The 57,363-nt window shown below is 42.3% G+C and carries 52 protein-coding genes and 1 riboswitch (2 of these 53 only partly in view); of the genes, 26 read left to right on the top strand and 26 right to left on the bottom strand.

Annotation, left to right across the window (positions count from 1 at the left end; all coding sequences use genetic code 11):
* Positions 1-274 carry the 5' portion of a type II toxin-antitoxin system VapC family toxin gene (locus LEP1GSC192_RS17630; RefSeq protein ID WP_020771126.1) on the bottom strand. Its footprint begins 128 nt before the window's first position, so the window shows 274 of its 402 coding nt (coding positions 1-274); the start codon lies at positions 272-274; its stop codon lies beyond the left edge, outside the window.
* Positions 271-501, bottom strand: a complete 231-nt coding sequence (locus LEP1GSC192_RS17625; RefSeq protein ID WP_020771312.1) for an antitoxin — start codon at positions 499-501, stop codon at positions 271-273. Before LEP1GSC192_RS17625 ends, LEP1GSC192_RS17630 begins: the two co-directional genes overlap by 4 nt.
* 312 nt (positions 502-813) lie before the next feature.
* Between LEP1GSC192_RS17625 and LEP1GSC192_RS17620 the strand changes: the two genes are divergently transcribed.
* The 3 genes from LEP1GSC192_RS17620 to LEP1GSC192_RS17610 are packed head-to-tail and all read left to right on the top strand — an operon-like array spanning position 814 to position 4,549.
* Positions 814-2,457, top strand: coding sequence for a DUF3556 domain-containing protein (locus LEP1GSC192_RS17620; RefSeq protein ID WP_020771318.1), 1,644 nt, complete (start codon positions 814-816; stop codon positions 2,455-2,457).
* On the top strand, positions 2,457-3,914 hold the full coding sequence (locus LEP1GSC192_RS17615) for an NAD(P)/FAD-dependent oxidoreductase (protein WP_020771430.1): 1,458 nt from the start codon (positions 2,457-2,459) through the stop codon (positions 3,912-3,914). The genes LEP1GSC192_RS17620 and LEP1GSC192_RS17615 overlap by 1 nt, the downstream gene beginning before the upstream one ends.
* On the top strand, positions 3,911-4,549 hold the full coding sequence (locus tag LEP1GSC192_RS17610; RefSeq protein WP_020771534.1) for a TetR/AcrR family transcriptional regulator: 639 nt from the start codon (positions 3,911-3,913) through the stop codon (positions 4,547-4,549). The genes LEP1GSC192_RS17615 and LEP1GSC192_RS17610 overlap by 4 nt, the downstream gene beginning before the upstream one ends.
* A gap of 10 nt (positions 4,550-4,559) precedes the next feature.
* Here the strand turns inward: LEP1GSC192_RS17610 and LEP1GSC192_RS17605 are convergent, their stop codons facing one another.
* The 3 genes from LEP1GSC192_RS17605 to LEP1GSC192_RS17595 form a co-directional block, all read right to left on the bottom strand.
* A complete protein-coding gene (locus tag LEP1GSC192_RS17605; RefSeq protein WP_020771162.1) occupies positions 4,560-4,997 on the bottom strand; it encodes a TIGR04452 family lipoprotein in 438 nt (145 codons plus the stop codon).
* 48 nt (positions 4,998-5,045) lie between these two features.
* Positions 5,046-5,534, bottom strand: coding sequence for a hypothetical protein (locus LEP1GSC192_RS17600; RefSeq protein WP_232421094.1), 489 nt, complete (start codon positions 5,532-5,534; stop codon positions 5,046-5,048).
* A gap of 185 nt (positions 5,535-5,719) precedes the next feature.
* Positions 5,720-12,811 (bottom strand): RHS repeat-associated core domain-containing protein, encoded by a 7,092-nt coding sequence (locus tag LEP1GSC192_RS17595; protein ID WP_020771201.1) that lies wholly within the window; start codon positions 12,809-12,811, stop codon positions 5,720-5,722.
* Between the two features lie 435 nt (positions 12,812-13,246).
* On the opposite strand from LEP1GSC192_RS17595, the gene LEP1GSC192_RS17590 reads away from it, so the two are divergent.
* From LEP1GSC192_RS17590 to LEP1GSC192_RS17580, 3 genes are read left to right on the top strand one after another with little or no spacing between them, the layout of a single operon-like run.
* Positions 13,247-14,116, top strand: a complete 870-nt coding sequence (locus tag LEP1GSC192_RS17590; protein WP_020771134.1) for an LA_3334 family protein — start codon at positions 13,247-13,249, stop codon at positions 14,114-14,116.
* A complete protein-coding gene (locus tag LEP1GSC192_RS17585) occupies positions 14,113-15,474 on the top strand; it encodes a kelch repeat protein (RefSeq protein WP_020771487.1) in 1,362 nt (453 codons plus the stop codon). The genes LEP1GSC192_RS17590 and LEP1GSC192_RS17585 overlap by 4 nt, the downstream gene beginning before the upstream one ends.
* Positions 15,471-16,079, top strand: coding sequence for a lipopolysaccharide assembly protein LapB (locus LEP1GSC192_RS17580; RefSeq protein WP_020771383.1), 609 nt, complete (start codon positions 15,471-15,473; stop codon positions 16,077-16,079). The genes LEP1GSC192_RS17585 and LEP1GSC192_RS17580 overlap by 4 nt, the downstream gene beginning before the upstream one ends.
* Positions 16,080-16,128: 49 nt before the next feature.
* Here the strand turns inward: LEP1GSC192_RS17580 and LEP1GSC192_RS17575 are convergent, their stop codons facing one another.
* The 3 genes from LEP1GSC192_RS17575 to LEP1GSC192_RS17565 all read right to left on the bottom strand — a co-directional run bounded on the left by LEP1GSC192_RS17575 (position 16,129) and on the right by LEP1GSC192_RS17565 (position 20,117).
* A complete protein-coding gene (locus LEP1GSC192_RS17575) occupies positions 16,129-16,749 on the bottom strand; it encodes an ankyrin repeat domain-containing protein (protein ID WP_036091014.1) in 621 nt (206 codons plus the stop codon).
* A gap of 103 nt (positions 16,750-16,852) precedes the next feature.
* A complete protein-coding gene (locus LEP1GSC192_RS17570) occupies positions 16,853-18,013 on the bottom strand; it encodes a hypothetical protein (protein ID WP_020771234.1) in 1,161 nt (386 codons plus the stop codon).
* 1 nt (position 18,014) lies between these two features.
* On the bottom strand, positions 18,015-20,117 hold the full coding sequence (locus LEP1GSC192_RS17565) for a TonB-dependent receptor (protein WP_020771219.1): 2,103 nt from the start codon (positions 20,115-20,117) through the stop codon (positions 18,015-18,017).
* Between the two features lie 25 nt (positions 20,118-20,142).
* A riboswitch (cobalamin riboswitch) is annotated at positions 20,143-20,331 on the bottom strand.
* A 349-nt stretch (positions 20,332-20,680) separates the two neighbouring features.
* Between LEP1GSC192_RS17565 and LEP1GSC192_RS17560 the strand changes: the two genes are divergently transcribed.
* Positions 20,681-21,421: a hypothetical protein gene (locus LEP1GSC192_RS17560; RefSeq protein WP_020771345.1), complete on the top strand. Its 741-nt coding sequence runs from the start codon at positions 20,681-20,683 to the stop codon at positions 21,419-21,421.
* A 381-nt stretch (positions 21,422-21,802) separates the two neighbouring features.
* Here LEP1GSC192_RS17560 and LEP1GSC192_RS17555 read toward each other — a convergent pair whose 3' ends face one another.
* The 3 genes from LEP1GSC192_RS17555 to LEP1GSC192_RS17545 form a co-directional block, all read right to left on the bottom strand.
* On the bottom strand, positions 21,803-22,849 hold the full coding sequence (locus LEP1GSC192_RS17555) for a CapA family protein (protein ID WP_036090865.1): 1,047 nt from the start codon (positions 22,847-22,849) through the stop codon (positions 21,803-21,805).
* Positions 22,850-22,925: 76 nt separating this feature from the next.
* Positions 22,926-23,408, bottom strand: coding sequence for a hypothetical protein (locus tag LEP1GSC192_RS17550; protein WP_036090862.1), 483 nt, complete (start codon positions 23,406-23,408; stop codon positions 22,926-22,928).
* A 171-nt stretch (positions 23,409-23,579) separates the two neighbouring features.
* The gene (locus tag LEP1GSC192_RS17545) at positions 23,580-24,155 is read right to left on the bottom strand and encodes a hypothetical protein (RefSeq protein WP_157186934.1); all 576 of its coding nucleotides are present in this window, start codon (positions 24,153-24,155) and stop codon (positions 23,580-23,582) included.
* 109 nt (positions 24,156-24,264) lie between these two features.
* On the opposite strand from LEP1GSC192_RS17545, the gene LEP1GSC192_RS17540 reads away from it, so the two are divergent.
* Positions 24,265-25,134 (top strand): bifunctional 2-polyprenyl-6-hydroxyphenol methylase/3-demethylubiquinol 3-O-methyltransferase UbiG, encoded by an 870-nt coding sequence (locus tag LEP1GSC192_RS17540; protein WP_020771442.1) that lies wholly within the window; start codon positions 24,265-24,267, stop codon positions 25,132-25,134.
* 18 nt (positions 25,135-25,152) lie between these two features.
* Here the strand turns inward: LEP1GSC192_RS17540 and LEP1GSC192_RS17535 are convergent, their stop codons facing one another.
* The 4 genes from LEP1GSC192_RS17535 to LEP1GSC192_RS19990 all read right to left on the bottom strand — a co-directional run bounded on the left by LEP1GSC192_RS17535 (position 25,153) and on the right by LEP1GSC192_RS19990 (position 27,457).
* On the bottom strand, positions 25,153-25,674 hold the full coding sequence (locus LEP1GSC192_RS17535; protein WP_020771398.1) for a hypothetical protein: 522 nt from the start codon (positions 25,672-25,674) through the stop codon (positions 25,153-25,155).
* Positions 25,675-25,802: 128 nt separating this feature from the next.
* The gene (locus LEP1GSC192_RS17530) at positions 25,803-26,534 is read right to left on the bottom strand and encodes a hypothetical protein (protein ID WP_020771236.1); all 732 of its coding nucleotides are present in this window, start codon (positions 26,532-26,534) and stop codon (positions 25,803-25,805) included.
* 50 nt (positions 26,535-26,584) lie between these two features.
* Positions 26,585-26,998, bottom strand: a complete 414-nt coding sequence (locus LEP1GSC192_RS17525) for a hypothetical protein (RefSeq protein WP_020771107.1) — start codon at positions 26,996-26,998, stop codon at positions 26,585-26,587.
* Between the two features lie 78 nt (positions 26,999-27,076).
* A complete protein-coding gene (locus LEP1GSC192_RS19990; RefSeq protein WP_020771093.1) occupies positions 27,077-27,457 on the bottom strand; it encodes a hypothetical protein in 381 nt (126 codons plus the stop codon).
* A 95-nt stretch (positions 27,458-27,552) separates the two neighbouring features.
* Between LEP1GSC192_RS19990 and LEP1GSC192_RS17515 the strand changes: the two genes are divergently transcribed.
* Positions 27,553-28,239, top strand: coding sequence for a hypothetical protein (locus LEP1GSC192_RS17515; protein WP_020771292.1), 687 nt, complete (start codon positions 27,553-27,555; stop codon positions 28,237-28,239).
* A gap of 134 nt (positions 28,240-28,373) precedes the next feature.
* The gene (locus tag LEP1GSC192_RS17510; protein ID WP_020771366.1) at positions 28,374-29,318 is read left to right on the top strand and encodes a DMT family transporter; all 945 of its coding nucleotides are present in this window, start codon (positions 28,374-28,376) and stop codon (positions 29,316-29,318) included.
* 37 nt (positions 29,319-29,355) lie between these two features.
* On the opposite strand, the gene LEP1GSC192_RS17505 is transcribed toward LEP1GSC192_RS17510, so the two are convergent.
* Positions 29,356-31,086, bottom strand: coding sequence for a GAF domain-containing SpoIIE family protein phosphatase (locus LEP1GSC192_RS17505; RefSeq protein WP_020771249.1), 1,731 nt, complete (start codon positions 31,084-31,086; stop codon positions 29,356-29,358).
* Positions 31,087-31,223: 137 nt separating this feature from the next.
* Here LEP1GSC192_RS17505 and LEP1GSC192_RS19985 point away from each other — a divergent pair, with 137 nt between their 5' ends.
* The 4 genes from LEP1GSC192_RS19985 (at position 31,224) to LEP1GSC192_RS17490 (ending at position 33,510) form a co-directional block, all read left to right on the top strand.
* Positions 31,224-31,361 carry a hypothetical protein gene (locus LEP1GSC192_RS19985; protein WP_020771405.1) on the top strand — a complete coding sequence of 46 codons (138 nt, stop codon included), beginning with the start codon at positions 31,224-31,226 and terminating at the stop codon, positions 31,359-31,361.
* A gap of 75 nt (positions 31,362-31,436) precedes the next feature.
* Complete coding sequence (locus tag LEP1GSC192_RS17500; protein WP_020771225.1) at positions 31,437-32,048, top strand: LemA family protein; 612 nt, start codon at positions 31,437-31,439, stop codon at positions 32,046-32,048.
* Between the two features lie 14 nt (positions 32,049-32,062).
* Positions 32,063-32,950 (top strand): YgcG family protein, encoded by an 888-nt coding sequence (locus LEP1GSC192_RS17495; protein WP_020771119.1) that lies wholly within the window; start codon positions 32,063-32,065, stop codon positions 32,948-32,950.
* A gap of 5 nt (positions 32,951-32,955) precedes the next feature.
* Positions 32,956-33,510: a TPM domain-containing protein gene (locus LEP1GSC192_RS17490; RefSeq protein ID WP_020771144.1), complete on the top strand. Its 555-nt coding sequence runs from the start codon at positions 32,956-32,958 to the stop codon at positions 33,508-33,510.
* A 5-nt stretch (positions 33,511-33,515) separates the two neighbouring features.
* Here the strand turns inward: LEP1GSC192_RS17490 and LEP1GSC192_RS17485 are convergent, their stop codons facing one another.
* The 4 genes from LEP1GSC192_RS17485 to LEP1GSC192_RS17470 form a co-directional block, all read right to left on the bottom strand.
* Positions 33,516-33,914: a SufE family protein gene (locus tag LEP1GSC192_RS17485; RefSeq protein WP_036091008.1), complete on the bottom strand. Its 399-nt coding sequence runs from the start codon at positions 33,912-33,914 to the stop codon at positions 33,516-33,518.
* An 89-nt stretch (positions 33,915-34,003) separates the two neighbouring features.
* Complete coding sequence (locus LEP1GSC192_RS17480; protein WP_020771396.1) at positions 34,004-34,891, bottom strand: DUF4349 domain-containing protein; 888 nt, start codon at positions 34,889-34,891, stop codon at positions 34,004-34,006.
* A 136-nt stretch (positions 34,892-35,027) separates the two neighbouring features.
* Positions 35,028-36,443 (bottom strand): jacalin-like lectin, encoded by a 1,416-nt coding sequence (locus LEP1GSC192_RS17475; protein WP_020771220.1) that lies wholly within the window; start codon positions 36,441-36,443, stop codon positions 35,028-35,030.
* Positions 36,444-36,535: 92 nt separating this feature from the next.
* Entirely contained in the window at positions 36,536-37,441 is a 906-nt protein-coding gene (locus LEP1GSC192_RS17470; protein WP_020771130.1) for an aldo/keto reductase family oxidoreductase, read from the bottom strand.
* Between the two features lie 134 nt (positions 37,442-37,575).
* Here LEP1GSC192_RS17470 and LEP1GSC192_RS17465 point away from each other — a divergent pair, with 134 nt between their 5' ends.
* Together LEP1GSC192_RS17465 and LEP1GSC192_RS17460 are read left to right on the top strand one after the other, a co-directional pair.
* Positions 37,576-38,703 (top strand): TauD/TfdA family dioxygenase, encoded by a 1,128-nt coding sequence (locus LEP1GSC192_RS17465; RefSeq protein ID WP_020771113.1) that lies wholly within the window; start codon positions 37,576-37,578, stop codon positions 38,701-38,703.
* 64 nt (positions 38,704-38,767) lie between these two features.
* Positions 38,768-39,667, top strand: coding sequence for a bile acid:sodium symporter family protein (locus tag LEP1GSC192_RS17460; protein WP_020771527.1), 900 nt, complete (start codon positions 38,768-38,770; stop codon positions 39,665-39,667).
* 31 nt (positions 39,668-39,698) lie between these two features.
* Here the strand turns inward: LEP1GSC192_RS17460 and ygiD are convergent, their stop codons facing one another.
* Positions 39,699-40,466, bottom strand: a complete 768-nt coding sequence (gene ygiD / locus LEP1GSC192_RS17455; protein WP_020771310.1) for a 4,5-DOPA dioxygenase extradiol — start codon at positions 40,464-40,466, stop codon at positions 39,699-39,701.
* Positions 40,467-40,550: 84 nt separating this feature from the next.
* Positions 40,551-41,600 carry a rhodanese-related sulfurtransferase gene (locus tag LEP1GSC192_RS17450; protein ID WP_020771177.1) on the bottom strand — a complete coding sequence of 350 codons (1,050 nt, stop codon included), beginning with the start codon at positions 41,598-41,600 and terminating at the stop codon, positions 40,551-40,553.
* A 137-nt stretch (positions 41,601-41,737) separates the two neighbouring features.
* Here LEP1GSC192_RS17450 and LEP1GSC192_RS17445 point away from each other — a divergent pair, with 137 nt between their 5' ends.
* The 3 genes from LEP1GSC192_RS17445 to rmuC all read left to right on the top strand — a co-directional run bounded on the left by LEP1GSC192_RS17445 (position 41,738) and on the right by rmuC (position 45,655).
* Positions 41,738-42,496: a DNA alkylation repair protein gene (locus LEP1GSC192_RS17445; RefSeq protein WP_020771503.1), complete on the top strand. Its 759-nt coding sequence runs from the start codon at positions 41,738-41,740 to the stop codon at positions 42,494-42,496.
* A 179-nt stretch (positions 42,497-42,675) separates the two neighbouring features.
* Entirely contained in the window at positions 42,676-44,190 is a 1,515-nt protein-coding gene (locus LEP1GSC192_RS17440) for a DEAD/DEAH box helicase (protein WP_020771419.1), read from the top strand.
* A gap of 112 nt (positions 44,191-44,302) precedes the next feature.
* A complete protein-coding gene (gene rmuC / locus LEP1GSC192_RS17435; RefSeq protein ID WP_020771244.1) occupies positions 44,303-45,655 on the top strand; it encodes a DNA recombination protein RmuC in 1,353 nt (450 codons plus the stop codon).
* 2 nt (positions 45,656-45,657) lie between these two features.
* Here the strand turns inward: rmuC and LEP1GSC192_RS17430 are convergent, their stop codons facing one another.
* Positions 45,658-47,739 carry an adenylate/guanylate cyclase domain-containing protein gene (locus tag LEP1GSC192_RS17430; RefSeq protein WP_020771502.1) on the bottom strand — a complete coding sequence of 694 codons (2,082 nt, stop codon included), beginning with the start codon at positions 47,737-47,739 and terminating at the stop codon, positions 45,658-45,660.
* Positions 47,740-47,841: 102 nt separating this feature from the next.
* Here LEP1GSC192_RS17430 and LEP1GSC192_RS17425 point away from each other — a divergent pair, with 102 nt between their 5' ends.
* Positions 47,842-48,810, top strand: a complete 969-nt coding sequence (locus LEP1GSC192_RS17425; protein ID WP_036090853.1) for a hypothetical protein — start codon at positions 47,842-47,844, stop codon at positions 48,808-48,810.
* A gap of 81 nt (positions 48,811-48,891) precedes the next feature.
* Here LEP1GSC192_RS17425 and LEP1GSC192_RS17420 read toward each other — a convergent pair whose 3' ends face one another.
* The 3 genes from LEP1GSC192_RS17420 to LEP1GSC192_RS17410 all read right to left on the bottom strand — a co-directional run bounded on the left by LEP1GSC192_RS17420 (position 48,892) and on the right by LEP1GSC192_RS17410 (position 53,051).
* A complete protein-coding gene (locus tag LEP1GSC192_RS17420; RefSeq protein WP_036090850.1) occupies positions 48,892-49,812 on the bottom strand; it encodes a triacylglycerol lipase in 921 nt (306 codons plus the stop codon).
* A gap of 440 nt (positions 49,813-50,252) precedes the next feature.
* Complete coding sequence (gene typA / locus LEP1GSC192_RS17415) at positions 50,253-52,067, bottom strand: translational GTPase TypA (RefSeq protein ID WP_036090847.1); 1,815 nt, start codon at positions 52,065-52,067, stop codon at positions 50,253-50,255.
* A gap of 126 nt (positions 52,068-52,193) precedes the next feature.
* Positions 52,194-53,051: a pirin family protein gene (locus tag LEP1GSC192_RS17410; protein ID WP_036090845.1), complete on the bottom strand. Its 858-nt coding sequence runs from the start codon at positions 53,049-53,051 to the stop codon at positions 52,194-52,196.
* A gap of 177 nt (positions 53,052-53,228) precedes the next feature.
* Between LEP1GSC192_RS17410 and rplU the strand changes: the two genes are divergently transcribed.
* The 6 genes from rplU to LEP1GSC192_RS17380 all read left to right on the top strand — a co-directional run.
* Positions 53,229-53,540, top strand: a complete 312-nt coding sequence (gene rplU, locus LEP1GSC192_RS17405; RefSeq protein ID WP_008593635.1) for a 50S ribosomal protein L21 — start codon at positions 53,229-53,231, stop codon at positions 53,538-53,540.
* Positions 53,537-53,857 carry a ribosomal-processing cysteine protease Prp gene (locus LEP1GSC192_RS17400; protein ID WP_020771163.1) on the top strand — a complete coding sequence of 107 codons (321 nt, stop codon included), beginning with the start codon at positions 53,537-53,539 and terminating at the stop codon, positions 53,855-53,857. Before rplU ends, LEP1GSC192_RS17400 begins: the two co-directional genes overlap by 4 nt.
* Before the next feature lie 2 nt (positions 53,858-53,859).
* Complete coding sequence (gene rpmA / locus LEP1GSC192_RS17395) at positions 53,860-54,114, top strand: 50S ribosomal protein L27 (protein WP_020771288.1); 255 nt, start codon at positions 53,860-53,862, stop codon at positions 54,112-54,114.
* Positions 54,115-54,210: 96 nt separating this feature from the next.
* A complete protein-coding gene (obgE, locus tag LEP1GSC192_RS17390; RefSeq protein ID WP_020771415.1) occupies positions 54,211-55,266 on the top strand; it encodes a GTPase ObgE in 1,056 nt (351 codons plus the stop codon).
* Positions 55,253-56,113, top strand: a complete 861-nt coding sequence (proB, locus tag LEP1GSC192_RS17385) for a glutamate 5-kinase (RefSeq protein ID WP_020771535.1) — start codon at positions 55,253-55,255, stop codon at positions 56,111-56,113. Before obgE ends, proB begins: the two co-directional genes overlap by 14 nt.
* Positions 56,110-57,363, top strand: the 5' portion of a protein-coding gene (locus LEP1GSC192_RS17380) for a glutamate-5-semialdehyde dehydrogenase (protein ID WP_020771197.1). It continues 9 nt past the right edge of the window; the window shows 1,254 of its 1,263 coding nt (coding positions 1-1,254); its start codon is at positions 56,110-56,112; its stop codon lies beyond the right edge, outside the window. Before proB ends, LEP1GSC192_RS17380 begins: the two co-directional genes overlap by 4 nt.

Below are 57,363 nucleotides of genomic sequence, written 5' to 3'. Positions count from 1 at the left end.
CCGATTTTTCTAAACGGAAGCGTATTTTAGCCGCAATCTTCGATGAATTGCTATCGAATGGTAATATATTTAAATATCCGATAAAATCAGATAATGCTCTTCTGTTTCTCTCATTATGAAGGCTTTTTTCGACTCCAAAATATAATTCAAATTCCGTAATAGAAGAGATATAGATATTCTCTAAAGCTACCTTTTTTAATTTTTTATAAACCGGATCAGGTCTTTGATTTATGATATAAATACAAATGTTCGTATCTAAAAGATACTTTTTCATATAGGATCGCGCCTATCGTAATCCTTAGGCTGAGCTCTTTCTATTTTGAAATCGGCGGAAAATCCATTTAGAGCATTCCAAAATCTATCTACAGCATCTTCGATCGGGGTCAATACTACGGTTTCTCCTTCCTTATGGATATAGACCTCTTTACCTTTAAATCTATATTCTTTCGGAAGACGAACTGCCTGGCTATCTCCATTTTTGAATATTTTGGCTCGATTCATAAATATATATACTGAAATATATATTTTTTACTATGTCAAGATCTTTGTTTCGCACAGAGTTTACGAAGGCCTCAGAGGGGCTTGGTATAAAAGGAAAACTTTTCTAGCAATACCCGCGAAGGATCGAGCCGGGGTCACAAAAATCGCGAATGCGATTTTTTGACCGGAGGCGAGAGCCTGACCCGAGCGAAGCGAGTGGGCGCGGCCCTCCCGTAAAACACATTCTAAATATGACCAATCAGTCATTTTTTCTTGACATTTCTCTATACTGTAGTATATCACTCCCTCTAAATATAGAATACGGAGAGAAAGATGTTCCTTCCTAAAGCTCCCCCTTATGATGCCTTGGCCTGGGCGAAAATGTCATTCGCAGATAGGGCCCGTTTGTCCTGCCAAGCCTGGGCAGTCCAAGGTTACGGCTCCCCTCTCGGGGCATATATCGTATATGTTTTAAAAATCGCATTGTACATTGCAGGTTGGATCTATTTCTGTTCTTTTAGTCCAGGACTCGGAACATGGGGAACTGTTACTTGGTGGTTTGTTCCGGTGGCGTTTCAAAAAGCGATCGTATGGAGTTTGTTATTCGAGGTTCTGGGACTTGGGTGCGGAAGTGGTCCTTTAACCGGAAGATATTTCCCTCCCATTGGAGGATTTTTATACTTCCTAAGACCTAAGACCACCAAAATGCCTTTATTCGAAGGAGCTCCTATCATAGGAGGAAAGACCAGAGGAATTCTGGAAATCGTTGCTTACGCTTCCGTTTTGGTTTATTCCGTTCTCTGTTTGATCCACCCTGCGCCGGGATTCGAACAATTTTTGCCGATCATCATCAGCTTGGTAATCGCAGGTATATTAGATAAAACTGTTTTTCTTGCTGCAAGAGCGGAACACTACTGGGTAACAATAGTTGTATTTGCATTCGCACAAAACTGGATCGCGGGTGCGATGATCGTCCAACTTTCCATCTGGTTGTTTGCAGGATTTTCCAAACTTAACTCCCACTTTCCGAGCGTTGTCTGCGTGATGGCAAGTAATAGCCCATTCACACCTTTCGCTTGGTTCAGAAAGGCGATGTATAAGAATTACCCGGAAGATCTTCGTCCTTCTTCCACGGCCGTAGCGAAAGCGAATATGGGAATCGTTCTAGAAATGGGAACTCCAATCGTTCTATTTACGGCGATCATGACCGGTTCCCAAACAGTTCTATACTTAGGACTCGGAATGATGGTATTCCTACATAGTTATATCACAAGCAACTTCCCGATGGGAGTTCCGATTGAATGGAACTTCCTCGTGGTTTACTCAGGGTTCTTCTTATTTGGAGCGAATCCGACCATCACTCCTTTCCAATTGGAGTCCGCACCTGTTGCCGCTTTCTTATTCGTGTTCTCTTTAGCTCTTCCGTTGATCGGAAATATCAGACCGGATTGGATCTCCTTCTTACTTGCGATGAGATATTACGCAGGAAATTGGGCGGTAAGCGTATGGATGTTCAAAGAAGATAGTTATAAAAAATTGGAGAAGCTTACCAAAACTTCCGGATGGTTGTACGACCAGTTGGATATGTTTTACGAAAGAAAAGTTTCGGTAGGTTTGGTGAGTAAGGTGATGGCGTTTAGACTCATGCACCTACACGGAAAAGCATTCCAAAAATTAGTTCCGAAAGCGGTCAAAAATTTTGAAAAGTACGAATGGGTAGAAGGTGAACTGATCGCCGGTATGGTGGTAGGATGGAACTTCGGAGAAGGTCACTTACATAGCGAACAACTACTTAGATCCGTGCAGGCACAGTGCGGTTTCAAAGATGAAGAACTACGTTGTATCTTTATAGAAGGCCAACCGTTAGGAAAATCCACAATTCACTACAGAATCCACGACGCTGAGAAAGGATTGTTAGAAGACGGAAAGATAGAAGTTGCCGATTTGAAGGAACTCCAACCCTGGCCGACTAAATAATGGATTTCAGTTCCGAAGAATATGATATTTGTATCATAGGTTCCGGCCCGAACGGACTAGCGGCAGCATCCGTTCTGGCTAATTCCGGACTTTCCGTTTTGGTATTGGAAGCTTCTGATACGATAGGCGGCGGTTTGCGAACGAAAGAGTTAACCTTACCCGGTTTTCTCCATGATGTTTGCTCCGCCGCTCATCCTATGGGAATTTTATCTCCTTATCTTAAAACACTTCCTTTGGAAAAACACGGACTCAAATGGATAGAACCGGAAGCTTCCGTGGCTCATCCTTTGGATGGGGAATCCGCGGTATTACTAAAATTATCTTTAGAAGAAACCGCAAAAGATTTAGGTGCGGATAAAAAATCCTATATAAAATTGATCTCCCCTTTTCTAAAAAATCCGGAAGGCCTTTTGTCGGATGCGTTAGCTCCTCTTGGCATACCGAAACATCCTTTTTTACTGGCGAGATTCGGATTATTAGGACTACGTTCCGCAAAATCGATCGCTAATTCTTGGTTTAAAGAAGAAAGAGCCAAGGCCTTATTCGCGGGTTGCGCGGGACATTCTATCTTTCCATTGGAGAAGTTTTTAAGCGGAGCTCTAGGACTTTTATTCTCTTTAACGGGACATGTACGCTCTTGGCCTGTGGTAGAAGGCGGATCCGCAATGATCGCAAAATCCCTGGAGTCCTATCTAAAAGGTCTCGGAGTAAAGATCCAAACGAATTATAAGGTCTCAAGTCTTTCCCAACTTCCTAAAACAAAGGGTATTTTTTTTGATACAAGTCCGGATCAATTAGCTTCGGTAGCAGGAAATACATTATCCTCCTCTTATATAAAAAGAATTTCATCTTATAATTACGGACCGGGAGTATTCAAGATGGATTGGGCCTTAGATGGACCTATCCCTTGGAAAGATTCCCGTTGTCTGCAAGCATCCACAGTTCACTTGGGTGGAAAATTTTCCGAAATTGCAAAGGCCGAATCGGAAGTATGGTCGGGAAAACATCCGGATCGTCCCTATATGTTGGTTGTCCAACAAAGCCAATTCGATCCGACCAGGGCTCCTAAAGGAAAACATACAGGATACGCTTATTGCCATGTTCCTTCCGGTTCCACAAAGGATTTGACTGAAGTTCTGGAAGCCCAGATCGAAAGATTCGCTCCGGGTTTCAAGGACAGGATTTTAGCCAGACATTCCATGAATACAAAGGACTTTTATTCCTATAATTTAAACTATGTGGGGGGAGCGATCACCGGAGGAGCGGCAGATCTTACACAAGCATTCTTTCGACCGATCGCAAAGATGGATCCGTACACGACTCCTAATCCTCATATATTTATTTGTTCCGCATCCACACCTCCCGGAGGAGGAGTACACGGTATGTGCGGATATCACGCGGCTAAAACTGTATTAAAAAAAATTCATAAACTAAAGTATATTCGTTATTCCCAATGAAACTAATAACTTCCGGGTCCAGAAGACAGGACAACAAAACAAAAAATAGAAATGCGATCCTAAATGCGGCTCGTAGGGTTTTTGCAAGTGTAGGATTCGAGGCTTGCTCCACCAGAGAAATCATCCGAGAAAGCGGGCTTGCTCAGGGAACCTTCTATAATTATTACAAAGATAAGGAATCCGTAATGCAAGACATTGCGGATGAATTAGCCGAAGGAATCCGAAAGGGGATCAGAGAGGCCCGTGCAAAAGCGGAAAGTCCTTTAGCTTTTTTAAGCGATGCCTACTTTGCCGTCTTCCAAGTGATGATGCAGGATCGAATTCACTTGGATCTATTGACCAGGAACAGGGATATTATTCGGGGATACCTATTCCAAGGCGGCTCGATGACCTATATCTTGGAAGAATTAGACAGTGACTTGGAAAGAATGGTAGCTGCAGGAGGTTTTCCTGCGCATCCGATCCGCATCACTTCCGTAATGATGGTAGCCGCCGGGTTCGAAGCGATGGTTCTCCTAGCAAAAGAAGACAATTACGATCTTAGAAAATTATCCGATTATCTAGGTCTTCTCTTCCAAGGAGGAATACATAACGTTTCGAAAGTGATCCAGGAAGATGGGGAATTGCGTCGTTAAAAAAGATTTTTTATTCGCCGCTATTCGAACTTTTACCGATATTCCGATCAAAAAACATATCGTTTGGATTTAAACGACAAGTTCGATTGGTCATGAACGAAGTAAAAGAATCATAATCAGCGACGACCCCTAAAAATTGGATCACTTGAGCACAGTCGTCGACATCCTTCTTTTTATAATATTTGGATTCATCCAGATTGAAGACCGTCTCATTTATAAAAGATGCTAAGATGACTTGAGCCATCACATAAGAATCCAATTCGGCCCCAGTATAACCTTGGTCAGTAAAATATTCCGTAGCAGTCAAATAATCCCCAACTTTTGCCGCAGCCAATAACTTTTCCTTGGCCTCATCTCCTTTGTAAGTATCCGTTATTCCTAATGTATCCACTGCGATACAATTCAGAACGAAAAGTAGCATCAATATTGTGAAATAGGTTCGTTTCATCGTTTTTCGTTTACCTTTATTAGTTTAAGTTTATATGTTTCTATAAGATTAAGACTCTGTCCCCAACTCACAGACCGGCTCTTCTTCACCGGGGCGGTTTTTTTCTATCGTAAATTGGATATCAAAACCCCTTCTAATCAGTTCAGGGTCTTTAGAACGTTCCCCAATCGGCATCCGGGTCGGATCGGAACCCAAAGTGCGCATTGCCGGAACTACTTTCATTCGTACGGAATAGCCTTCCGGAAGGTCAAATTCAGGATCAGCGCCCTCGCTCCTTTGGTCAGTTACGTCATTTATAAAAATTTTATACAGGTTCTTGCCTGGCAAAAGAGGCATCCAGTATTCACAGTCATAAGCGAAGTAATCTCTACGATTGCCTTCCATTATTTGGCGAAACCAATTACGATTTAGTAGATCTTTCTTATTTGTATAATAAAATTCCGGCGGATTGATTACACGTGGAATTCTATCTTTTTCTGTATAGGGGAAGTAGACATCTGGATCCATCCATTTTATAATAAAATAATATTGATTCACCTTAAAAAACCACCTATTCTGATCGTAGTTCTTTCTTTCTTTATAATTTTTTATCTCGAACTTCAGGTAATTGTGATGAAATTCTTTCGGAGTCCATCCTCGGTTATAGCTGCCTAATCCGGCTAGTGGAAAACAATCATGAAATACAAACGGAAGACATAAGAATAATGGAAGAACCTTCATCTTCACAAAGTTCCTCCACAGGTCCGTTGCGTAGCACTTCCGGCTTTAACAATCAAACCTAGCGGAATCTCCACATCCCAAATCAGCTGGATTCCATAACTTAAAAGATCAATTCCGACGGAAGACCAGTCTTGGTCCAAAGCACTTTTTCCAGTAAAGCCGTAACCACCATATTGAACTATTTTTCCAATAATTGGTGCCTGTGCGACAACTTGCGTATATCCTAAATACCCAAAGTATGAGCCTACTACAGCTATCTGCCCCGCCACCGCATAACAAGCCGCAGTTCTCGCATTCTTCTCATTCCAATTTATATTATTGAAACTTGATTTAGAATATCCACCTGCTAGATACGCCTGGAAAGTCATTGGAGACAAAGTAGCTCCTGCGAGCGCTAATCCAATCCCGAGCCCGGTCGCAGCAAGAATAGGAATAAGAGCACTCACAAGCAGAGCAGTTCCCACTGCGGCAGCAAGAGCGGTAGTTACTACGGCAGATACGACCGCCAACGCCCCCATACCTACAAAAAGAGCTACTCCCGCCGCGGAAGCCGCAAGTCCTGCAGCGATAGCACTGGCTGCAAAACCGGTAGCGAGTGCGACGGCTGCAACTGTAGCACCTAACGTAATTGCTGCCACACTCGCCAAGGATGCGGCTCCGATTGCGGCGATCCCCGCCCCAACCGCAAGTCCAAGTCCGGTAGTGATAGTAGCGGTCGCTACTAAAGAAGCGGCTGCACCCACTCCTAAAGCGGTTCCAATCACTGCAGCTGGATTGAGCGCCATAACAATTCCAAGTCCGGCATCGCTCCATCTCTGAGAACTCACATAAAGCGCATTGCTAAAAAATGTACTTAACGAAAGATTAAAGTTCAAGAACCCAAGCCCGTTCCTTTCCAGGAAACTACTCAAAATACTGTTCCCGCTTGGGTCTGTGTACCTGATTGGATTACCTTCCGTATACATATACAGATCCATCCCCATCGGTCTCGAGGTATCCATAACCGAGTCCGCCTGTAAAAATCTTCCGATGACCGGATCGTAATATCTTGCTTTGAAATAATAGAGACCGGTTTCCTTATCTTCTTCTTGTCCATTGTATTTGTAACGGAACACATCCGGTCCGGAAGAATCGTTTCTCTGGATCTCTCCGTATGGTTTATAAGAAATATGTGATGCTCCGCCCTGGTCCCCTCCTGCGATCCTATTTCCATTCCCATCTGTTGCCATGGTGATGGAACCCAAATGATCCGGATGAAGAAATAAGAATCCGCCGACTGGAAGTCCCGCTCCGGACCCCGGTCCCCCCGGCTCATAAGGGTTACTTACAGTCGGTGTATTTGAATCAAATTGCGGTGGAACTAACCAGGGTGGATTTCCGTTACCACCGGGCATCAGAACAGAACAATTTGAAAAAGAAACGATCAGGATCGGAGAAGTGAATTTTAAAACGGACCTCCATAGACCTTCTTGAAAGGAAAGTAGTCCGAATCCAAGACCTAATAGAATTGTTATATACAAAAATCCTAAATTAGTTCCCGGCATTAGGAATAAATACTTTATTCCTCGGATCGAATTGTCTTTTACCGCCCAAGATAACGTCTTCCATCCCGTTTCTATTCCGGACGGTGAAGCGGAAATACTATTTCCCAGATAACTTACAAGTACTGCGTCCGTTCTGGTCCACTGGGCCACCAGATCTCCAGAATTCCCCCGGAAGTACAATGTATGTTGCGGGGATTTTCCAGGAGAAACGGAAACTTCATACAATCCGCCCAAACTGATTGTTTTACTGGAATCGCTGGATTTTGTTTTTCGTATTCTGGTTCCCGAAAAGTCATAATCGAATTTAATACGATCTTGGTCTTCCGTTTGGATCTCTTTCAATTTTTGGAAAGGATCGTAGCGGAAACTTTCCCCGTTTTTGGAGATGATATTTCCGGAACCATCGTAAGAATATTGGTAAGAATGATTTTGACCTGCTACCCTTGTAACTGCATTCTTATGAGAAGGATTTTCATAAGAATAGAATAAGTTCCCTTTCTGGAGTAATTTTCCGGAATCGGAATATGTGTATTCTTCCGTTCCATAAATGCCCGAAGCGGACACCAGTCTATTGAGCGTATCGTATTGGAAGTTTTGGCTCCGTACCGGATTTTTTTTATCCAAGATAGAAAGATAATTTCCAAACTGATCGTAATTGTATTCTATACTTTGATAAATTTCAGTATCCTTGACGGAAACGAATCTACTAGGCCTACGTTTTATCAGATCATAATATATATCCGTTCGAACACCGTTTCCCAACTGTCTTTGGATCTTAAGTTCCCCATCCTCCAGGATAGGACCCTGGTATTGAACGATAGGAAAATCAGAACCACTTCCATCTCCGGGCGTTAAAGTGATCCCGGAAAGAAATCCAGCTTCGGAATATAAGTTCTTTGCAATACTTCCATCCGGATATACGGTCTCTTCTATTTGGTTTTGCAGATTATACTTTTTACGAATTACAAATTGTAGATCTTCTTCCGTGAGTTTTTTTACGACGAGGTTTTGATTCCCTCTTAGATCATATCCGAACTCCGTCGATCCAAGTGGGTCTGTTACTTTGGTCAATCTACCGATCCCATTCTCTTTATCCGGGTCATCGTATTCATATAAGTAATATACGACCCCAGTTTCAGGAGATTCTCCTTTCACTTGGGAGACTCTTCCTAAGATATCGTATGAGTATTGTATGCTGGAACCGTTTTGGTATTTTTGTTTGGATAATTTTCCGGAATTTGGATCGTATTCATATTCGATCCTGCCTGAATCCGGATGGACCACTTTGGCCTTTCTTCCTCCAAAGTCACTTTCAATAAACGTGGTCCCGTTTTCGGGATCTATGATCTCCGAAATCCTACCGGCAGAGTCATAAGAATAGCGTGTTGTCTTTCCTTGCTGAGTCGAAGAAATTACCTGACCGATCAGATTTCTCTCCTCAATGGTTTCCTTAATTAGATTTCCGTTAAGAAGTTCCCTTCTTTTAGAGATCAAACCGTCGGTTTCGGATTCGATCACTGTTCCATCGTTTCTTTCGCTTCGAACCTGGTTCCCTTCCGAGTCATAAGTAAAATCCGTCCAGGAAAAAGGATTGGATCCTTCTAAATACGGATCGATTTTCCGAGTGACCTGGCCCTCCAAATTCCGGCGAGTTTCCTCCACTAGAACGTACCCGTTTACTAGGCTGCTTCTTTTTTTAGAAATTTTAGTAATATTATTACTCAAATCTTCCTGCCAAGTCTCACCATTACTCCTTCGGAAGATTTTTCGGACAAGCTGATTCTCTAGGTCCCCGGTGTTTTCATATTCGATTTTTTCCGACCACTCGGTTTCCCCAGGTAAATAACTTTTTATAGCCCTCCCCTGAGGATCGTATTCCGTTCTGGAAATTCCCCCATTTTCGTCCGTGCTGGATAATTCCAAACCGTTTGCAAAATTATAGGTTTTTTCGGTGACCTGGCCTAGTCCGTTGGTCATCTTGAGCGGGAACTTATGTAGAATATTATCATATTCTACAGTGATCGAATTTCCGCTAGACTCTTTTATAAGACTTGGATTTCCGTAAGAGTCGTATGCCTGGATCATTTCGCTTTTCCAGACACCGGGACTCATCTCCTCTTTCACCGCTGATATTTGAAAATTAGAATATTCTATTTTTTTGTGAGAAATGATCTCCCCATTCTTCAATACTTGAATATCAGTCGGCTTTCCTAATATACCCTCGTTCCAATCGTTCAAATACGTAATTTTTTCGCCGACAGTGGTTCCGTTAATACTTGTGTCTTTGCGGGTATTATTTCCATACGTATCATACGTTTTTGTTACCGTAGAAGATTGGAATAATTGACCTGCCCTATATACATTCTCCAGAGTATCCGTTTCCTGGATCAGTATGCCGCCGTTGAAAGATATTGATTTTCGGAAGTTTTTATATAATTCGGAAATTTTAGACCCATTCTTAAATTTCGTCTGAGCGGTCGCAATTCCAACAGCCTCCAAGAAAGGAGTATCATATTTCGTTTCCGTAATGGAGTTGGAGATCGTATTTTTTTCTTCTATTTTTTGAAATCCTAAATATCCGGAATTTCTAAATCCGCCTCTATAAATTCGCGAGTGGAAATATTTATATGAATTTTCTTCCAAAACCGTACTCCCCGCTTTTTGAGAAAGTTTAACGGTCAAAAAGTCCGGAAACAGGAAAGGAAGAAATTCAGGATGATTCGGATCATATAACGCAAGTCCGTTCGCTGTCGGATGATTTTTAGAAAGGGAATACTCTAATTGAACGCTTACGTTTCCATCGGAGACATAGGAACCGTTCTCTATTTTGGTCAAAAGTCCGGAAGGAATATCGGAACGGAATCTTAACAGATGTAATTCTAAATTCGATTCATAAGGGAACTGACGATAAGCTACCGTATTCACAAATGGAATACTGGACGGCACGGAATACTGCAGCGGTCTTTTTTCGCCATTCAAGCCTAAAAGTTCCGGTTTACCATCCCCATTGATATCCAGCGGAATCAGATATCCTCCAGTCACCCAGGACTCGTCCCCATCGGCGGAATAAAATAGATTTCCATTCGAGTCCGTTTTAGAATAAGAAACGATTAGCCTAGATTCGGAAGAATCATATCTCAAGAAGTCCGCTCTTCCATCCCCGTTCAGATCTATGAATTCTTTTCTATTCCTCCAATTGAAATACGCATTATCCGAAGAACTTCCGGATGTATTTGCGGAAGGGAGATAATTTCTGAGATCTATAGGAATTTCATAATATGTGATATTCGTAATGTTTACCGAAAAATTCCGAACGGTTATCGTTTGGGGCAAGGAATCCGCATCTTCGTTATCTGCTTCTTCGGTAGTGCTTACATTCGCTCTAAGAATATCCGGAACCCCGTCCCCGTTTAAGTCTTGGGTCAAATCCTGATTCCAATACAACGAAAAACCGGGAAGATAATTGGACTGAGAAGTATCATACACCTCTACAATAAAGTACGGATTGGAAAGATCTGAATAGTTATAGGTAACCCTATCCTTGATCCCATCCCCAGAAAGATCGATTTCCATAAAAGGTTGGTTAGAGGCGGATGAACTTTGTTTTTGTTTAGATGCATATGCACCATTTACACTCACCGTTTGGAAGGCGCCTCCCCCGTTCGTTCTAAACTTTCTTCCATCGAAAGGATAATAGTGGATGGTCCCTTGGCTTGTGACCCCGGAAAAAAATACAAAATCAAGATATCCGTCCCCGTTCAGATCGGAAACGAATTGATCTCCGTCGTTCCCAAAGGTTGCTCTGGAAATTTCGGTTTGTTCTAATTCGATCAAATTCCCATTCTTAAAATCGTAGAATGTTAAGATCAATCTTGGATCGGAAGTCCCGTTGACCCTAAGCAGATCGGGGATCCCGTTTTTATCCATATCCACAAACCCTTGGAAAGAATTTCCTGGATCTGTAATATTCAATAATTGTGATTTTTGAAAACCGGAACCGGTAGAAAGATAGATCTGGATCTTTGTGGAAGTTTTTGCCTGCAAAAAATCGATCTTCCCATCACCGTTTACATCCGCCAAAAAATGATACGGTTTACTTTGATGTAAATTTTCCGCGATCAGTTCGGGATATTCTACGGAATGCAGATCCGGACCGTAATATACGATCCCTTTAGCATCATTGGACCTTAGGACTAAAAAATCGGTCTTCCCGTCTCCGTTAAAATCTCCCGGAAAAATCCTTCCTTCTGTGGTGACTCCGATCGGGTTCCCCTTAGATTCTCCGCTCACAGAAATCGGATCTAAATTTTCCGTATCCCAAGAAGAAAGTTTGGAAACGGAAAATCTTTGACTATCCATATTTCCCAACACTCGGACCATTTCCGGACTTCCGTCCCCGTCCACATCCGCAGGAACGGCAAAAGACATTTCAACACCGTTGGTGCAAATATCTTGGAAATTTTCTATCCCAATTTGGCAAAGCGAGGGCGCCGAATAGTTACTTGCAACAATACAACCCCAGTCAGCGGTACAAGCACAGGATGCAACAGTCGCCTCACAAAAGGATCTCACGCTGGGATCGGAGGCTCTATAAGAATTTTGGAATGTTTTTCCTGAGGACTTTACGTATTGGGCTTGATTCGACCGATTCGAATACGAAAAGAGGATCGGTTTAAAATTTTTACGATGAAAGGAAGTAAGAAAAGTTTCCCCATCAATGGTATCATAATCGAATTCATAAACCTCGCTTAAGTTTTCCGAACCTGAAAAATCCTTCGCATACACTTCGATTTTTTCTAATCTTTTCTTCCGGGAAAGAGATTTGGTGAGAGAGAAAATTTTTTCTCCAAATCTTTCAGACAGATCCTCATAAATAAAGAGGATCCGCGCATTTCCTCTGGCATACACGACCTCCTTAGGCATAACGTCCGCGGATTGAAGATTTTCCGGATCGTATTGGATATCATACCCGTTCCCGAACCTATCTCTGACCTTATCCAGGTAAAAGGCGATAGGCGCTCCATCACTATCCAATCTGGAATTGGAACCGCCGGAAAAGTTTTTTCCGTATTCGTAAATGATCCCGTTTTTATCTCGAACCTTCCAAACGGAACCATCGAACTCCGCTTTGGAGAAACTTTCGAATTTGAATTTATAATTTCCGCTTGTATCGGAGATCATTTCACCGAATTGGGAAGAAGTATATCCATCGGAAGAGCCGAAGTGAACTCCCAGATTCGGATTTTTAGAGATCTGAGAAAATCCAACTAAGGTCCAACCTTTCCCCAATATTCCCGAACCGGAGCCGGAATATTGGATATCGATGGAAGGAACCAAATCTCCAGTTCCCGGAGGGACCTGAATCGAAAGTGAAAATCCGGGCTTTCCATACGAATTTACACTAACGTCCGGAAACGGAAGAGGTATCTCGGTCTCCAATCCGAAAAATGTCGAGAAAAATGAATAAATAGGACGTAGAGGGTTCCAAGCTAAAAGCAGGATTGCACTACAAAATATAAGAATTACATAATATCTTCCGGTCCTAAACATTAGCTTGCCAAATCCTTCTTTGTATTTCCGGAATTTTGTTCCGGATTGGAATTAGCCGAGCTGTGAGCGGTTCACCTAAAGGCGACTTTTATATATAAGAGCACTAACACGTTTAAAATTTCCAATGTCAAACATAAATATCCCAATTTAGGATATTAAAAATCACAATTTCCACATTCTTTTTCAAATATCCTGAATTGGGATTCAGATGAATCTCCCATTTTCGAATTTGGAATCCATATTCCGCACGAATTCCGAATTTTAACCCAAAAAGGATCCATCACCAAAGGAACATACAAATTTTAAAATATACTATTTTGGGATATTTTAAATGAATTCAAAATAAATTTCTTTCTTTTTACTCGAAGAAGTCACATCCCATCCATATAAGGTTCGGTCGAATTTTTTTCCACCTTCCTAATCGAAAATACGTCTATGTCCAAAAAGTGTACTTTTATTTTTTGCGGGATCTTCTTACTGCCTTCTTATCTTTTCGCTTTCGAAATTTTATTCAAGAATGGAGATGCTTTTATCGCGGAAGAAGTTTCGGAAGAACCGGAATACATTCTTTTTTCCTGGAAAGAGAAAAGATATAAGATCCCTAGGTCGGAACTCCAACGGATAGACCCCAGGAAGAAGGGTCCTGATTCCTCCTATCGATATTCCGAATTCAAACTAACGGATGGCACCCAACTTAAAGGGGTCTTGATAGAAAAAAGAGAGAATAAACTCATTTTAAAGACGGAACTTGGTTTTGCCGAGTTGGATAGAAGTAAAATCCTCTCTCATAATTTTGAGGATATCTCCTCGGAGCCTCCGATACTATCTGAACGATATCTATTAGAAACTTCTAAACAAATAGAATGGAGAATCGGATTTTTCGCTTCCGGATACTATTCCTGGGGTGCATGGGGACAGGCCTTCCCTATCACATACGGAGGTGGCGCATTCATAGAAAGAGATACAAATTCCAAACTTTGGTTCTATGGAGTTTCTTCCGAGGCATCCATTGGAAAAGGTAGGAACGGAAACTTAAGTATATGGAGCCAGTCCCTGTATTTGGGAAAATATTACGGAGCTTCTTCTCCGTATTGGTTAACTGGCGCCGGTTTCAGTAATTTAGTCCGATCGGGAGAGGAAAGGATCTCTACGATCAATCCGGATCTCATTTTCGAATTCGGTTGGAATTGGCGAACGGCATCCGGATCTTCCCTACGAATTGGAATCCGATCTCAGTGCAATATAGAAGAAGGAACGAACTTTTGCAGATCAGGCTTCCGATTCTCCTGGGGGTTTGCTATATGAGAAAAATATATTCTATTTTTATAATTCTTTTTATCTCCCTGCTCATTTGTTTCTGCTCGGCTTCCGGCTTATCCGAAATTTTAGGGGAAGAATCTTCCAAAGTGGAATTCGCATTTGTAGCCAAATTAGGCCCGAAATCGGCAATTCTTTCTTGGAATTGTTCGAAAGTTTCCAAGGGTACGATGTATACTAGCGAAGGAATTACCCCAAGTGTAAATTCTTCTAAAACCCATTTTTTAGAATGGAGGCATTTGACCCCGAATACTTCGTACAGAGCGATCTTAACCTGCGGATCTCAAAGGATAGAGGAAGGTAATATTTTAGAATTTACGACCTGGATCTCTAACGATCCTCCCAAAACGAGAGGGATTTGGATCTTAGGAGGGATCGGTAACGACGGACTACCTATACGAGAAGTGGATCTATTCGATCCTGTGACGGATATTTGGTATTCTTCCATTACGACCATCCCAAGTCCTCGGATCTTTGCCTCCATTCTTCATCATAAAAACAAAATATATGTGATCGGAGGTATGGAGAATGTTTCGGGGACCTATGTTTCTTCTTCCAAGGTCGAAGTGTATGATCCGTATGCGGATCTATGGGAAACAAAATCTTCTTTACCTTCCGGCTCTATCGGCGCGGTGGCAGGTTCCGTAGGGGATGAGATCTATCTTCTATCCGGTTCGAATTCTACCGATATGACGAATGGCCCGGTATTTAATACAATTCTAAAGTTCTATCCGGAATTGGGAACAAACGGTCAATGGATCTCTTATTCTTCCGCCTCCACGATCTTTAGTAGGGTTGATATGGCGGGTTGTACGATCAACGGTATTATTTTTTATACCGGTGGTAGGACGTATAATAGTGGAAGCGCTAACGCAAGCACGGATGGTTTTGCCGCTTCCGCAAATACGACTACTTCCTTTAGCGAACCGAGTTTGGGGGAATCCAAACATGGAGCTGCGAGCGTTTGTATTTTACCCTCTTCGTCCGATCCTTTCCCTGCCGATGGAGTTTATTTCGCGGTTGTCGGAGGTTCCACCGGTTCCGGCAATGTTTTCCAACCTGCCACTTCCATTATTCCCACCAACAGAACCGAATTTTTTCAATTAGGTTCTTCTTCCTTTTCTTTGGGACCAAGCCTTCCGAGCTCTTTATATTTTCCCGCAGTCCAGACTTCCTATGAAACTAGGAAAATTTTCTCTTTTGGAGGAGCTTCATCCATTAATATCCCGGAAAATACCGTGTATTCTTTGGATTCCGGGAATCCATTAGGTTCCGCGTGGACAACTCATCCTTCAACTATGCCAAGAAGAAGATATGCTCATAAAGCGATCCGGATCGACAGATGAAAATTTCCCTCAGGAAAGATACAATTTTTAGAATATTCGCATTTTGTGTTCTTGTAATCTCTCCTTTATTCCTACTTTCGGAAGAGGAATTAGCGGAAAGCGGATGGATCCAAGAAGGAAACATATTATTAGAATCTAAACAATTCGAAGAAGCGGAATTATTGGCAAATTCCGTTTTAGGATCCGATCCTTCCAATTCAAAAGCGGAATTTATTTTAACCCGGGCCTGGATCGGAATAGGAAATGAAGAAAAGAAAAAGGGAAACTTTCAAAAGGCGAAAGAATATCTTATGAAAGCCTACGAAAAATGGCCTTTAAACGAAAGTATTCGAAAAGAACTTGCGGAGTTAGAAAATTATCCGGATCAAAGTAAAAAATTATCTCCAATAATTAGAAATAATACGCCGATCTCAAGCGTTTCCACCAAAAGTATGGAAGAATTGACTGCCAGCATGAACCTTCTCCGCTTAGAGATAGAAAGACTAAAAATCGAACTAGAAACGGAACGGAAAGAACAAGTAAAAGGGAACGATTGGAACTGGACGTATCTCCTATTAGGAATACAAATCGCGGTTTTATTTGGGATATTCAAAAAAATTAGGTAATTATAATGTTTCAATATTCGACGATTAAAATAATCACAAACAGCAAAACCTAAGGGCTAAAAGCCACTCCTCTTTCCGCTGCGATATCTCTGGCGGTTTTTCCATCCTCCGTTTTAAGATCCGGATTTGCTCCCTTTTTCAAAAGTAAATCGACGATTTGTTCGTTTCCTTGTCTGGTTGCGGCAATATGAAGCGGCGAAAAACCTCCATCTTGCGTAAAATTAGGGTCTGCACCGTTCTCCAATAGTAACGCAACCGCGTCGGCCCGCCAGGAAGCTACAGCAGAATGTAATGCAGTATTACCGATCGATAATTTACTTTTGGATTTAGCGTGAATGTCCGCTCCTTTCTCCAATAAATATCGAATAATGGAAAGTCTTCCGAAATGAGACGCCAAATGTAAAGGGGTCCAACCATCCGGACTATAAGAACGAACGATACTCGGATTTGGATCGACGAGCCCTCTAACACGGTCCTCGTCTCCTAAAGCTGCCGCTTCAAACAGATTAAGTGGAATTCCTAAGGCGAGATACGAATTTACAATATCGTCCTTGCCGAAATAGAGAGCGAATAATACGGGAGTGATCCCTTCCGGATTTAGTTTGGAGGCCAGGTCCGGATTTTCTCTTAAAGAGTAGATAACTTGGGCTTTATGACCGGCGGCGATCATTTGAAAAATATCGGAACTCAAGGAAATAGGCCTCCGAAAAACAACGAACGATCATCCATTCTTTTAGAGCTTTGTCAATCCGGTTTCGACACAAGGTAAAGAATTATTCTTTGAGTTGTATCAAGTCGAAAGGTTGGAGGTCCACGGAGATCGGAACCGGTGTTAAAAGCCGATTGTCTCTAGTATCGAACATCGTAACTCCCGGTTGAGAGAATTGGGTATTGGAAACGTAAAGTATCTCGTCTTCCCCAAGAAGAATTGTGGTCAGGCTCGCGTCGTAAGAAGAAGGAATAAAAAGCAGATCTGCCAGTTTCTGTCCAGTGCTTGGATTAAATACTTGTAATGTTTTATTAAAGGAAGCGTCCAGAACGCTTGCATAACCCAATTGTTCGTCCTTGATCTGCACTCCTAATATATCCCCGCCCGCCGCAGTTTCCGGAAATAAAAAGCCGGAGCGAAAAGTTCGAGTAGAAAGTCGAAACGCCACCACTCCGCCGTCAATCTGGCTTAAAAAACCCATTCTATTTGCAGCGGCAAAAACCAAATGAGTCTCTCCGAAAAGTTCTAAGATCTGCGGTTTCCCGACGGGATTCGGGGTCGGAAACGTATAAGTGGAAATAATAGAATCCGTTACAGTATCTATTTCTAAAAGAAGAGATCCCCAAGGTCCTGGAGGGAAATACCCGCTCGGATCGTTCCGATCCAATCTTTGTAAAACGATAAAAAGACTCGTACCCACAATCTGCATACCGGACATTTCTGGAAGGTTATCCGGAATGGCGCTTGGTTCTGAATATCCTCCCAGGTCGATCAGTCCTAAACTCGCTCCCGTCAAAGGATGAAGAACTCTCAATATTCTGGATCCGTAAAGTGATACGTACGCTTTGTTCTGACCGACAATCGCGATATCGGTAGGATTTGTGCCGGAACCCATGGACCATTCTGCGATCGTTTGGAACCCGAAATTCGGATCCAAAACCTGGATACTGTCCCTATTTAAACGATTTAGAATATACACCCTATTGTTTCCGAATCTCGCTACCGCATCGGAATGGATAGGAGTCAGTCCCGGATAAGAAACAAGAAGTTCCGGATTTAACACCTTAAACCTTCCTCCTCCCCCAAAGTCGGTGGTGACGACTCCGATATTATTCGGGAGATTCGGAGTTAAGAACAAAGTATATAAAGGTGGTCTTTCAATATCTCCGCAGAAGGAAAGGAAAATGAGTAAACCGGAAAAAATAGAATAGGATCTATTTCTCATTTTAAAACCTCCCACTTAAGGTGATAAACCAGTTTCTTCCCGGCAGAGGATATCCTACAATATCCTCCACTCTTTTATCTCCCATATTGCGGAGATCTATACTTAAGAGCAGTTCTTTCGGAGCCTTTTCTCCTTTTTTGTTAGGATCTTCCTCTTCCGTGGAAGAGTATAATACCAGTGTGAGATACGCGTTCCAAATCTGCCGAGCAGGTTGGTAATTCACATATTCGTTTGTCCTGTCTTTGAAGACGGCTCCCACATACACTCCTTCAAAACCGAGCTCCCAGGTTTTTCCTCTATATGCGATCGTTCCGGAGATTTCATGTTTCGGTCTAAGAGGGAGATATTTACCGTTCAGATAAGGCGCAGGAGAAGTATTGATCGCTTCTTGGTAGGTATATTCTAATAGAAATTTCCAGCCCTTGTATTCCGTCTTATGAGAAACCTCGGCACCATCAATCCTGGCAGAGTCGATGTTTTCAGGCCGGAGAGTAAACTGAGAATTCGGAATAAAAAGGATCATATCCTTGATCCTTTTCCTAAAGTAGGAAATCGTAATATTGGATTTGAGTTCTCCGTTTTTATATTTACCGGTGATCCCTGCATCCGCATTCTCACTTCTTTCGGGTTTTAAAGAATCGTTTGCTATGATTGTTCCTACTTCTCCAAATAGTTCCAAAAAACTCGGGATCCTATATTGTTTTGCGATATTGGATTTGAATTCCAAAGAATAATTTTCTTTTTCCCAAAACCTCCAGAGAAGTCCCGCTTTAGGATTCGAAAATTCGGAGGTTTTTATGGCAGAAGCGAACGGATCCTGCTTTCTATACCAAGGTTCATCGGACTGGAATTTATCCCGGTAAGAATCCCAAGAAACTCCCGGGGTTAAAACTAGTTTTCCGTCCAAAAACCGGAACTCATCCTCCACCTGAAACGTCGTGTAGGTTCTTGTTTTCCCCGGTTCGTATTTAAGATCGATATTTTGAGGTGTACTTCTGGATCTTTCGAATGTTTCTTTTTCTATCCCTGCATGAAATTTCAATATTTGATAATATTCTAATAGATAGAGAGTCGGAGTGATTTGCGCCCCGTACTGTCCCATATTGGCTGTGGAGTTAGGGGTTCCTTTGGAAAATTCGGATTTAGGATCGAATAAGTCGTCGTTTGTAAAAGATGTGAAAGCTCGAGTCTCCAACCTTAGTAGTCCATCAAACAAACCTTTGGTATCCGTTCCGAGTGAGGTAGTATTTCTAAGATATCTGCGATGTACTTTTTGGGTTTGGTTACTTGCGGGTCCTGGAATTCCATGAAATCTATAATTTAGATCGTTCCAAAATTTGATCTTGGTGGCTCCGATATCTCCGCTCAGTCTCAGCATTCCGGATGTTCTTTCATACTGAGCGTTCCTTCTTCTATCGATCGTATCGTCTAAAGGATTAACAAGCAATGTGCCGTGGTTGTTCAGATAAGAAAAGTTTTGGTCCGATTTTTCTCCAAGTAAAAATACACTAGCCCCGATCCCGCCATAAGTCCCCGTATGCGTTATGCTACCTTTTCCCGTATTAAAACTTCCGGCACCGATATTGACCCGGGTTTTAGGCGGACCAGATCCTACTCTTGTGACTAGGTTTACGCTTCCACCGATTGTCGATCCGGAAAATCCTACAGGTGTGCCGCTTCTGTAAACTTCTATACTTTGTAAATTGTCGAAAGGAAGATCCGCCAGGTTGACTTCTCCACCTTGCGCATTATTAAAAGGGACTCCGTCTATAAAGATCCTGGATTGGTTCGGGTTTGTTCCTCGAAGAGAAAGAGTGGAATACGACCCAAGTCCTCCGTATCTTCTGATCCGAACCCCTGCCTCTCTTTCCAAAACGTCCGGAAGATTCGTATAACGTGCATTGTATTGGTCCAAATCGATTGATGTCTGAAAACCGGTCGGATTTTTTCTGAAATTTTCGGGTTGAGAATTGGAACTGGTCTTTCCCACAACTTTTACAGGGGAGCTTTCCGTTTTCTGGTTCTCTTGGGAAAATATTTGAACGGAAAATAAAAAAAGACCTAGATGAAGGATCTTACCGATTTGTTTGGGTCTTTTGTTCATTGAGGCCTTAACTCCCGAAAGCCGAAATATTGAAAGTAGCTCGGATAGGTTTTCTGACTCACGCCCGGCTTAAGACCCTTCCCGTCTTTCGACAGTGGTTTTGTCTTACCGTTTAGGCGTTTACAGCTGCGGGTACAGCTCCGGAATTTCACCGGATTCCCTTTTCAGATCTACTTGCAAGACCAGGTTCCCAACCAGAGTCGAAGGGGCAATCTGAAAAAGGGTTGGCCGCCTCTTGCTTACGCAAGACCGGGCTGCTCCGGGCTCGGACATACGTCCTCGTCCTTCGCTTACGCTCAGGACGCTTCGCGCCCTGCACATCCCTGGCGGGTTTTGTAAATGAAAACTCTGTGTGCTCCGTGAACTCTGTGCGAAACTTGTTTGTGCATTTATTGGTTCACACGGAGAATACTGAGATCTCGGAGGGACTTACATGCGGATTTTTCAAGAACGGAAAGAAATATTTTCTTGATGTAAGATAAAAATCGGAAAGGATTCACGAATTCGCGACCCAAAGGGAATCCCCAAGGGTCTGCCTACATAACAGGGAGCACCGAACTCGAATGAAACGAATTCCATCCTTAAGATTTCTTTTACTAGGGATCTTTCTTTTAACTACCTCATCCTTATCTGCGGCAGGAACTTATTCCGAAGGTTGGACAGTTGCAAAATTGATCCAATTCGAAAGCAGAGGGATCGTTTTTGAATCTTATGAAGGTCTTTTAGAAGTGTATACCATAAACGATTCGGAAGCTTGCGACGAAATGAAGGACGAATGTTATGCTCCGGCAAAACAAAAAATCGAATTCAGCGTACGCCCCGAGAATGCGGATGTGGTGAACTTCTTAAGCAAAAGTCTGAACCAGGAAATTTTAGTCCAGTACAGGATCCACAGATTCGAAGCGATCGCATTGTCTTCCGATTACGAAGTGATAGGAGCTCAACTCCAAGAAAGATCACTTCCGAAAGGTTTACCGGACAAGATCGTAAGCAAAAGTAAATCCGGAGGAAAAAGGAATTTTTCCGTTACAGGTCGTATTCTAAGTTTAGAATATAAGGGAACTATGATTGGAACTTGGGAAGGATTGTATCTGGACGAGACCAGAAATAAAGTTCACCCTTTTTCAATTACCGATGAAGAGATCGCAACCTTTGCCACTAACACTCTTAAATTCGGACTTAGATATTTCTTAGGAGTTTCCGTGGCTTACGTAACAGGTTGGAGAGATTCTCATTATGATATTTATGAGATCAACTTCAAAGCTCCTGCAGGCGCATTGGAACCTACCGGAAAAACCGAATAATTCACATTAAAGTTTTATTAAGTATAAGACCGATGTAGGGACTCCTACATCGGTTTTTTTATTTTAAGGATTTTACCGGGGGCTTGTTGGAGCTCCTACTGAATTTTGAAAAAGCGGCCCCGCCCCTTCGCAGCGACTCGTAGGGAGCGAGAAGACGACCAGCTTTGCTGAGTCGGTGACGAAAGTCAAACGAGGTGGAACGCAAGTTTAACGCACTAAGTTTGATCGAACGTAAATTTTGAAAAAGCGGCCCCACCCTGAGCTTGGGTGGTGGAGGCGGGTCAGTGGGAGAAGCCGTTTTCCCTATATCAGAAAATCCTAAAATTTGCAATCAAAAGTACAGGTCGAAATATGTAGGAACTCCTACAGGACAGCCCTAGATTATGGATGGAAACTTCCGTCCGACTGGATTTTCGGTCCTTTGTTCGGGAAATCCGATCTAGTCAAAGATTGGATCAGCTCCGTAGTTTTTGCCTCCGGATCAGGAGCAGGGATACCGTTTTGGCTCAGTTGTAAGGGATGGATCTTACCCTTGATAAAATTCCCTTGTTTGTCCAAGTCCGCTTCTAAGACCAAAGAGTAACCGCCATAACCTTTCGTAGAGAATACCCTGTATCCTAAAAAGTTCCCTAGTGAATAAGCGATCAATTTTCCTTTATACAATTCGAATGCTCTTGGCAAATGAGGACCGTGACCTATGAATAAGTCCGCACCGGCGTCAATCAACGCGTGAGATAAAGCGACTAAATTTCCTCTATATTCTCCGTAAAATCTTTCCTGTTCGTTTTTTACATGTAAAGCAGGTCCGCCTTCCGCTCCACCGTGAACCGAGATAAATACAAGTTGCGCTTTCTTTTTGGCTTCTTTTACGAGAGCTACACCTTCTTCGATATGGTTCACATGATTATGCGCGCTTTCCATATGACTAAATCCGATCCAAGCCACGGAAATTCCTTTTGCGTTCATATAAGTGATCGCGCCTTTTTTTCCGGTGAATCTAACTCCGGCTTCGGAAAGATTTTTAGCGGTATCCTCGAACCCTTGTTGGTGAAAATCCAGACTGTGATTGTTGGCAATCGAAACTATATCGAATCCTACATCCTTTAGGATTTTTGCATACGATGGCGGTGTCCTGAAAGCGAATATAAGAGGGCGATTGATATTTTTGGCACAATGAGGATAGTCTGTCAGAGTACTTTCGAAATTCGCAAATAGTATATCTGCCCCTCTCAAACTTGGTTCCACCTGAGAGAACAAAGTGTTTCTAGGATCGGAAGGAAGTTTATTCTCCGGATAATTTGTCCCCATGACTAAATCACCCACCGCTTTGATCTTCAATGTTTCCGGTTCAACCGATTCGATCGGTTGGCATTGGGAAAATAAAAGAGAGAGTCCTAAAAGAGAGGACAATGCAAGGATTCTATACATAGGGGAAGGATTTTAGAAACCCTGTCTCTGGAAAAGCGGTTTTTCTAAGATAAAGTCGCTTAGATACAACCACATTTCACTGGATTAAGAAAGGGAGAGACCCCGCATCAGCATCTATAGTTAAACCGGAATTTTGAGATGTCACTTCTCCACTTACAGTATACCGCACGATACAAGAGCCCGGATTAATAGTACTAAAAAATAGACCGTTTACTGGATTATAAGGAGGACTAAAAGTAAAAGGCCAAAAATTGGGAAAAGTACCCGATGGACAAGACGATACATCTATATCAAAACCAACTGTCACATCATTACTCGTCCAATCGGAAGGAACCGATCTAAGACTCACTTGGTAGGAGGCATCTGCTCCAGCGGTCGTAGATAACACTGCTGGAGTAAATACGAGTAACGAATTACTTCCTCCCGTTACTAAGGAAAGCAATGCAGCGGCTGCCTTTTCCGGGTCCTTTTTATCATCTTCGGAAAGACCCAAAAACTCTTTACCTATATCCGTCCCGGTAAGCACCAGACCACAACTTACGTTGTGAAAAAGAAGCATAATGAATAGAAAACTTGTTATAAGAGCCCGCACCGAAGACAAGCTCTTGGAGGCCGAGAAGTCATACTTATCGACAAGATAAGTTTTGGGACTGACTATAAATTTCCTTAAAAGGTAAAGGGATGTTCGCATTCCTATGTTGAATAATGAAATACGCGAAAAAGCAAGTCTTTAAAAAGAACAGGTAGGAGGAAAGTGTGCTCTAACAGATCCCAAAAACTGACCCTGACTCAATAATTGAGGCGCTGGATTATGTACACTATGCGAAATATCACAATATCCGAAAGCTTGGCAGTTAGCCCCCGCAGTATTTGCGTCTACTTGGATTAGGATCGAAGTATAATTGGGAGCTGAAAAAGATTGCGAAGAATCCGCACTGCCTTGGACCCCATTAACGGAGTTGACCGTCACATTGTTGCAGACTGCTTGGATAAAAATATGAAACTGAAAGTTTTGTTCTAGCCAAGCAGAAGGTATACTGCTCACCGAAATTGTATAGTTCGCCGGCCCCCAAGTAGAAGTCGTAAACTCAGTGGAAGAGAATACGATAGGGACCGAATTAGCATTGGATTGGAGAAGTCCTAGAATACTTAGCGTATCGGAGTGACTCTTTTTCTCTTTCCCAAAATAACTGTTCTCTTCCTCGAATAGAAGATATACCCCGCAAGAAGGCAAAGAAAAGATTAAGGCCAGAAACAGAAGAATAGACCGAAATCGAATTTTGGATCTGCAAAATTTCGTTTTCATAGGAACAATTGACAGACTGATCCGATAAAAATAGGAAGCAATAAAATTTTTAAATAAGAAAATCCTCATTTTATGTCCTAAAACCGCGCAAATCACCGATCTTTATAATATGCAATCGATACCTTGCAATACTTGCTCTAGTTCGGAATTCACCCCGCTTTTCTCCAAGGCCAGTCCGAAAGGAGAAATCTTCCAAATTGTAGAATGCAAAAAATGTAAATTAGTTCAGGTCAATCCCCAGCCAAGCTTGGCAGAAGTTTCCAAGTATTATGAGGACTCTTACTTCACCCAAAGAACGGACAGAGGTTACGATAATTATTATTCTGAAGAAACCAAAAAAGAGATCGCAAGAGTATTTAATTTGAATCTGAAAGATCTAGGTTTTTTCGATTGGGAAAGATTATTAGGTCCGGAAAGATCCGCGCTGGATGTAGGCTGTGCAGCCGGTTATTTTTTGGATTATCTAAAAGGTAGAAATTGGAAAACCAAAGGTCTGGATATTGCAAGCGGGCCGGTTCGTTTTGCAAAAGAAACATTAGGATTAGATGTGGAGCAAAAAGATTTTTTGACCTGGGACCAAGATGGGAAGGAAAAATTCGATCTAATCACTCTTTGGGCGAGTATCGAACATCTGCATCATCCGAAAGAAACACTTCTGAAAATTTTAAAACACCTGAAACCAGGGGGAAGAATGATCCTTTCCACCTGTAGATACGGAGTTCTTGCAAAGTATCTGGGACCGAAGTGGAGATATTTAAATGTCCCGGAACATCTTTACTATTATAGTTTGCCGGGTATTTTTTCTCTCGGAAATGAATTAGGTTATATTCCGTTAGGCCATATCTCGTATGGAAGCGGTCTCACTGCCAAGAAAGGATCCGGAATCTTCTATAAAACTACAAAGAAGATAGCGGACTGGGCGGTTAAAAAATTCGACCAAGGAGATATGATGGCGGTTTGTTTCGGAGTAGCTAGGTAAAACGTTTTAAAACTCGGACTAAGGAGTTACAGTTACGCTTAGATTTCCGAGGTTCGTTCCTACACTCGGAAGTCCGGATCCGATAGCCATATCCACAATATGCGATACTTCGCCAATTCCAGTTATAAAACAGTCAAAAGAAACATTGGCAAAAGTCAAAGGATATGTGTCGTCATTAAACACCGCGAACACTCCTTCTTGTGGAGCACAAGACATTATCCCATTCCAGACCAGATCGATACGTAACTCCCCTGTGCCTGAACCAGGCCAGTAATTAACAGTTATATCATACGCTGATTTTCCCGTTGAGGCGGAAAACGTCAATGGAGAAGGAGAAAAACTAAGCAAACTGCTCGAATTCCCGCTTAACAGACCTAACGCAGCTAACATCGAATCGTTATTATTATTTTCCGAAACCTTAGCGGCTTGCTCTTCTGCTTGGTAACCTAAAGCCAATCCACAGTTCAAAATCGGCATAACGAACATGAGTATTATAAATTTATAAAGTATAGATCCGAATAAAATACGACAGGATAACATAGGAGAATTTCCTTGTCCGTATGATAAGCGAAGATATGGCTTATGCACAAGTAGGATTTTTCTAACGGTTAAATTTATTGTCTGAAAATGAGAAATCGTATCCCTCGAAGAAGGGATACGAAAAAAGATTAGTGTTTTTCTTTTCCGGTCTCTTTAACCGGTGGAGAGTCTTTCACCTTGATGATCTTAGTAGCGAAGATCACTTTATAAACTTCTTTTTTCGGAAGTGTAAACTCATGCTTTTGTCCGTTAGAATCTTCCGTTTCCAGTTTAATAGTATCCACATCCTGGCCCACTACCCTGGCTTCAGTAGTCTTACCGGTTCTCAAGATGATCATGCTATAATTTTTACCCGCATTTTCCGCCGGGCTTGTTTTATCCAGATACTTACGTAAAGCATCTTCCAATTCTCTTTCGGTTTTTGAGAAGAACTCCGAGTGAGCCTTTGTTCTTTCTTCTTCAAAGAATTTTTCGTATTGGTCTCTATGAACGAATCTGGTTCCAAGATCGCATTCATTTACGGTTACTTTATAGAATGTGATGGTGCTAAAAAAACCGGTGAGCACGTTCAGACTAGCCTGCCACCAATTTACGGAATGTTCTGCGAAATAGACCTTACCGTCTTTCTTTTCTATCTCCGTATCCCTCGAACCAGGGATGCGCCATAGACCGTAAAGAGCAAACCAACGATTATAATGTGTTAGTTCCTGGCAAGGGTTACTTCCTGTTTCCAGGCCTAATTTATCCTCTCCCGCGAATTCTATCCTTTTATCTAAAGTACAGTTTTGGAGAAATAATACAAATACACCGATTAGGGTAATAATTTTACGAAAATTCGAATATCGTCTACTTGGAAGCATACGACATGTTCAATACGCCATAATAACGTAATCAAATCTATTTTAACTCTTTAGGATTTTTTTTGGGTAAGTGTGGAAGTTTTCCTGACCTTTGAAACTGCGGTTACCGGAACCGGCCATACTGCCTTCTTTTGGGGTTTGTCCTTGAACAACCTTACGAAAAAGTAAAATGGTACGGCGATCGCTAGAAATAGAAAAAGATATCTAGGAAGAGTGGACTCTAGAACGGATTCACGTATTAAACCCAAGGCACGGCTCTCGTTTTCGGGGATCTTATTTCGATAGTCCGAGCCGTATTCATACGCATATACTTTTAGCTTCAGACCTCTCCAGGCCTTTTCGATCGGATTCAACCTGTTCTCAAATGCGGATTCAGAACTAACCCGATCTATTTTCAGAACGCTTCCGAGCATTGCGCTAAGCAGAAAAAAGATGAACGGAATCCCTACCAATAGCAGGAACAAAGGAGAAGAAGACCTATTGTTCGATATGCTCTTCTTCGTTTGTTTTTTATTCTTAGGTTTTACCGTGCTCTTATCCGCCTAAACCTTCGACTGTTCTGACATGTCTTTCAGTAATTTAAAAAAAGAGTATATCGGATAGCTACTGATAGTAAGTACAAAAAAAATCTTGGGGATCGTTCTCTCCATCGGATTGTCCTTAATGGTCCCGGTGACATTCCTTTCTTCCTGGTTCATTCTGTTCCGAAAATCATATCCATATTTATGGAACATACTCTCGATATTGAAGTCTTCCACTAACCTATCCAAGACCGGTTTACTGGAATACATCGACCTTTCTTCCGCCAAACGGTATAGTCTCAACCCCTCTCCTAAAATCGTGGTAACAATGAATAGGATCAAAGGGAGCAAAAATAATAAACGAAACGGTGTGATCGCTTTTTGCGGTTTTGCGGCCCTCATGGACGTTGCACCTACCTGGGAGGATCAATATTAGTATCGAACGAAAGTCCTTGCTTTTCCAAGGAGTTTTTCTAAGGTTTCAAAGAATTGCAAACATGCGACATATTCGTTTCCTTCTCATCCTAATACTAACCTCCTGCACCACTGTGGGATTTCATAAATCTTCGGTACGAGAAACCTACGAGTATGGAAAAATGAAGACCATACGAGTCTGCGTTTGGAAGGACGAAAACGTTTCAAAAGAAAGAATGGACTATCTATTCGATTCTTGGAATGAAGAATTGATCCTATATAATTTGCAGGCTAAGGTCGCCCAAGTAAAAGATTGGAAAAGGCCAGGTTGGACGGGTAAAGCGATCATGGAAGAACTATATAAAGCGGAGCTGCCGGAAGGTTGCGATCGGATCTTAGCCTTTGCCGGAGTTAGGTTCTCGGATATCGCATACGAATTCGCTTCTTATATTCTAGCGTTATTCTTTATCCCCACATTCGAAGTATTAGGAGCAGTGGATAGCCACACAGGGACTAGAGGATTTGTTTTAGCCCATACTGCTTCTCTCGGACATTTACTCGTAGGTGGGGCCTCAAATACAATGATCCATGAAGGATACCATCTATTAGGATGTGGACATGCTTTCTATCTTTCTGAATGTTACGGACAGATCAGAGATCTAAAAGCTACCTCAGAAATTGCCGGAGATTCTTTTTTTCCGGCAATCCATCCGGGAGGAGGATTTTTAACTTCCAGGAAAGAATTGAATTATTTCTTTTTGGGACGTTAGGTTACAATTCCCATACATATCGTTATTATCGTAGGACTTCCCCGGAATTTGAAGTAAGAACCGGACTTATACTCTTTCATTCATTTTAATAGATTCCTACTTTAATCAAATCGGGCCTATTAAAACCTGGAAGAATGGGCCAAACTTCCGAGAAAACCAAAGAACATTTCTTTCTAGGACTTAGCGAAGAAACCTTGGGTTATCTATACGCTCTGGCGGGAACTGTCTTATTCTCCTCAAAAGGAGTGCTTGTAAAATTAGTTTATAAATTTGGAATAGACTCGGTTACTGTTTTGGCGTTAAGAATGATATTTGCGATCCCGTTTTTCGCATTTGTTCTTTACCAAGAATCTTCTAAAAACTCGAACAAATCGATCTCTCGCAAAGATTACGGGATCGTGGTTTTACTCGCATTCATCGGTTATTATATGGCCAGCTTTTTCGATTTTTGGGGATTGGAGTACCTATCCGCCTCCATGGAAAGACTAGTCTTATTTACATTTCCTGCACTTGTTCTTCTATTAGGTTTTGTTTTTTTAAAGAAGAAGGTTCATAGGATCGAGGTCTACTCCGTGGCTCTCACATACTCGGGCATCCTATTGGCATTTTTGCCGGATGCAGAGACTCAAGGTAAGTCCGCATGGATCGGAGGAAGTTTAGTTTTTTTATCCGCATTGGCTTATGCAATTTACCTAATAGGTAGCGGGCAGATGATCCCTAAACTGGGCTCACGGAAATTTACGGCCCTTTTAATGATCTGGTCCGGAGTTTTTGTGCTGATTCATTTCTTTTTCACTAAGAATTACAGAATCCTAATAGACCAACCATGGCAGGTCTACGGTTACGGATTCGCGTTGGGATTTTTGACCACCGTGGTTCCCGCTTTCTTAACGACTGCAGGTATCCAAAGAATAGGCTCCAATAAAGCTTCCATCGCTGGAAGTGTCGGTCCTGTATTTACATTATTTTTAGCCGCGATCCTTTTAGGAGAGATCATCACCTGGGAAAACGTTGTCGGAACGTTCATCGTTCTATCCGGAGTTTTTTTATTAGGAAGAAAGAAAAAAGTTTTAGAGTAAGAAATAGAATTTAGCTATAGATAATAAACTACAGTTCTTATCCGTTAATATCGATCACGAGCATCGCCATATCGTCACCGAACACACCTTCCGAAAATTGGAATACCTCGGAGACAACCTGATCTAAATATTCGTCTAAATTTCCGAGATCCCTATGTTGGAGTAAAATGTCTTGGAATCCCGGCAGATCCAATATTCTACCTTCCGCATTGAATACTTCGTACATTCCGTCGGAATAAAAAACGATCCTATCATTTTTTTGTAATTTAACGGATTCGTTAAAATATTCTATCGAATCGAAGATCAGAAGCGGAAGATTCATACCTTTTAGTTCGATCTTTTCTTCTCCTCTAAACAAAACGATAGGCGGATGGCCCGCATACGAGTATACCAACTTCTTCTCCAAAGGGAAAAATCTGGCCCAAACGGCGGCGATATGATGTTCCACCACCATAGGTTTTAGATCTTTCACGAATTGTTGTATACCTTCCGCGGGGGAAAGACCGGCCTTAGCATGGTGCCTGAAAGAAAGTACCGCCATTCCGGAAACCATAGCGGAGGAGATCCCATGACCGGATACATCTCCGAATAAAATATCCAATACACCGGTCTCATGTTGGATATACGTTATGATATCTCCTCCCACTTTTTCGAAAGGACGAAAATAACTATCCATTTTATAAAAAGGAGAACTAGGAAACTCTCTGGAGACCAAGGATCTTTGTGTAAGACGCGCCAATTCCAGATCGTGATTCATTCTTTCATAAAAATCGTTCAGATCCGATTCTCTTTTTTGTCTATCGAAAGCAAGAACGATCAGGTCACCCACTAATCTCAGAATATAAATATCTTCTTCCGTCCAAAGTTTTTGGCCTTTTACCGAATCGAATCCGATAAAACCAAGCTCCTCGTCTCGGGATGAAAGACCTACCACTACCAAAGAACGAGTCCCCCGTCTTTCCAAAAGATTTCGTAAGGAAGCATGGGTAGAAGGCACATTATCCAAAGAATCATAAACGATATGGCCCTTATTACTGATGGTTTCGTAATCCGATTTAGGAAACGTTTCTATAGGAAGATTTTGTAATAGATGGATCCTATGTTCAATCCCGTCCGCGCACCACTCGTTCGTATTAGAGATGGTTAGGCCTGCATGGGTGTATAAAAATAAAAATGCCCTGTCCGCTCCGCAAAATTTTCCAAGTTCGCCTAACGCGTGATTCACCGCTTCCGTAGTGTTTCCGGGTTCTACACTTAAAAAATATCGGGAGAGCTGAGTGAGTAGACTTTCTAAAGCGATTGTTCTCTTCAGTCTGGATTCGGCAGCCCGAATAGCGGTAATGTCCTTCAGCACACCCCAAGCTCTAAGTAAGTGGCCCTTCTCCACAACCCCTAATGCGCTGCTTAAAAAATACTTACGTTTTCCTCTTAGATCTATCTCTTCCGATTCGCTATCGTGTATCTTATAGCCGGAACGAATAAACTCGTTAATACCGAACATATTCATCTTGTTAGTCGGTCTAACGATATCTTTTAATAGAACACCTTTGATCTCTTCCGCATTATGATACCCGTAAATCCTTGCCATGGTATCGTTACAGTGCGTGAGTCTTGCATTTTCATAGATCAGCCTGCACTGCTCCTCAATCGGAAGAGTGGTGTCTAAGGGAGAATCCAGTTCGTAGGACCAAATCCCTTCCGGGGACCTACGAAAATAACCGTCTACCTTCTCGATTTCCTCGAGTCGGGTCTTATAATCCAATTCCATTCGTCCAGGGCGGCCCTTGCCATTTTTCTATTTATCGGTAGAGGCAGTCGGGGAATTTTCCCGGTTTTTTGTTTTCTGCCCAGCCGATTTGTCCGGGGGTCCATGTATTTTTATATTCGGACCACAAGGAGGCGCCAATGAAAACCGACTATAGAAACTCGATCAACCAAGAAAAAATATCCGCTCTAGCCGAAATGCTCGCGGACAAACTCATCGAAGAAATCCGCAAAAGAGCACTGGAAAAACACGAAAATTTCCCAAAAGAGGCGGCATAAAACTTAAATGTTCTTAGAAAAAACCGATTGCCAAGGGACGTTTTCCTTACAGAATTCCGCAGGTCGGAGGTAGGAATGTCCCAAGGCGATTTTTTTCGGATCCGCAAAGGTTTTTTGATCGGTTTTACCGGTCTGATCTTGTTTTTCACAAATTCATGCGGTTATAATACGATCCAAGTCCAAGACGAACAGGTAAAAGCCGCCTGGTCGGAAGTAATTAATATGTACCAGAGAAGGGCCGACCTAATCCCGAACCTAGTCAATACCGTCAAAGGTTACGCCGCTCAAGAAAAAGAGGTACTAATCGAGGTGACCAGGGCCAGGGCTAGCGTGGGTTCCGTCCAAGCTACACCTGAAATATTAAATAATCCTGAACTGTTTGCGAAATTCAACCAGGCGCAAGGACAAATGACCTCGGCACTATCGAGGTTGATGGTTGTGGTGGAAAAATATCCGGACCTTAAATCGGATAAAAGTTTTATCGGGCTACAAGCGCAATTAGAAGGAACTGAAAATCGGATCGCTGTTGCCAGAAACCGATACATCACTGCAGTCCAAGAATACAATATCACCGTCAGGACGTTTCCGAACGTGATCACAGCTAAAATTTTCGGCTATGACGTAAAACCGAATTTCAGCGTGGAGAACGAGAAGGAAATTTCTAAACCTCCTCAAGTCCAATTTTAAAACTCGGATCCCAAATGAGAAGGCTACTCTTTCTTCCGATTATCCTATTTTGTTCCGGGATTTTTGCGGACCAAGTCCCCATTCCCAAATTGACGCATAGGGTCACCGACCTGACGTCGACGTTAAGCGGAGAAGAAGTTTCTAGTTTAGAAGATAAGCTAAGGAATTTCGAAAAACGTAAAGGAAGCCAAGTGGTTTTGGTCATTATCCCGACAACGGGAGAGGAGACCATTGAACAATATTCCATCCGTCTTGCGGAAAATTGGAAAATAGGAAGAAAAGGAATAGCGGATGGGGTCATTTTCCTAATCGCAAAAGACGATCGTAAAATGCGTTTTGAGATCGGAAGAGGGTTAGAAGGTGCCATCCCTGATGTAATCAGCAAACGGATTCAGTTGGAGTACGTTAGACCCTTATTCAAGGAAGGTAAATATTTCGAAGGGATCGACCAAGGGATCGATAAAATTCTCGGACTTATAGACGGAGAACCTTTGCCGGAACCGAGCTCCACCAGTTATGAATCAAGCTCGGCAACGGAAGACGATTATTTCGGACTTTATATCGGCGCATTGGTCGTAATCGGAATTGTAGTAGGTTTCTTATTCAAAAAATTATTCAGCTTACTCCAGGCAGGAGTAGCAACTTATCTAGGGTATTGGGTGGGAGGACTATTAGGTTTTTCTTTAGAAATCATGCTTCCACTTTTGGTAATCTTCTTCATACTACTTTGTATCATATACATAGCGGCCAAAAATCCAGGTTCTGGCGGAGGGGGATGGTCCGGGGGTTCTTGGAGTTCCTATAGTTCCAGCGATTCAGGCTGGAGTTCCTCTTCTTCCGGTGACTCTTTTAGCGGGGGCGGAGGAGATTTTAGCGGAGGAGGATCCTCTTCGGATTGGTGATTCTTATGAGCAGATATCCTTCTTTAACCGAAAGACTGATACGCAATATTTTTGCGGGTTTCCTGGACCTATTTAGGATCGGGAACGGACCTTTATCAGGTTTTACTTTATTAAGAAAATATTTTAGTCCCAAAGATCTGAAAGAGATCACTTCTGCGGTCTCCGACTCGGAAAAGACCCATAGAGGAGAATTAAAGGTCGCTATCGAGACAAAGATCTCTCCATTCCAAGTATTCTCAGGTAAAACCGCAAGAGATCGAGCGGTGGAAATGTTCTCTTTTTTAAAAGTTTGGGATACGGAAGAAAATACAGGGATATTGATCTATATTCTTCTTTCCGAAAAGAAGATCATAACCTTGGCCGATCGTGGGATCTACAAAAGGATAGGACAAGAAAAATTGAATTCGATCTCTTCTAAAATTGGAGAGGGTTTCAAATCCGGTGCTCCCAAGGATGCGATACTCGTAGGAATTAAGGAACTCACGGAGGAACTTGCCAAACATTTCCCTGCAAGAAAGAAAAACCCGAACGAGATCCCCAACGAACCTTATATTAGTTAAAAATATTAGAAACTTCTAATTTTATTTACCATGGAATAAAGACCGTTTCTGCGGCTCATGGAAAGATGTTTGTCCAAACCGATCTCTTTTAGGAACTCCAAGGATGCTGACTTGATCTCTTCTCTTGTTCTTCCCGAAAATACCCGTAATAGTAATGCGATCATCCCTTTTGTGATCGCGGAATCGCTATCCGCTTGGATGAATAATTTGCCTTCTTTTTCTTCCGGAACGACCCAAACCCTGGACTGGCAACCCGGGACTAATCTATCTTCCGTTTTTAATTCGGGGGACAGAATAGGAAGCTCGTCCCCTATCTCGATCAGCATCTGGTATCTTTCTTCCCAGTCTGCCGCCTCCGAGAACTCGGCGATAATTTCTTTTTGAGCTTCTTCCAGAGTAGGCATTCTTTTCCCCAAACCGTTTTCTTCTAGGCTAAAAACCATAGCTTCCCCGGAAACAAAATAATTAGGACGGGGCGCGAAGCCCCATTCTATTATTTTAGACGATTCTTCACATATTTAACTAGATAGAAAATCCCAAATACAACCAATCCTAAGGGAAGGATATAGATCAGATACAGAAGAATTTTTAATCCGAGACTAGCCAGATCGATAAACGCATCTCCGAAACTGGGAACTTCCACCGCTTTCGGTTTTTTAGGACCGTACAAATGTATACTGATCTTTGCCCAGTTCACTCTATCTAGTATTTTCCATTTTTCGAATTCTGCGGAGTCCGCGGAATCTTCCGACTGTCCAAGCATCTCCTCGATCTCGGCCGCGTTTTTAGGAGTGGATCTGGCGCCTAGTTCCGTTCTTCTTGCGATCCGGATCTTTTCCCTTCTGGAATGGATCTGTTCTAACGTATAATTCTCTGTATGATCTTCTACTTGGATATTTTCGGAAGTGAGTGTGCCCAACTTCTCCAGTTCCATCAAAACTTGATATAGATCGGATGACTTTACGTGAATAACTGCGGTCATACTCGGTTCGGTATCTCCTCCCCAGTTTCGAAGATTTTCACTCTGTACGAATCCATACTTGCCGGAGAGTTCCAATAGGAATTTTCGAGCAGCTATAAAATCTTTCGTCTCGAAATTTAGATCTACCTTATATTCCAAAAGGCGGCCTATCTTTAGGCTACCGATCTTGGGTGTCGCAAAGGTTTTGATTTGATCTTCCGGTGACTCTTCCCTTTCACCCGCTCTGCCGCTAATTTTTTTCTCGGCTTCTTGCATCGGTTGTTCGTCCGCTGACGGCATAGGAGCCGATACGGATCCCGAACGAACATCGGAAAGTTCCTCGGATTGTTTTTTGGAATTTTCGGCCTTACAGACGAAAAAGAAAGATACGATTAAAATTGAAGTTAGAAAGCGAAACATTCATTTCTCCTAAAAATCCTATACGTCCCGCTTCGAACCTCGGACAATTTAGGAAACTTTCTATTAGAAACAAATGGATCGCTTTTTATTTCTTCGGTTTTTATCGAATGTTCGGCCGAAATACTTTCAAATCTATTTATGGAATCGGAGCAAAGATCACTCCGAGTTTATCAACTTCGCTTCCGCTTCTTCCATGGAATCCTACTATCCCCCAACCGTTAGGAGCGGAGTATGTAACACAACTGGAAGTGTTTGAACCTCCGGTGAGGAATCTTGCTAGGTTTGTGCGAAATTGAGCATAAAAAATCCTTGTATGACCGTTTTTTTGACCGCTACAAAGTTTTACTTGGTCTAAATACTCTCCCGTTCCCAAAGTCAGAGTTTGTAAACTTCCTCCCGTTCCTCCATGACTTAAGACGGTTCCATTCGTCAATTGTAAGGACACAGCATCCACCCTGGATCCGGATCTTAGACTTATTTTAGACGCGGAAGGAGAAGAAGGGAGAGAATCCACATCGTTGAACGCAGTTCCATGAGGCCCGCCGAATGCGTCACTAAAGGATAAATTCTGTAAAAGAGAATAATTGAATGTGGAAGAAATCGCGTAATGGTCGGAAAGAGGAACTCCGGTTACAGGATGAACGAATCTTGCGTCTTCTACCAAATAAGAGCTAGGTGATAAGGAGATATAGGAATTTCCGCGGTATAATATTTTATCCACCACCTCACAGCCTGCACTTGTCCTATGTCCCTCGCAGTCCGTCAAGGCATCTCCTCCCTGTGTAGGATACGATCCTCCCCGGATCATCTGGATCCAAACATCCGTAAATCCTTGATTGATAAATTCCCGGATATTGTCTCCCGATCTGGTATAGCGGGTGTTTGTATCTCCCAAGACGATCACTGCATTTCCCGCAGAATTAGTTCCGATAAAATTCAGAATTTGTAATATATTGGATCTTCTTGCCGCCAGATCCGCTTCTCCCGTACTAGCATTCGTATGTAAATTATATACGTCTATAAATACCCCGGGCGCTACTTTATGCCTAGCCAAAGTAAATCCCTTAGGAGTCAGACAATCCGTTCCGTTACAAGCGTTCCAATCCACTCTTTGGAAATCCGAAAATGGAAAATAAGAAAGAGTGTTCAAACCGTCTCCGATACCCATTCCACCGCTAGTAGCGGATCGATGTGGATGTACGTCATTTGCATACAGACTCGCATGATAATTGAAATCTTCTTGGACCACCACCAGATCGAACGGTGTCATCAAAGGTCCCATATAAGGAGTATTCTCACTTGGATTCGAGCTGGAAAAAGGTTCTAATAATCCGGCCACATTATAAGTAAGAACGGAAAAATTTCCCGTGCCGTTTACAGTATCAATGACTGCAAGATCCGAGTAGCTTGCACTTGTTTTCGTTTGGTCCGGTTTCTGGATCAGTCCCAGTAAACTTTCCGTATGTACCATTTTCTCCCCGTTACAGTTGAATAGGAACCATAAGATCCCTACCAAAAGGGGAAGTCCCTTTTTGCCTTGTTCGATTTTCATTTTGAATTCTCTCCGTTTTGATATCGAACGAGTAGTATAAATATAAGTATTATATTCTGATTAGAATTCTCTTATGTTGTCATTTTTTTGTATCATGGAACTCTTTTACCTGTTCCTGCCTCTAAAATGCGGAACCATTCCTCTTTTTCCAGCCGAAGATGAACTGATTTTGCAGCCGACTTGATATGGTTGGGATCGTTCGTCCCTAAAACTGGGACCAAAATTGCAGGATGAAAAAGATACCATGCGAATAAGACCGCGTCCGGACTAGTATCCTTCTTCTTTGCAAGATCTTCCAATGTATTATATAAAACGGTTTCTTGTTCCCTTTTAGGTCGAAAAACTCGACCACCTGCCGTAGGAGACCAGATCATCGGTTTAAATCGCAATTCTTGTGCCTGATCGAATACTCCATTCACAAGAGGATCCGTATGGAACGGATGGAATTCCACTTGGTTCGTAACCAAAGGAAAATCCAATCTGGACTGCAATAATGAAAACTGAAAAGGAGTGAAATTGGAAACTCCGAAATACAAAACTTTACCGCTTTCTTTTAGGGAGCTAAATGCTTTAGCGATCTCGTCCGCATCCATAAGAGGGTCGGGCCTATGTATCAGAAGCAGGTCTATCTTATCTACATTCAATTTTCTTAATGAATTCTCCGCAGAATGGATCAGATAATTCGCGGACGTATCATAATGTTTTATTGTGATCCCATGGCGATTCGGCCCCGGAAGTTGGATCCCAGCCTTAGTAACTATCTTTATTTTCTCTTTAATATCCGGTCTGATTTTTAATGCCGTACCGAATCTCTCCTCGTTCCCGTATTCACCATATAAATCCGCATGATCGAACGTATCAATCCCGGATTGAATACAAACTTCTATCTTTTCTAAAATTCGATCAGTCCCTGCTCCTTTCGGATCGGTATGTATTCGCCAGCATCCGTAAACAAGCCTGGAAAAAACAGGACCTTCCTTAGAAAGTGAAACGTTCATTTTCTTTCTCCGGCGCTAAAACTCATGATATAGGTATTTTAGATGAAACCGTTGAATCAAGGCGGAAATGAAAAGACTTGCCTTTCCATTCTGTAGTTTTATAAAAGTTTTCATTCTCTAAGGGGAGAACTAACATGAAAACAAATACAGTTTCCCGATCCGGCAAATCCGCAATTAAGAAAGTTTCCCCTAACAAAACTAAGCCGAAAGGTCTAGGCAGGGTAGAAAGATCTTTTTTCCCAGGAAGGGAACTCCCCAGAATTTACGGGCCTGGTGACACGAACGCTTTAGAGCCGGGGTTTTTACCTGCATGGGTTTCCAAAAATAAAAAATCCGTAGAAGCGGATCTATTGGAATATGGGGCAATATTATTCAGAGGTTTCCGGATCTCTTCCGCACAAGAATTCGAAGACGTCGCACTTAGCTTAGATAAAAATCTAAAAACGGATTATTTGGGAACTTCCCCCAGGAACAAAGTTACGCAGTTTGTACACACTGCGAGCGAACTTCCCCCTCATTATCCGATTATGCAGCATGCGGAGATGAGTTTCTTAGACAAACCTCCCCGAAAGTTGATGTTCTTCTGCGCTGTTGCCCCGAAAGAACATGGAGAAACTCCCATCGCGGATCTCCGCAAAATATACGAGGACATGGATCCCGATCTAATAAAAAAATTTGAAACCAAAGGGGTCAAATACATCCGTAAATATGACGGTCCAAGCGCCTCTCGGTATAATCTTTGGAAAACAAAACGTTGGGACGAGATGTTCTCTACTAAAGAAAAAAAACAGGTGGAGAAGATTGCTGCACAACAAAGATTCCAAGTTGAATGGCTTCCTGAAGACGGATTAAAACTCACAAATAAGCAGGTTGCGGTCAGAAAACATCCGATAGCAAAAACAAAAGCATGGCATAATCATAGCCAAGTATTCCACCAAGACGCAGCCAGATTAGAATATGCAAAAATCCTAAAGCAGCAAGGCACAATTCGTAGCGCAATCCTGGCCGGCGTGTTGTACGTTCTCACATTCTTAAAGAAGATGCTTGTGGAACCTAAGGACCAAGATACGAATGTGGTCTTCGGGGACGATTCCGAGATCAGCGTTTCCGAGATCGGCAAGGTAAGCCGTACATTTTGGAAACATTTGTCCATATTCTCCTGGCAAAAGGGAGATATACTTTTGATAGACAATTATTCGGTTTCCCATGGAAGATTACCATTCTCCGGTCCAAGGGAAATTTTAGTCACCTGGACGGACTAAAATATAATTTAAAAAATCATAAAATATTAAACGGGAGCGGACATTTGTCCGTTCAAGGAAATACATGCAAGATTTCGATTTAGTCAAATTGAATTTCAGTCCGGCGGGGCTCTTTGTCTTGAATATTTGTTTGGGGCTCATCATGTACGGGGTCTCTTTGGAACTGACCCTCGCGGACTTTACGAATTTAAGAAAACAGCCCAAGGCTGCCATTGTCGGTCTGTTTTCCCAATTAGTATTATTGCCCGCTCTTACGGTAGGATTACTTTATATTTTACGCCCACATCCCGGTCTGGCTCTTGGAATGATCTTAGTGGCGGCCTGCCCGGGCGGGAACATGTCCAATTTTATCAGCCTTCTTGCCAAAGGGAATGTTCCTCTTTCCATTTCACTCACGGCTACCACAACCGTTTTAGCTTGGTTCTTTACTCCGTTTAACTTTTTCTTTTGGGGAAAGTTATATTCTCCCGCTGCGGACAGATTAAAAGAGATCAGTTTAAATCCGGTAGATGTATTTCTTTCCATTTTTCTAATATTAATCTTGCCGTTGATCTTAGGAGCGCTCACGAACCGTTTTCTTCCCAAGATTGCTTCTAAATTAAAGAAGCCTATGAGGGTTGGATCTACCGTTCTACTTGGGGTTTTTATATTGATCGCATTCATCGGCAACTGGAGATCCTTTGTGGAATTCGGACCTGTTTTGTTTTGGTTAGTACTTCTGCATAACGGTACCGCCTTAACGGTTGGCTATCTTGCCTCATGGATAGCCGGCCTAGCTCATAAAGAGAGAAAAACAATCTCCCTGGAGACAGGACTCCAAAACTCAGGTCTTGGTCTTATCCTGATCTTTACGTTCTTCCAAGGAATCGGATCAATGGCCCTTATCGCCGCTTGGTGGGGGGTATGGCATTTAATCAGCGGACTTTTTCTGGCTGGGATCTGGGGAAGAGAAAAGACATCCTGAAGATACGATCGAGTTCGTAAAAAACTAGATCCTAACCGATCTTCATACTAGTCAAAGATACCGAACTTTGGATGATATCATTATAAAAACGGATTTCTTCCTTCTCCTCCGCCAATGCCAAAGCGTATAACATAGGAAAATAATGTTCGGGAGTAGGGATAGCCATCTGCACCGCCGTCCCTAATTTTTGATAATTTGCGAGGCTCTTCCAATCTCTTTTTTCGATGAGATCTTTGAAAGTCTCATTTGCATCCAATGCCCAGTCATGCGCCTTGTCTTGGTTTTTCCAATCATAAAGACGTAAATTATGCACTAGGTCTCCGCTTCCCAAGATCAAAATACCTTCTTCTCTTAACTTGGATAAAAATTTCGCAAATTCGTAATGCCATTCTCCGGATTTTGTGGCATCTATACTCAACTGCACGACAGGAATATTCGCTTTAGGATACATATTCCGTAGTACACTCCAGGTTCCATGATCTAGTCCCCAAGAATCGTCTTGGATCACTTGTACATGATTGGATCTGGAAAGGTCTTCCGCAAGTTTTGGATTTCCCGGGGCAGGATATTGAACATCGAATAATTCCTGAGGGAATCCGTAAAAATCATGAATGGTAGGAGGAAGCTCGTTAGAGGTTATATATGTTCCTCTAGTAAACCAATGAGCAGAAATACTTAAGATCGCTTTAGGTTCCGGAAAATCTTTCGTGGATTCCGACCATGTATCGGCTATCGGATTCGGTCCTAGTGCGTTCATGGGACTTCCATGGCCTACGAAAAATACCGGTAATTTTTGCATAATTTCCTACTTTTTCTTTAGACTCCTTGTAATTTAAAATATTACAAGATAATTCGATTTTCTTAAGAAAATTAAAAGGACCTTTTATTTTCCTTTGTACAGTTCGAAAACTTTTGGCCTGATCTTGGACTTGGAAAAATGTTTATTGGAAGCGGCTTTACCTTTTCTTAATTTTTTCTGTTCTTCCGCAGGTAAAGCTGCGATCTCTTGGCATTCCACAGAGCAGCAGTTATCGAATTTTTCCGCACAGGATTCACATTGGATGAATAAAATATGACAGGCGGGATTCGCACAATTGATATGCCTTGCGGATTTCCGATCACATTGGTGGCATTCACTTAGGATCTCTTCTCCCACGGTTTCCTGAAGCCTCGCATCGAACACGAAATTTTTTCCCTTAAACTTGGAGTCCAATCCCTTCTCCTTAATTTCGGAAGCGTAAGAGATAATTCCTCCATGCAACTGATACACATTTCGGAACCCATGATGTTTCAGGTATGCGGATGCCTTCTCACATCGGATCCCGCCGGTACAATACATTACGATCTCTTTATCCTTCTTGTCTTTCAGAAGGTCTACTATCATCGGCAATTCTTCCCTAAAGGTATCCGCTTGCGGAAGTAATGCTCCCTCGAAATGTCCTATCTCAGACTCGTAATGATTGCGAACATCCACCACAATGGTCCCGGGAGATTCCAATTTTTTGTTAAATTCTTCGGCGGTTAGGTGGGTTCCTACATTGGTTACGTCGAAAGTATCGTCGGTCAAACCGTCCGCTACGATCTTATTACGGACTCGTATGTCCAATTTTAAAAATGAGTAAGACTTTTGTTCCACGGCAATCTTGAACGGAACATCCTTAAATTCCTTTCTCGCGTCTATCGAGTCCCTGAATTTTTGAAAATTAAATTCAGGCAAGGATAACTGAGCGTTGATCCCTTCTCTTGCGATATAGATCCTTCCGAGCACTCCCAGAGATTCCCATTCTTTGTATAGTTCATTGCGGAGAAGGTCCGGTTCCTCTAAGATCACGTATCTATAAAAGGAAATAGTAGTACGCTGAAAATCCTCGGCCTCTAACTTCTTTCTCAGAATATCTTTACTGTAAATATTATGAAGGGGTTTATGTTTCATAGTAGAGCGGATCTTTCCTAAAAATTAGGATTTGTGGGACCTCCTAACTGGCAAGCCCAAAAACCGAAATTTGGAACATGACAAATATCTTCCGATAATGCTTGCCCTACCCCTCTCCCAAAAGGAAATTTTGTCCCATGCCTAAATCGAAAACAATCAACAAAAAGAAATTATTGGGAGGCGAAAATTCCAAGGCGGAAGATGTGATCTTAGAAGTCAGAAATATCGCCGACCCGAAGGCGGTAGAGATACTTTCCCGATTTTTCAAAACGGGAAAGGGTGAATACGGAGAAGGCGACCTATTCTTAGGAGTAAAGGTCCCACCTTTACGAAAAATTTCCAAATCATACAAGGGACTTCCGTTACCCGAATTACAAAAGATCGTAAAATCAAAATACCACGAGGAAAGGCTCCTTGGATTTTTTATACTATGTGAGAAGTTCCAAAAGACGCAGGCAGACAAGCGAGAACAACTGCATTTATTCTATTTAAAAAACTTAAAATACGTAAACAATTGGGACATCGTAGACCTAAGCTCCAGAGATTTGATAGGGGATTATCTCATAGATAAAAAAAGGGACCTCCTATATAAGTTAGTTAAATCGAATAATATATGGGAAAGACGGATCGCGATCATCTCCACTTTCGCTTTTATACGCAAAGGAGACTTTAAGGATACCTTAAAGATCTCTGAATTACTCTTATCGGACAAAGAGGATCTCATCCATAAGGCGGTGGGTTGGATGCTAAGAGAAGTGGGCAACAGAAGCCTCAAATCTGAAACAGATTTTTTAGACAAACATGCCCATAAGATGCCCAGGACCATGCTTAGATATGCGATCGAAAAGTTTCCGGATAAGTTACGGCTGAAATATATGAAAACCGAAAAGGAATAAAAGACCTTTAATGCTATGCTGGAGAGTCGTGTTTGAATTCATGGAAGAAACGATACCAGAGCCTAAATCTTTCCTTTATGTTTAAATAGGACCATTCTATAAAGATCCAAGCTCTTAGCCGGAAAGGCATAATCGTGAGGATACCGTAAAAATTTACGCAAGTATCCCAGGAGCTATCTTTGAAACCTAAAAAAACATTCCATGAACTCGGTATATCCGAGGACGTATTAAAAGCCGTATCCGATCTAGGATTTACCGAACCTTCTTCCATCCAATCCGAAGCTATTCCACTGATTCTTTCCGGAAGGGACGTAATCGGTCATTCCCGTACAGGAACAGGTAAAACGGCGGCATTCGCAATTCCAAGTTTAGAAATACTGGAAGAAAAAGAACAGTCACCTCAAGTATTAGTACTCTGCCCGACAAGAGAATTGGTGGTCCAAGTCGCGGAAGAGTATAGAAAATTAGGAAAATATAAAGAAGATTTCCAAGTAGTCGCAATCTACGGCGGAGACGATATCACCAAACAATTCAAGGCATTAAAAAGAAAACCGCAAGTGATCGTCGGTACACCTGGAAGGACCATGGATCATATGGATCGCAAAACCTTGGATTTGAGCAAAGTCAAAATGGTGATCCTAGACGAAGCGGACGAAATGTTGGACATGGGATTTTTGGAGGACATGGAAATCATTCTTGCAAAGGTCCCGGAAGAAAGACAGACTATTCTGTTCTCCGCAACCCTTTCCGCAAAGGTGATGGGGATCACTAAAAAGTTCCAAAATTCTCCCAAGGTTGTAGATGTGACCGGAGGAAAAGCGGACCGACCTAAGATCCAGCAGATCTATTTTGAAATGAGAGAAGGCCTCAAACACGAGGCATTGATACGCCTTTTAGAATATCATACTCCTAAGGCTTCTTTAGTATTTTGTAATACTAAGGTCCGAGTGGATGAACTTGTGGAATTCTTAAAATCCAAAGGAGTATTCTCCGAAGGATTGCATGGAGATCTTTCCCAAAACCAAAGAAACAAGGTAATGTCCGGATTTCGCTCTGGACTTGTTACAGTTCTTGTAGCAACTGACGTAGCCGGAAGAGGAATTGATGTAAGCGACGTAGAAGCAGTATTTAATTACGATATCCCTAGAGATTCCGAAGACTATGTGCACCGTATCGGTAGAACAGGAAGAGCTGGAAGAAAAGGACTCGCGCTCAGTTTTGTTTCTAATAAGGACTTCAAAACATTACGCAAGATCAGAGAAGACCATGAATTCGAAATGGAACTCGGAAAAGTCCCTGATATTTCAGAACTCACGGAAAAGAAATTTTTAGAATATTCCCATATCGTAAAAGAAGTTGCGGAGGAAGGAGACGTTTCCGAATATTCCAAACTCGTTAAGAAACTTACCTCCGAAGGAATTCCGGCGGAACGAATAGCGGCAGCGCTATTCAAATTGGCCCTTGCGGATAAGTCCGAAAAATTCGACTCCGAAGTCCGTTTTGACCAAGATCAAAGGGGTTTCCGAGAAAAAGAAAGTCATTCGAGAAACGACAGAGATAGACGTTTCGGTGGAAAATCCAAACAAAACGGAAAACGGGACCATAAGGATAAAAATCGAAACACCAATCGATTCCACTCAGGCAATAAAAAAGGCTCAGGTTCAGGCCCTTCCCGTAAAAAAGGAAAAAATTAATTTTTTAAATTCTCACCAGGGATCCCAAATTTGTCCGGGGTCCCCATAAAATGGAAATTCTATCCTGGAAATAGGTATCCCGAATTGTACCGAATTCCAAAAAGGAGTCAAAATGGAATTTGCAATCGTATTACTCACCGGTCTTCTTATAGGATTTGGCCTGGCATTCTTTTTAGCCAAAGCCCTCTATTCAAAAGAGTCCGGTATCAATCCGAATGAACACGAAAAGTTAAAATTAGAAAAAGCGGGCCTTCTCACCTCGGAACAAAGATCCAAAGAAAGGATCCTCCAGTTAGAAAAAGAATTAAAAGAGAATTCCGAAAAAACGGAAAAAGCGATCGGCTATTACCAAGCTATGAAGAAAGAATCCGATCTTTTGAAAGAAAGATTGGAGAACCAAAAAAAAGAATTCGAAGAGCTTATGACCAAGCTTGACGAAAAGTTCAAACATGCAGCCAATCAAGCTCTGTTAGATAACTCCCAAAAATTCAGCCAGCAGACCCACGAAAAGATCACCGACTTGCTTCGCCCGTTTAAGGACGAAATTGAAAAATTCGGCGTAAAAGTGGAACTTTCTCATAAAGAACATAAGGACGATACCGCAAACTTAAAGGCTCAGATCAATAATCTATTAGAAATGAATAAAACTCTTTCAGAAGACGCTAAAAGTTTGGCGTCCGCTCTGAAAGGAAATTCGAAAACGCAAGGGGATTGGGGCGAAGGAATACTCGAAAATATTCTCCAGAATAGCGGTCTTGTCAAAGGAAGGGAATACACAGCTCAGGAGTCCGTACAAACGGAAGACGGAAGATTGAGACCGGATATAGTAGTCAAACTTCCTTCCGGTAAATCGATCGTAATAGACTCCAAAGTCTCCTTAACGGCTTACGTGGAATATGCTTCGGCAGAAACGGAAGAAGTAAAAAAGGCGGCTCTACAAAAACATCTTAAAAGTTTATATGAGCATGTCTCCGGGTTATATAAGAAAAATTACCAGTCCTTGTACGGGATAGAATCTCTGGACTTCGTATTGATGTTTTTACCCGTGGAACCTTCTTATTACGAAGCAGTTCGTACGGATCCGAAATTTTTAGAAGATGCTTACGCAAAAAATATCCTAATCGTTACCCCTTCCACTCTAATGGTTTCCTTAAAAATGGTGGCCAATCTTTGGAGAAAGGAAAAACAAAACAAAAATTCGGAACAGATCGCGGAAGAATCCGGTAAGATGTACGATAAGATCGTAGAGATCGTTACCGCTCTGGAAGTTCTAGGAAAATCCATTGATAAGTCCAAAGACAATTACGATGCCGTTCTCGGAAAATTAAAATCAGGCAGAGGAAACCTTTTAGGAAGAGCGGAGAACATCCGTAAACTAGGCGCCAAGGTCCGCAAGTCTTTGGATTCCGCTTCCGAAGATTCCCAGGAAGAAGCGGAAGAAACCTTGTTTTTAAACGGAGAATGACCTTAAGCTAGATCCGGACCGGGTTGCACTTTTGTATTGGAAGAATAAATTTGTTCCGTGCAACGTTTTAAATACAAGTTCGCGGCCCTGTCTCCGGAATAGATCCTCAATGCTTCCCGAAAGGATTCGCCTGAATCCAAATACTTTCCGGAATGAAAAAGTTCGACTCCTCTTTCAAAATTGCCTTTCGATCTTAGGAATGCTTCTTTTTCGGTTTTACTCAAATGATCTCCCAGCTCATAGATTGCCTTAGGTTCTTCTTTCCCTCTAAATTTGAGTTTATCCAATTTCCGAAGTAGGAATTTTTCGGAAGAGTTTAATTTTGAATAAGTATCTTCGCTGATCAATATACTAGAGCCGTAATATTTATTCAGAGCTTCCAATTTAGAAGCCAGATGTACCACATCCGAGATCACCGTACTTTCCATACGATCTCCTGAACCGACAAGGCCCATCATCAAGGAACCCGTATGGATACCGATCCCTACTCCGATCGCACGATTTCCTTGGTCCATTCTTCTTTGATTATAATCCAAAATACGATTTTGCATCGAGATGGCGGCATTCACCGCATCGTCCGAACTTTCCGGAAACAAAGCCATGATCGCGTCCCCAAAATACTTATCCACAAAACCGCGATTGGAATGAATGAGAGGTTCCATCTCTGAAATATATGAATTTAGTAATTCGAAACTTTCCTTGGAGTCCAGACTTTCCGAGATCTCGGTAAAAGACCTGATATCCGCAAATAGGATGGTCATCTCCTTTTTGATCTGATCCCCGGGCCTCATATCCTCCAACTTTCCCTTACCTAAAAATTCCAAAAAGCTGATAGGTACGAATCTACTGTAGGTCTCGTTCAAACGTTGTAGTCGATCCGAAAGTTTTTCCTTTTCTCTATATAGATCTCTGTATCTAGAAGAGAGAATGAATGTCTGGGTAAGAATGGCCACGAACATTCCGATTGGAATAATAAACCTAGCGAATATGATCTGTCGAGCGGCAAGCATATCGAAAATCCCCGCTAAGATAAGAGCGAATATGGCAAATCCGATCGCGATAGAATATTGTTCTTTATGAATGATCGCCCTAAAAAGTACCACAAGTGCGAATACTACCCCACCCAAAAAGACCATCTGAAAATAAGGAATTGGCAAGGAAGGTATAGGAAAAGGAAAAATTGTACTTAAAGAAAATGTAAATGAGATGAGATAAAATAATAACATCCATTTTCGAGGAAAATAGACCGGAAAGGAATGTCTCAAAAAATGAAGCCCTAAAGGTAAAGCGGCATACATGGTAAGATATTCCAAATTCATGGAAAGTGGATAATCCACCCAAGGAAAATAGAATTGGATCAATTTTTCCTCGGTTACGAATAAACGAAGAAATAAACAAAAGCAGAATAAAGCGAATACTAAAGGAGTGCGATCCTGCCTTCTGAGAAAAAAAAGACCCAGATGGTAAATGGTGGACATAAAAAAAAGTCCCGCCAAAAAAAGGTCCCAATCCCTAAGTATTAGAGTTTCTTTATAAACGGCCTCGGCATCGCCGAAACGGATATCGAACCAAAGCCCGGTCAACCTATGATGGAAATTAGAAATTTTGAAACTAATATCCACTTCGTTAGCCGACTCGTCCCATTCATAATAAACCGGGCGATTATCCGGAATACTTGTCTCTGAAGATGTTCCCGGTTTTCCCGAACTCCCGGCGGAAACTCCGTTAATCAAAATTTCAAAGGCGGTCGCCTGATGTTTGGAATAGATCGCTAATCGTCCGTGTTTTTCAGGAAGAAAAATTTTCAATTTAAGAAGCGCATAACTGTTGCCGGACCAAACGCCCGGGACTTTACGAAACTCTTCTGGCTTTTCGGAATTATCGTCAGGCTGAAATGTATTCGGAAAAAAAGACCATTCTCCCTGTAAATTTATGGTAGGGCTGGATCTATAATCCCAATGAGTTAAGTCTAAAACACCTTTTTGAGCGACGGGTGCTTCGAAAGAATTGCAGGAAATTACGAAGATACAAAAAACTAAAGAAAGTAGATTTCGAAAGCGGTAATCTGTCGGCTCAGGGTCCATTGATTTTATCGCTCATTAATCTAAGAAAACTACAGCTTTGTCAAGAGAATATGGATCCATTTTTTTCTTTACCCTTTCCGGTAACAAACTAACGTAATTCAAATGTTTCGAAAGCGTTTCAAAATAACCGTACCTCTTTTACTATTGTTCGGCATTCTCATAAACTGCGGAGATAGCTTGAAAGGTAAACCTACCCCTGCAATCCCGGAACTGGCAGGTTTTTATGTGAATGAAAGATCAAAAGAATGGTTTGAAAAAGGAAAGATTAAAATTCAAACTCTCTGGATCCGGCGCACCGCAAAAGGAGAGATGGAATTCACTCACGAAATTTTAACAAGACTCCAATTTAGCATCAGCGAAAACCGGGAAGAATTAAAAGTTAAATCCGGAAAACTACAGACTAGCGATAGAGAACTTTTATTTTTCGAAACACTATCCAAAGAATTCCATCGCAACTACCACGGGCAAAATACGGAAGACCCTAAAAAATGGGCAGTACGTGCCTTCGGACCTTTTGTAAAAGTGAAAGAATTCGGAAAATTAATAGGCGAAGGAAGCGGAAGATCCGCAGAACTTTCTCAGGATAAAAATTCCATCGTATTCTCCAATGGAGACGTGTACAGAAGGATCGGGAATCCACTTCTAGGCAGGATCTCCTTAAATTTAGGAAAGTTCAGGAAGACGATAGATAACGAGGTGGCAGGAGTAGTATTATTTCCTTTGGATGGGGAAGCATTTCCTCAAACGGAAGGTAAACAAAACTTCTTTGCTTTTTTTTCCACTACGGATCCCCTCACAGCGGGAACTCCGATCAAGATCGCCGAGTATCCAGGCCAGGTCCAGGAAGTATTCGAACATGTAGCCGTGGTAGAACTGAACAAAACCAAACCTGGACTTACCGCTCCTAAGGTCCAAAACTTCTCTTCTATCATTCTGGACGGAGTCGTAGATAGTAAGACAATTTCTCAAAAAGAAAGCGCAGACGAATTGATCCGAAGATTAAAACAAGATCCGAATGTTTCCAAAGAGGAGCTGATCCGCGAATTGGAAAAGATCAAAAATAAAGATTAATAAGACCTAAAAATATTTTGGATAAAAAAAACGCCTCCGTAACGGAGGCGTCTTCCCGTAATACAGGATCGAAACCTGCTACTATTGGTTACTTTTTGCGTTGGAAGCTATTTTTAAGAAATAACCTTTCGTATCGTACCAGAACTGTCCTGAATACAATGCGTTGGTTGCTTGTAAGTGATCCACACCTGTGGTAAGGATTCCGTAAGAAGGTCCACCTTTCCAAGTTCCCCATCTTTGTGAATCTTCAGGAACCACACCGTCATTCCAAATACTTTGTCCATAGAACGGCGCTCCGATGGAACAAATAGGAGCGATTAGTCCCATTGCAGGGTGTTGGATCAGGTCATTCCCGATCATATATGATCCGTAAGAGAAATACTTAACTCCGGAAACGTTTGGAGTGCTTGCGTTAAAAGAACTGGCACCGCTTACAGTCAGAAGTTTTAATGCGGCAACTACGTTTTGGCTAGATTGTCCGTAAACTACACCTACTAAAGAATTGATAACTGTTCCTACATAAGGTAATGCCCAACTTGGGATCACTGCCTCTATCACGCTCGCAACTGGACTTCCTTTGTGAGGAGTGTTGAGTGTAGTGAGAGTCGCTACTTTACTTGCAAAGCTAAGATTCGAAACTAGGTATCTTGCGTCCAATCCACCTTGGGAATGTCCGATGATATGGACTTTTCCGGTGTAATTATTAGCTGCCATTGCAGTCTGGATCGCCGTTTTCAACTGAGAAGCTCTTGCTGCAGAAGAGTTCGTAGCTGTCACAGTAGGAGTGAGAACAGTGGCTCCTTGGGATTGAAGATAAGCTGCGTTTCCGCCCCAATAGTCAACAATACCAGTGGATTTACCCCAACCGAAAATACCATGAGTCATTACGATCGGATAAGCTCCGGCCAAAGGTTTGCTTGAAGAACCTCCTCCAGATGCGCTCACTGCTCCCGCCGCTAGGAATAGAACCCCAGCTACCATTAACTTTGCTCTTTTTAACATTCTCCTTAACCCTCTTCTTTTAAACTATTCTCTCTACGGATCTCACTTCCCTGGCTTTGCCTCTTTAGGAAGGAGTTCTTTTTATATATAACAAACAATCGATTTAATTTTTTAATTTCGAACGTTCGCTATTTGAACCTTTGTCCACCTCTTCCGTGTCTCCGGCCCACAAAGGTGATTATAAAACAGTGCAAAATTGTCAATTGAGAAAATAAGAGAATTATAAGTAAGGAAGGAAAAATAATATTAAATCGATCGTTCAATTAAAAATAAAAGAAAGGAATATTCTAAAATTCTAATATATTTTATACCATTTGGTGTAACGAAATCCCTGTAACGACCGATACAATGCGGCGGGTAAAAAACCATTGGGCAGGGTGCACAAAAAAAGGCCCGCAACTGCGAGCCTTCTTCTTTGTTGGAAACGCTTTAGTTTAGTCTTACTTTCCGGCGCGCTTTCTCATATTTGCATCTAAGTATTTCTTACGAAGTCGCAAGCTCTGAGGAGTTACTTCCAGAAGTTCATCGTCGTCCAAGAATTCGATATTCTGCTCTAAGCTGAATTTACGAGGAGGAACGAGCCTGATTGCCTCATCCGCTCCGGAAGATCGTACGTTAGTCAGTTTTTTCTCTTTTACAGGGTTCACTTCCAGGTCATTGTCTCTGGAGTGGATCCCGATGATCATTCCCGGATACACAGGAGTTTGAGGATCGATCAATAGCTCTCCTCTTTCTTGGATTTTCCAAAGCGCGTATCCAGTGGTTTCTCCGGAGTCCATAGAGATTAATGCTCCGTTCTTTCTTCCTGGAATTTCTCCCTTATACAGATCGAATCGAAGGAAACGGCTGGATGCTACTCCTTCCCCTTTCGTTTCGGTTACGAAATATCCTCGGAACCCGATAATACCTCTGGTTGGAATTACGAATTCTACCCTGGTCATTCCGGAGGGATGAGCATCCATCAATTGAAGCTCTCCTTTTCTGCGGTTCAACTCGGAGATAATACTTCCTGTGAATTGATCGGGTAGATCCATTACTAGATACTCGTAAGGCTCTAGTTTTTCTCCGTTTTCTCCCTTCTTGATGATTACCTCAGGGCGGGAAACTTGTAGTTCGAAACCTTCTCTTCTCATGGTTTCGATGAGTACGGAAAGATGTAATTCTCCTCGACCTAAAACCTTGAAGCGGTCCTTATCTTCGGTTTCTTCCAAACGCATTGCAACATTTGTTTCCAACTCTCTATCCAGACGTTCGCGGATATTTCTGGTAGTTACGTATTTTCCTTCCTTACCGGCAAATGGAGAATTGTTTACCATGAAAAACATGGAAACTGTAGGCTCTTCTACCTCGATGGCAGGCATAGCTGCAGGTCTGCCGGGTTCACAAACAGTGTCCCCGATAAATACATCGGGTAGTCCTGCAATTGCAACGATGTCTCCGGCTTCCGCCTCTTCGATCTCGTTCCGTTTGAGTCCTTCAAAGTTATATAATTTCGTGATTTTTAAAACTTGGGATTCGTCCCTTCCGTTCGTTTTAGGGGAAAGTTGGACAACGTTCATCCCTCTTTGTAGTCTTCCGTTATAGATCTTACCGATTGCGATACGACCTACATAATCGTTATAATCCAAAGAAGTAACTTGGAATTGTAAAGCTGCGTCTATATTCGCTTTAACCGGAGGAACATGAGAAAGTACAGTATCCAAAAGTGGATCCAAATTGGTTCCCGGAGCATCTTCTAACTTGCTGACGGCCCAACCTTGTTTTGCGGAAGCGTAAACGATCGGAAAATCCAATTGTTCATTGGTTGCACCTAAATCGCTGAACAAATCGAAAACCATGTCCACGACTGCATCAGGACGGGCTCCATCTCTATCTATTTTATTAATTACTAAGATAGGTCTATGTCCTAGTTGCAGGGACTTTCCCAATACGAATCTGGTTTGGGGCATGGGTCCGTCGAATGCGTCCACAAGAAGAAGGCAGGAATCCGCTGTCGAAAGTACTCGTTCCACCTCTCCTCCGAAATCCGCGTGACCTGGAGTATCTACTACGTTGATACGAGTTCCCTTATAAATAACTGCGGTATTTTTGGCCTTGATAGTGATCCCTTTTTCTTTTTCGAGATCATTACTATCCATGATCCTTTCCCCATCTTCTTTGGCTGTTACTGCGCCGGTTTGGCGTAAAATGCCGTCCAGAAGGGTTGTTTTCCCGTGGTCAACGTGTGCGATAATGGCTATATTGCGGATTTCCATGCTATGACCAAAATTTACGGAAGGGCCAGGGTGACAAGGTGGAATTTTAGGAAATTCTTTTCAAAGCAATGAAAAAGAATCTATTCAATCGCTATTAATAGCCGGTTTTAAACGATTTGAACGATCCTAATGTTCCGGTAACGGGATCCTCTCCGTCTCCCCAGGCACGTGAGCAAATCGATCTTCTTTCCAATCCAATTTTGCTTTTTCTATCCTTTCTAAGGAACTGGATACAAAGTTCCAATACATATGCCTTGGGGTAGAAAGTGGGACTCCGCCCAAGAATACAATCCTGGAAGTTTCTTCCGCTCTGAATTTGACTGCCCCACCTTTTGGATAGATCGCCATGTCTCCTACTGAGACATTCTTTCCTTCCGCGTCTACCTTTCCTCTTGCGACATAGATGCCAGCTTCTTGATCTTGAGAAACGGGCAGTTCTACTTCAGCGCCTGCCTCCACCTCTAGGTCCGCATAGAATAATGGAGAATATACTTTCACCGGAGAAACTTCTCCCATGAAAGAACCTGCGATCAGCCTAAGTTCCCAACCTCCACCGCTGACAATGGGCAATTCTTCTCTTTCGTGATGGAAGAATTCAGGGGCAGTCTCTTCGAATTCTTTGGGAAGTGCCACCCAGGTTTGGATACCTTCTAAGATGCTAAATTCTGGATCAAGCTTGGATCTTTCGCTATGTACGATCCCGGAACCTGCGGTCATCCAGTTCACTTCGAAGGGACGAATATCTTCCACCTTTCCGATACTGTCCCTGTGAGTGATCACTCCATCATACAGGTACGTTACCGTAGCAAGACCAATATGAGGATGAGGTCGTACTACAATTTCAGTTCCGGTCTTGATGGGAAGGGGACCCATGTGGTCCAAAAAAACAAAAGGTCCTAAAGATCTGGCTTCGATTTGAGGAAGGACTCTTCTAACGAAAAAGCCGTCTCCTAAATCTTTTTTCTTAGCGCTAAGATATCTCATACTAGTATAGACTATTAGATTCGATTCCCGGAAATCTAAGCAAGATTTAAAACCCGGATAACGGAAGGTAGAGGACAATTGCCAAACTTCTTCCTGGGAAATCGTACTCCAAAACCCTTGACACCGACTCCTACCGGTCAAAACTGGTCAAAACTCGAGAAAACTAGGCCAGTAATCATGTTTGCGATCATCTCTGTCGGCAACCGACAATTCAAAGTCACTCAGGATCTTGAATTCCTGACTGAAAAAACAGGTAAAAATGCCGGTGACACCTTCGATGCTAAGGTCCTACTATTTGCTGAAAATAATAAGGTTCATATCGGCTCTCCGGAACTCAAATCCGCTAAAGTCTCCCTGAAAGTATTGGAAGATGTAAAGGGAGAAAAAGTAAGAGGATACGTTTACAAAAAACGTAAAAACTCTCAGAGAACCTGGGGACATAGACAACAACTGCAAAAAGTTAAGGTAGTTTCTCTTTCGGCAGTTTGATCCGGATAAAGATACTCCGAAAAGGAGAAGAAATCCTAGGTTTGGAATCTTCCGGGCATGCTTCCAAGATGCACGGATCCAAAGGACAAAATCTTCTCTGCGCCGCTGTCGGAGTACTCATCCAAACTCTTTACTTGCATTTAAGCAAGGAAGGTTTGGCAGAAGAAGCGGTAATCGGAGACGGACTCTTGGACTTCAAGATCCTCTCCCGAAAAACGACCGATCCGATCGTTCATACGAGTTTCGATCTCGTGACAAGCGGACTAGTCAACTTGAAGGAACAATATCCTTCTGAAATTGAACTCATAGGAGAATAAACATGGCACATAAGAAAGGTGGCGGTTCTTCCAAAAACGGACGCGATTCCCAATCCAAACGTCTTGGTGTAAAACGTTTCGGTGGAGAACTCGTTCTCGCAGGTAATATTCTCGTTCGCCAAAGAGGAACTAGATTAAATGCAGGAAAGAACGTAGGTGTAGGTAAAGATCATACACTTTACTCTCTTGTAGAAGGTCACGTTAAATTTGAACAAGTTTCCAAAACGAAAGTTCAAGTTTCCGTTTACCCGAAATAAGCATTAGATCTCAGATTTAGTGCGTGGAAAAGAAAGGCCTTCCGGGGATTTTTTCCCCTAAGCCTTTCTTTTTTTATTTTTAGGCCCTAGTTCGACATGGAAAAGTTTATAGATGAAGTTCTGATCGAAGTTACCGCCGGACATGGTGGAGCCGGGTCCATGCATTTTCGAAGAGAAAAGTATGTGGAATTCGGCGGACCGGACGGTGGGGATGGAGGAGTCGGCGGAAATATTATCATCCGCCCTAACCTTTCCATGGTTACATTGGATCGTTATCTTACTAAAAGAAGATTTCGCGCCCAGGACGGATTCCCGGGAGAAGGTAACGAAAGATCCGGAAAAAAGGGAGAAGACCTGATCCTTTTTGTTCCTCTCGGAACTCAAGTGTTCGACGAGGAAAGCGGGGAACTACTTTACGATTTCATAAAAGACGACGATGAATTTTTAGTCGTAAAAGGTGGAAGAGGAGGAAAAGGAAATACCCATTTCAAATCTTCCACACACCAAACTCCCAAATTTTCCCAACCCGGAGAGGATGGAGAATACAAACATCTACGTCTCAGCCTAAAACTTCTGGCGGACGTGGGAATTGTAGGACTTCCGAATGCGGGCAAGTCTACCCTACTTTCTAAGATCACCGAGGCACACCCTAAGATCGCAGGATATGCGTTCACGACTCTTTCTCCCAACTTAGGCGTGGTAAAAAGAAAAGGAGATATCTATCGTTATACCTTGGCGGATATTCCCGGGATCGTGGAAGGCGCAAGTAAGGGAATAGGCCTAGGACTTTCCTTTTTAAGACATATAGAAAGAGTAAAAGGTATATTATACGTTTTTGATGCAGCCGCTCTGGACATTCAGGAGGATTTTAAGATGCTTCAATCGGAATTGAAATCTTATAATCCGGAACTTCTCAATCGACCACATTTGATCGTTTTAAATAAAATAGACATCTGGGAAGACCAGAGTTTTACGGAAGAACTACTCAGATCCGTTTCTTCTTTGGGAAAGGTGATCCCAATTTCCGCCCAAGAAGAGATCAACTTAGAGGAATTACTTTCCGCAATGGATTCCACTTTCTTCCAAAAAGAATTGGAAAAAAACCATTTTTACGAAGAAGAACACCGGGAAAATTCAGATGAATCGAAATGATCTGAACGAGAGAATCAAAACAGCCAATAAAATTGTAATCAAAATAGGTTCCGCAAGACTTGCAGGCTCGGAAGAGGAAGTAAACGATTTCCTTTTCAGCCTGGTTTCGGATATACGCCATTTAAGGGATCTTGGAAAACAAGTGATCCTAGTTTCCTCAGGAGCAATCGCAAGAGGAAGAAAACTTTTATCCTCGTTACCGAACTCCGCAGAAGCCGGAGAATCTCTTCCGGAAAAGCAAGCTCTAGCTGCCATGGGCCAAAACCGCTTGGTGAACTTATACGATAGTTTTTTTTCTAAGGTAAATCTTCCGATCGCTCAGATCCTATTCGGCGTTTTGGACATGGAAAATCCGGAAGGATTTAAAAATCTGAAAAACACTTTCGGACAACTTTTGGATTGGGGCATTCTGCCGATCGTAAACGAAAACGACTCGGTCGCCACCGAAGAAGTAAAATTCGGAGATAACGACGTTCTTTCGGCGATCGTAAGTCTAATCGTAGAGGCGGATCTTCTGATCATACTCACAGGTGTGGAAGGTTTTTTAAAAGACGGAAAACTTCTCCCTTTCTTGGAAGAAGTAGGAAAACCCGAACTTTCCCAAGCGGGAGGCCCAAGCGGCCCTGGCACAGGCGGAATGTATACCAAACTCAAGGCGGCTTCTATCTCCAGCGAGGCGGGAATTCCTTGCGGGATCATAGACGGGAATCGCAAAAATTGCGTGCGTGAGTTTATAGAAACGAATACACTCGGGACATTGGTTGTCTCTAACGGTAAGAAGAAACATTTTACGGAGGAGGAAATTAAATCCATTCTCCGAGCCAAACGTAACGGAGGCCAGGAATGATCCAAAGATCCGCAGAATCCATCTACGTGGACGAACTTTGTAAATCCGCGAAAGATGCTTATAGACAAATTCGATCCATAAATACTTCCCAAAAGAATAGAGTTTTGGAAAAACTTGCCTCCGCTTTGGTCGAGAGAAAATCCGAAATTTTAAAAGAGAACGCAAAGGATCTGGAAGTAGGAAAAGCAAAAGGACTATCTTCCGCACTTTTGGATAGATTGACTCTGGACGAAAAAAGGATCCAAAGCTTGTCTAACGCGGTTCTGGAAATTAAGGCTCTTCCTGATCCAGTCGGAGAAACCGTAAGAGGTGCTACTCTTCCGAATGGGATTCGCCTGAATACAAAAAGAGTTCCTTTGGGTGTGGTCATGGTGATCTACGAATCCAGGCCGAATGTTACGATCGATGTGGGAGCTTTATCTTTCAAATCCGGAAATGCGTGTATCTTGCGCGGCGGTTCGGAAGCAATCCACTCCAACACGATCCTCGCTAAAATTTTCCAAGACTGTTTAAAAGAAGAAGGTCTACCTGCAAATGCGGTCACATTTGTGGATAGAACGGAAAGAGAATATATGATCCCTTTCCTAAAACAAACTTCTCATATCGATATAGTCGTCCCTAGAGGTGGAGAAGGTCTCATCCGTTTTGTTTCCGAAAATTCACTGATCCCTGTGGTAAAACATGATAAGGGTGTGGTGAATCTTTATATAGATAAATCCGCAGATCCTAAAAAAGTTTTACCGATTGCAGTCAATTCCAAGGTGCAAAGACCCGGAGTTTGTAATGCTGCGGAAAACTTAATTATTCATTCTCAATATCCCTACATTAAAGAATTATTGGAAGAACTCGCTTCCAAAGGTGTACAACTACTTTTGGATCCAAGATCACTTTCGATCTTTCCGAAAGGCCAACCTGTTAAGGACGAGGACTATCTAGAGGAATTTTTAGATCTCAGATTTTCCGTCAAAACTGTGGATAAGATAGAAGAAGCGATCGAATTCATAGAAGCGACTAGCTCGGGTCACACCGAAGCGATCGTGACGGAAGATATAAGCGCTGCGAACTTTTTTAGTCGCTCCTTGGACTCCGCTGCGATTTTTGTGAATATCTCCACTCGTTTTCATGACGGAGGAGAATTTGGGCTCGGAGCGGAAGTCGGGATTTCCACAGGAAAATTGCATGTAAGAGGTCCGATGGGACTCGTACATCTTACAACTACCACAACGTATGCGGAAGGAGAAGGACAGGTC

The organism is Leptospira sp. B5-022 (assembly GCF_000347035.1).
Classification (GTDB): Bacteria; Spirochaetota; Leptospiria; order Leptospirales; family Leptospiraceae; genus Leptospira_B; species Leptospira_B cinconiae.
This window is presented reverse-complemented; position numbering and strand designations above follow the sequence as displayed.

What these genes read in the sequence shown, in the direction of transcription:
- LEP1GSC192_RS17625 (WP_020771312.1), bottom strand. Translation starts at nt 501, where the DNA reads ATGAATCGAGCCAAAATATTCAAAAATGGAGATAGCCAGGCAGTTCGT.
- LEP1GSC192_RS17620 (WP_020771318.1), top strand. Translation starts at nt 814, where the DNA reads ATGTTCCTTCCTAAAGCTCCCCCTTATGATGCCTTGGCCTGGGCGAAA.
- LEP1GSC192_RS17615 (WP_020771430.1), top strand. Translation starts at nt 2,457, where the DNA reads ATGGATTTCAGTTCCGAAGAATATGATATTTGTATCATAGGTTCCGGC.
- LEP1GSC192_RS17610 (WP_020771534.1), top strand. Translation starts at nt 3,911, where the DNA reads ATGAAACTAATAACTTCCGGGTCCAGAAGACAGGACAACAAAACAAAA.
- LEP1GSC192_RS17605 (WP_020771162.1), bottom strand. Translation starts at nt 4,997, where the DNA reads ATGAAACGAACCTATTTCACAATATTGATGCTACTTTTCGTTCTGAAT.
- LEP1GSC192_RS17595 (WP_020771201.1), bottom strand. Translation starts at nt 12,811, where the DNA reads ATGTTTAGGACCGGAAGATATTATGTAATTCTTATATTTTGTAGTGCA.
- LEP1GSC192_RS17590 (WP_020771134.1), top strand. Translation starts at nt 13,247, where the DNA reads ATGTCCAAAAAGTGTACTTTTATTTTTTGCGGGATCTTCTTACTGCCT.
- LEP1GSC192_RS17585 (WP_020771487.1), top strand. Translation starts at nt 14,113, where the DNA reads ATGAGAAAAATATATTCTATTTTTATAATTCTTTTTATCTCCCTGCTC.
- LEP1GSC192_RS17580 (WP_020771383.1), top strand. Translation starts at nt 15,471, where the DNA reads ATGAAAATTTCCCTCAGGAAAGATACAATTTTTAGAATATTCGCATTT.
- LEP1GSC192_RS17575 (WP_036091014.1), bottom strand. Translation starts at nt 16,749, where the DNA reads ATGATCGCCGCCGGTCATAAAGCCCAAGTTATCTACTCTTTAAGAGAA.
- LEP1GSC192_RS17570 (WP_020771234.1), bottom strand. Translation starts at nt 18,013, where the DNA reads ATGAGAAATAGATCCTATTCTATTTTTTCCGGTTTACTCATTTTCCTT.
- LEP1GSC192_RS17565 (WP_020771219.1), bottom strand. Translation starts at nt 20,117, where the DNA reads ATGAACAAAAGACCCAAACAAATCGGTAAGATCCTTCATCTAGGTCTT.
- LEP1GSC192_RS17560 (WP_020771345.1), top strand. Translation starts at nt 20,681, where the DNA reads ATGAAACGAATTCCATCCTTAAGATTTCTTTTACTAGGGATCTTTCTT.
- LEP1GSC192_RS17555 (WP_036090865.1), bottom strand. Translation starts at nt 22,849, where the DNA reads ATGTATAGAATCCTTGCATTGTCCTCTCTTTTAGGACTCTCTCTTTTA.
- LEP1GSC192_RS17550 (WP_036090862.1), bottom strand. Translation starts at nt 23,408, where the DNA reads ATGCTTCTTTTTCACAACGTAAGTTGTGGTCTGGTGCTTACCGGGACG.
- LEP1GSC192_RS17545 (WP_157186934.1), bottom strand. Translation starts at nt 24,155, where the DNA reads ATGAAAACGAAATTTTGCAGATCCAAAATTCGATTTCGGTCTATTCTT.
- LEP1GSC192_RS17540 (WP_020771442.1), top strand. Translation starts at nt 24,265, where the DNA reads ATGCAATCGATACCTTGCAATACTTGCTCTAGTTCGGAATTCACCCCG.
- LEP1GSC192_RS17535 (WP_020771398.1), bottom strand. Translation starts at nt 25,674, where the DNA reads ATGTTATCCTGTCGTATTTTATTCGGATCTATACTTTATAAATTTATA.
- LEP1GSC192_RS17530 (WP_020771236.1), bottom strand. Translation starts at nt 26,534, where the DNA reads ATGCTTCCAAGTAGACGATATTCGAATTTTCGTAAAATTATTACCCTA.
- LEP1GSC192_RS19990 (WP_020771093.1), bottom strand. Translation starts at nt 27,457, where the DNA reads ATGAGGGCCGCAAAACCGCAAAAAGCGATCACACCGTTTCGTTTATTA.
- LEP1GSC192_RS17515 (WP_020771292.1), top strand. Translation starts at nt 27,553, where the DNA reads ATGCGACATATTCGTTTCCTTCTCATCCTAATACTAACCTCCTGCACC.
- LEP1GSC192_RS17510 (WP_020771366.1), top strand. Translation starts at nt 28,374, where the DNA reads ATGGGCCAAACTTCCGAGAAAACCAAAGAACATTTCTTTCTAGGACTT.
- LEP1GSC192_RS17505 (WP_020771249.1), bottom strand. Translation starts at nt 31,086, where the DNA reads ATGGAATTGGATTATAAGACCCGACTCGAGGAAATCGAGAAGGTAGAC.
- LEP1GSC192_RS19985 (WP_020771405.1), top strand. Translation starts at nt 31,224, where the DNA reads ATGAAAACCGACTATAGAAACTCGATCAACCAAGAAAAAATATCCGCT.
- LEP1GSC192_RS17500 (WP_020771225.1), top strand. Translation starts at nt 31,437, where the DNA reads ATGTCCCAAGGCGATTTTTTTCGGATCCGCAAAGGTTTTTTGATCGGT.
- LEP1GSC192_RS17495 (WP_020771119.1), top strand. Translation starts at nt 32,063, where the DNA reads ATGAGAAGGCTACTCTTTCTTCCGATTATCCTATTTTGTTCCGGGATT.
- LEP1GSC192_RS17490 (WP_020771144.1), top strand. Translation starts at nt 32,956, where the DNA reads ATGAGCAGATATCCTTCTTTAACCGAAAGACTGATACGCAATATTTTT.
- LEP1GSC192_RS17485 (WP_036091008.1), bottom strand. Translation starts at nt 33,914, where the DNA reads ATGCCTACTCTGGAAGAAGCTCAAAAAGAAATTATCGCCGAGTTCTCG.
- LEP1GSC192_RS17480 (WP_020771396.1), bottom strand. Translation starts at nt 34,891, where the DNA reads ATGTTTCGCTTTCTAACTTCAATTTTAATCGTATCTTTCTTTTTCGTC.
- LEP1GSC192_RS17475 (WP_020771220.1), bottom strand. Translation starts at nt 36,443, where the DNA reads ATGAAAATCGAACAAGGCAAAAAGGGACTTCCCCTTTTGGTAGGGATC.
- LEP1GSC192_RS17470 (WP_020771130.1), bottom strand. Translation starts at nt 37,441, where the DNA reads ATGAACGTTTCACTTTCTAAGGAAGGTCCTGTTTTTTCCAGGCTTGTT.
- LEP1GSC192_RS17465 (WP_020771113.1), top strand. Translation starts at nt 37,576, where the DNA reads ATGAAAACAAATACAGTTTCCCGATCCGGCAAATCCGCAATTAAGAAA.
- LEP1GSC192_RS17460 (WP_020771527.1), top strand. Translation starts at nt 38,768, where the DNA reads ATGCAAGATTTCGATTTAGTCAAATTGAATTTCAGTCCGGCGGGGCTC.
- ygiD (WP_020771310.1), bottom strand. Translation starts at nt 40,466, where the DNA reads ATGCAAAAATTACCGGTATTTTTCGTAGGCCATGGAAGTCCCATGAAC.
- LEP1GSC192_RS17450 (WP_020771177.1), bottom strand. Translation starts at nt 41,600, where the DNA reads ATGAAACATAAACCCCTTCATAATATTTACAGTAAAGATATTCTGAGA.
- LEP1GSC192_RS17445 (WP_020771503.1), top strand. Translation starts at nt 41,738, where the DNA reads ATGCCTAAATCGAAAACAATCAACAAAAAGAAATTATTGGGAGGCGAA.
- rmuC (WP_020771244.1), top strand. Translation starts at nt 44,303, where the DNA reads ATGGAATTTGCAATCGTATTACTCACCGGTCTTCTTATAGGATTTGGC.
- LEP1GSC192_RS17430 (WP_020771502.1), bottom strand. Translation starts at nt 47,739, where the DNA reads ATGGACCCTGAGCCGACAGATTACCGCTTTCGAAATCTACTTTCTTTA.
- LEP1GSC192_RS17425 (WP_036090853.1), top strand. Translation starts at nt 47,842, where the DNA reads ATGTTTCGAAAGCGTTTCAAAATAACCGTACCTCTTTTACTATTGTTC.
- LEP1GSC192_RS17420 (WP_036090850.1), bottom strand. Translation starts at nt 49,812, where the DNA reads ATGTTAAAAAGAGCAAAGTTAATGGTAGCTGGGGTTCTATTCCTAGCG.
- typA (WP_036090847.1), bottom strand. Translation starts at nt 52,067, where the DNA reads ATGGAAATCCGCAATATAGCCATTATCGCACACGTTGACCACGGGAAA.
- LEP1GSC192_RS17410 (WP_036090845.1), bottom strand. Translation starts at nt 53,051, where the DNA reads ATGAGATATCTTAGCGCTAAGAAAAAAGATTTAGGAGACGGCTTTTTC.
- rplU (WP_008593635.1), top strand. Translation starts at nt 53,229, where the DNA reads ATGTTTGCGATCATCTCTGTCGGCAACCGACAATTCAAAGTCACTCAG.
- rpmA (WP_020771288.1), top strand. Translation starts at nt 53,860, where the DNA reads ATGGCACATAAGAAAGGTGGCGGTTCTTCCAAAAACGGACGCGATTCC.
- obgE (WP_020771415.1), top strand. Translation starts at nt 54,211, where the DNA reads ATGGAAAAGTTTATAGATGAAGTTCTGATCGAAGTTACCGCCGGACAT.
- proB (WP_020771535.1), top strand. Translation starts at nt 55,253, where the DNA reads ATGAATCGAAATGATCTGAACGAGAGAATCAAAACAGCCAATAAAATT.